We start from the raw sequence: 57,671 nt of genomic DNA on the forward strand, positions 1-57,671 counted from the left end.
GATGGCAATCATGGATTGGATGATGTGGTAGCCTGCGCCCAACGGGTCTTTGGTTGGGTCGAGCAGGGTGAGGACGCGGGTTTTCTGGTAGTCGTGCATGCCGTAGTTCCACAAGATCGGCAAAGCGGCCACAAAGGCAATAATGGCGGCAAAAATGGCCTTCCAAGGCAATCCGGCAAAGAAGATGACAAAAATGCCCGAAGCCATAATCAGCGCGGCTGTACCGAGGTCGGGCTGCTTCAAAATTAGGGCGACAGGAACAAGAATCAGCACGAGGGCGACAATATAATGTATCCATTTCAGACGGCCTTCATAGCGTTGGAAATACCACGCGACAGTCATGGGAATACCGATTTTCATGATTTCGGAAGGTTGGATACGGGTAAAGCCGAGACTCAGCCAACGGGTCGAGCCGTTGACGGTAACGCCGGCGACTTCGACGCCAATCAACAGTAATACGCCGACAATGTAAATAGGCAGGGCAACTTTGGCAGCCGTTTGCGGCTTGAATACGGCAATAATCCATAAAAGGGCAAAGCCCAAAACGGTATGGATGGTTTTGTTTTCCAATTGGCCGAACTCTTGCCCGTCTGCAGAATAGAGCAGGAACAGGCTCATGATGTAGATGGCGAGCATGGCAAAAAACAGCCAAGGGTCAATCGGGGCTGTAATGGTGGATTTGAAATTTTTCCACGCTGATGTGTTATTCATGATGAACCTCCGGCTGTGAGGCAGGGCTTGTCGGCGTCAGTCCGTAGGCAGATTGGAAAATGCTGGTAATAGGCTGATGTTTGTCCGTTGTTTCGGTTTTGGCCGAATCTGATTCAAGGCCATCTGAAAACTGTTGCGGCTTGACGTGAAGCATATAAAAATCAGTCATTTCACGGGCCAATGGCGCGGCATACGCACCCCAGCCGCCGTTTTCCAAAATAACGGCAATGGCGATTTCAGGTTTTTCCAATGGCGCAAACGAGATAAACCATGCGTGGTCGCGGTGTTGTTCGCGCAGGGCTGCGGCATTGTAGCGGCCGCCTTGTTTAATTTGTACGACTTGGGCCGTACCGGTTTTACCGCCCATCGTATAGGAGAGTCCGCCACCGATACGGTGCGCCGTACCACCCGGTTTCAATACTTTTTCCATTGCGCGTTTGACGTATTCGAAGTTGTCGGCTTTGAACGGAATTTGACGCTCAGGATTGGGGTTGATACGGGTAATTTTGCGCGCGCCGAAATCCAATATTTCTTTGACCAAATGCGGCTGATGGACAACACCGTTGTTGGCCAGAGATGCTGTCGCATGTGCCATTTGCAAAGGCGTGTAGGCATTGTAGCCTTGGCCGATACTGACGGAAACCATCTCGCCGGCGCGCCATTCTTTGGCAGTAGGGTCGGAAGATTTGGCAAAGCGTTTGGCTTTCCATTCGCGGCTGGGCAAAACGCCTGTGTATTCGCTGGGCAGGTCAATGCCGGTTTTCTGACCGAAACCGAATTGCGCCAGATACGGAGAGGCTTTATCGATACCCATTTCGTAACCCAAACGGTAGAAGAAGGTATCTGAGGATACTTGAATGGCTTTGCTCAAGTTGGCCGAGCCGTGACCGCTGCGGACGGAGTCGCGGAAGATATGGCGGCTGCCGGGTATGCTCCATGCGCCGGGAGCGGGGACGATGGTGTTTTGAGTGATTTTGCCGCTTTCCAACAAAGCCATGCCCATAAAGGGTTTGAATGTAGAACCCGGCGGATAAAGGCCTTGGGTAACGCGGTTGATCAAAGGCTTTTTCCAATCGTCATTCAGCATTTTCCAAGTGTCGCTGTCGATGCCATCAATAAAGAGGTTGGGATCGAAGGAAGGTTTGGAAACAAATGCCAAAACAGTACCGTCTTGCGGATTGATGGCCACCAATGCGCCACGGCGGTCGCCCAAGATGCGGTCGGCTTCCTGCTGCATGCGGATATCCATGCCTAGGCGCAAGGTTTGCCCCATTTTGGACGGGACATTTTTCAATATGCGGACGATATTGCCGTAAGCGTCTTTTTCGACTTCCTGATAGCCTGGGATGCCATGAAGCTGGTGTTCGTAATATTTTTCCAAGCCTGATTTGCCGATATGCGTACTGCCGCGATAGAGGGCAGTCAGGCCTTCTTCTTCCAGAATTTCTTTGTCTTTATCGCTAATACGGCCGATGTAGCCTAAGAAATGGGAGGTCAGCTTGCCGTAAGGATATTCGCGAAATGTGCGTGAATTGACCTCTACGCCTTTGAATTCGCGCAGATGCACGGACAAACGGGCTGCCTCTTCATCGGTCAGCCTGAGCTTGAGTGGGATATTTTCAAATTTTCGATAGCTTTCGCGGTATTTTTTGAAGCGTTTTAAATCTGTCGGCGTGATATCGACGTATTTTTTCAATGCTTCAATGACATCTTCCATCTTACCTTCGATGCGGCTGGGAATAACTTCGAGCGAAAAGACTGGATAGTTTTTGGCCAAAGGAACGCCGTTGATATCGACGATTTCGCCACGTACGGGCGGAGTTGGAATCAGGGTGATGCGGTTACTCGATGCCTGACCGGAAAACTCATTGTGTTGAGTTACTTGCAGGTAGAAGAACCGCGCCAGCAAAATGGAAAAGAAGATGACAATCAGGATAAAGGCAACGAGCAGGCGCAACAAAGCATCGGCTTGTGCTGCCTGAGCGGAAGGTTTTTTGGTATGTTGACCACCGGAAAGACGGTGTGGAAGAATCGGTTTCATCTTTTCAGTGCGCGCGGTAAATACGGGTCACGATCAGCATCAGCTGGCTGAGTATCGGCCAAAGCAGTGCGCCGACAAATGGGGCAACAAAGCCTTGCAAAGTGATGACCTGATGATTGAGGAACAGACGTGCAACAGTTAAAACGGCCTGATTGAGAAGCAGGGCAGCCAAGACAGCAGCCAATTGCATAATGTGGCCGTACAGCATGATTTGGCGGCGTCGGTTTAAGATGAAATAAGTCATCACAACGTAAGACAGGGCGTGTAATCCTAAAGTCGCGGCGGTTGCTGCATCGACAATCAGACCAATGGCAAAAGCCAGTCCCATGCCTGCACGTTGCGGCTGGTGCAATGTCCAATACAGCAACATCAGTGCCGTCATTTCAGGCAGCCAAAAGAATCCGTCAAAGGAAAATGGCATAAAGTCCAGTATCATCATCACAATGAGACTGGCCGCCATGATGTGCAGCGGTACTGCACGGTAAGAATCGTCAAAATCGTTCATGAAATCAGCGTGGGGAAGAAGGGCCGGAAGAAAGTACCAAGACAAAACGGCTGCTGCGTAAAGCGGCCAAAGGCGTCAGTTGCGTATCGTAATAAGGTGTTCCCGATGCGCGGACAACCTTGCTGACGGTTGCAACGGGAATCCCCGCCGGATAAGTACCGTCCAAACCGGAAGTCAGCAGAATATCGCCGGGTTTCAAGTCTGAGCCGGTTGGAAAATAGCGCAAATCCAAACCGTTGCCATTGCCGTATGCCAAATTGCGTTCACCGGTGCGGCTGACGGCTACGGGGACAATGCTTTGTCCGCTTGAGATCAGTTCAATTTCCGCGCTTTGTGTGTGAACTTGTGTCAACAGGCCAATCAAACCGCTTTGATCGATGACTGCATCGCCAACTTTCAAACCGTCTTGGCTGCCCTTGCCGATAATCAGTCTTTCGGAAAGCGGATCTTTGCCATTGGAAATGACTTCCGCACCGATAACGTTGTGAATGCCTTTTTGTTGCAAACCGTACAGTTTTTTCAATTCGCGCAATTCATCGGTATTGACTTTATCCCGCTGCAAATCGATTTTCAGACGGCCATTTTCTTCCAAAAGCCGGCGGTTCTGTTCCAAGAGCTCGGATTTGGACTGGGAGAGGTCGGCAAAATATTGATAAAGTTGAACAGGTTGATTGGCCAGCCATTGAACAGGATAGAGCATGGGCATTACTGCCGCACGTACAGGCTGCATCAATGAAAAGCGGTAATCAGCCACCATCAGTCCGGCAGCCAGAGCGATATAAACGACAAAACGAGGCAACAGCTTAGGGCCTTTTGCCTCGTCAAAGCGCAAAGAAGAGCGTTCCATAACCATCTACCTTATGGGTTTTCCGTAAACACGGTATCCCATTTGCCGATATAGTCCAAAGCCTTACCGGCACCATAGGCGACGCAGTTCAGAGGCTGGTCGGCAATACCGACGGGCAGGCCGGTTGCATCGGCCAAGACGGTATCGATACCGTGCAGAAGTGCGCCGCCGCCGGTCAGCATAATACCGCGGTCGGCAATGTCGCCGGCCAGTTCTGGCGGAGCCTGTTCTAAAGCCAGACGGACGGCACGGATGATTTGATTCACCGTTTCACTCAATGCTTCACGAATTTCATTTGAAGTAACCGCCAATGATTTAGGCGTACCTTCGGCCAGATCGCGGCCTTTAATGCGCATGGCTGTTTCGGTTTCAAAGCCCGAGGCAGAGCCGATTTGTTTCTTCAATTCTTCTGCCGTAGCTTCACCAATCAAGACACCGCGATGACGGCGCAGGTAATGGATGATACTTTTATCGAATTCATCGCCGGCTGCGCGGACGGAAGCAGAATAGGCCATGCCGCCCAGTGAAAGAATGCCGATTTCGGTCGTACCGCCGCCAATATCGACAATCATCGAACCTGCCGCATCTTCAATCGGCAAGCCCGCTCCCAAAGCGGCGGCCATCGGTTCTTCAATCAAATGCACGCTTGCCGCGCCGGCAGCAAACGCTGAATCCAAAATTGCTTTACGTTCCACTTGGGTAGAGCCACCCGGAACACAGATAACCACACGAGGCGGAACCAAAGACCGTCCTTCGGTGGCTTTTTTAATCAACATACCCAGCATACGCTCGGTAATCACAAAATCAGCAATCACGCCGTCCCTCATCGGGCGGACGATTTCAATATTGCGCGGCGCACGGCCCTGCATTTTTTTTGCTTCCGTGCCCACGGCCATAATTTTACTTTTATTGCCTGCGCCGGATTGAATCGCAACCATGGACGGCTCATCCAAAACAATCCCTTTGCCGCGTACAAAAATCAGCGTGTTGGCCGTGCCCAAGTCGATGGCAATATCATTGGAGAGGAAACGAGATAAAAGACGAAACATTAGGATTCCTGAAATTCCGGCCCAGCCCGGATGGTTTAGCGTTATTTAAAATAAGAAAAACAGGTACACGGTTTTAGACGGATAAATGCGACTTTAAAAGGCCGTCTGAATTAAAACACCATGCCAACCTGTTTAGTTTTCGGTTATAATTCTTCGCTTCATAGAAGACGAAATGCAATGATACCCCAAACCCAAGAGGCATTGCTATCAGACAAGGATTTTTTATGGCTTTAAGCTTAAATGATGTGGAAAAAATCGCAAAACTCTCGCGCCTCACTTTAACGGACGAAGAAAAAAACAAAACGCTTGCCGAGTTGAACGACATTTTCGCCATGGTTGAAAACATGCAAAGCGTCAATACCGACGGCATCGAACCCATGGCGCATCCGCACGAAGCCGCTTTACGCCTGCGCGAAGATAAAGTGACTGAAACCGATCACGCTGCCGAATATCAGGCTGTTGCCCCAGAAGTGCGCAACCGACTGTATATCGTTCCTCAAGTGATTGAAGAATAAGGTTTCAGACGGCCTTTGCTTATCGGCAAGCCCCTATTGCAAGGCCGTCTGAAAGGATATTCTGTTCAGACGGCCCGATTTATTGATTTAAACGGATGTTTTCAATATCTGTTTTGAAAGCAAAAACTGTTTTATAGAAAGTACGGCACAATGACCGCTTACACGCTCAAACAAGCCAGCAGCCTGCTGCAATCCAAACAAATTTCCGCAGTCGAATTGGCGACCGAATATTTGGCCGCTATTGCTGCGAAAAACCCTGCCATCAACGGCTACGTTACCATCGATCAAGATAAGACCCTTGCTGAAGCCAAGGCAGCCGATGCGCGTATCGCGGCCGGCAATGCAACGGCTTTGACCGGTGTGCCAGTTGCTTACAAAGATATTTTCTGCCAAACAGGTTGGCGCAGTGCATGCAGCTCCAAAATGTTGGATAACTTTGTGTCTCCTTATACTGCCACTGTGGTGCAAAACCTGTTGGATGCCGGCATGGTTACTCTTGGCCGTACCAATATGGACGAATTTGCCATGGGTTCGACCAATGAGACTTCATTCTACGGCGCAACCAAAAATCCATGGAATCTTGAACATGTTCCCGGCGGTTCGTCAGGCGGTTCAGCTGCCGTGATTGCAGCGCGTTTGGCGCCTGCTGCCTTGGGTTCGGATACCGGCGGTTCTATCCGTCAGCCTGCATCGCATTGCGGTATTACCGGCATCAAGCCGACTTACGGTACGGTTTCACGCTTCGGTATGGTTGCTTATGCTTCCAGCTTTGACCAAGCCGGTCCTATGGCACAAACGGCCGAAGACTGTGCGATTTTGTTGAACGCCATGGTCAGCTTTGACGAGCGAGATTCCACCAGCTTGGAGCGCGAAAAAGAAGACTACACCCGTGATTTGGATAAGCCGCTCAAAGGTTTGAAAATCGGTTTGCCTAAAGAATATTTCGGCGAAGGCGCAGATGCCGATGTTCAGACGGCCTTACAAAGCGTTATCGATTTGCTCAAAGCCCAAGGCGCAGAGACTGTTGAAGTTTCCCTGCCGCAAACATCATTGTCGATTCCTGCTTATTACGTTCTCGCCTCTGCGGAAGCAAGTACCAACTTGTCCCGTTTCGATGGCGTACGTTATGGCCACCGTGCAGCACAATTCGGCGATTTGGAAGAAATGTACAGCAATACTCGTGCCGAAGGTTTCGGTAGCGAGGTCAAACGCCGTATCATGATTGGTACTTATGTATTGAGTCATGGTTACTATGATGCTTATTATCTGAAAGCGCAAAAACTGCGTCGTCTGGTTGCCAATGATTTTCAGACGGCCTTTGGTCAATGTGATTTTATTCTTGCGCCGACTGCGCCGACTGCCGCGCCGAAACTCGGTAGCGACATCCACGACCCTGTCCAAATGTACTTGTCCGATATTTACACCATCGCCGTGAATCTTGCCGGTTTGCCTGCACTGACTCTGCCTGCCGGTTTCAGCGCAAACGGCCTGCCGATTGGTGTGCAATTTATCGGCAACTATTTCTCCGAAGCCAAAATTTTGGGTGCCGCACATCAGGTTCAACTGAACAGCGATTGGCACACTAAAGCGCCGGAATAATGTTTTTAGGGCCTTGATGATTCAAGGCCGTCTGAAAATAAACCATATAAAAGTGCCTGAATGTATTGAGGTGCTGCATATTGTAGATATTTAAAAATCATGACTGCCACCGACTTCATTCAAATCATTGGGACAGCCGCGTTTGCCATTTCTGGCTATTTGGTCGGCTACAACAAGCGGTTGGATGTGCTCGGTGTCGTCATTACTGCGTTACTGACGGCTGTCGGCGGCGGCATGATACGCGATGGCTTGGTTGGCCGGATTCCGCAAGTGTTTTTGCAAACCGATGCGCTGATTGTTGTGTTTGCCACGCTTGCCATCGCATGGTTAATAAGGGTGCAACGTTATCGCAGCACCTATTTGGCCGCTGCTTTTATTATTGCCGATGCCATCGGTTTGGCAGCGTTCAGCATTACCGGTGCACAAATCGGTATGGCCTTGCAGCTTAATCTGTTTGGCGTTATTTCTTTGGCTTTTGTGACTGCCGTTGGTGGCGGTATTGCGCGCGATATTTTGGTCAATGATGTGCCGATGATTTTGCGCACCGACCTTTACGGCAGCGTAGCCATTTTGATTGGCGGACTGATTTATCTGTTCGGGCATTTGGGCTGGATTAATATTTTTACGTTAAACCTGCTCTTTGCTGGTGGATTGTTATTTCGCCTGACTGCATACCGTTTCCATTGGCAGCTGCCCGGTTTCCAACGCCGCAGGAAATAAACTTATCTTACAGACGGCCTATTATGGATTTCTTATTCAGGCCGTCTGAAAAACGAATCACTCATTTAACCGATTAACTTTTTTTCGACAGAAAGACCCTTATGACTTGGGAAACCGTAATCGGACTGGAAATCCACGTCCAACTCAACACCCAATCCAAAATCTTCAGCGGCGCATCCACTGCATTCGGTGCCGAGCCTAATGCCCACGCCAGCGTGGTTGAGTGTGCGTTGCCGGGCGTATTGCCGGTAATGAACCGCGAAGTCGTCGAAAAAGCCATCAAACTCGGTTTGGCTTTGGATGCGAAAATCAATCAGAAAAACGTGTTCGACCGTAAAAACTATTTTTATCCTGATTTGCCAAAAGGCTATCAAATCAGCCAGTTGGATTTGCCGATTGTGGAACACGGCAAACTGGAGATCGTAGTGGGCGATGAGGTTAAAACCATCAATGTTACCCGTGCGCACATGGAAGAAGATGCGGGTAAATCCGTGCACGAGGGTTTGAACGGCGCCACCGGTATCGACTTGAACCGTGCCGGTACGCCTTTGTTGGAAGTTGTCTCCGAGCCTGAAATGCGTTCTGCAGCCGAAGCCGTGGCATACGCTAAAGCATTGCATGGTTTGGTAACGTGGCTGGATATTTGCGACGGTAATATGGCGGAAGGCTCGTTCCGCGTCGATGCCAACGTTTCTGTACGTCCAAAAGGTCAGGCTGAGTTTGGTACACGCCGTGAAATCAAAAACCTCAACTCTTTCCGCTTCTTGGAACAAGCCATCAATTATGAAGTGGAAGCGCAAATTGAAATCTTAGAAGACGGCGGTAAAGTACAGCAGGCAACCATGCTGTTTGACCCTGAAAAAGGCGAAACCCGTGTGATGCGTTTGAAAGAAGATGCGCACGATTACCGCTATTTCCCAGATCCGGATTTGCTGCCGGTCATTATTTCAGACGGCCAGTTGCAAAAAGCCAAAGAGCAAATGCCTGAATTGCCGCATGAAATGGCGGCGCGTTTTGTTGCCGATTACGGCGTGTCTGACTATGATGCGCGCCTGTTAACTGCGAGCCGTGCTCAAGCTGCCTATTTTGAAGAAGCAGCCAAGGCTTGCGGCCAAGGTAAATTAACGGCGAACTGGATGAACGGCGAGCTTGCCGCCACCTTGAACAAAGAAGGCTTGGAATTGGCTGAAAGCCCTATTACAGCTCCACGCCTTGCCGAGTTGGTTGCCAAAGTTGCGGACGGAACATTGAGCAGCAAACTGGCGAAAAAAGCTTTTGAAGCGATGTGGGCCGATCCTGAAGCAGGTATTGCCGAAATCATCGAAAAACATGGTTTGCAACAAATTACCGACACTGGCGCAATTGAAGCGATGGTGGACGAAGTGTTGGCAAACAATGCGAAAGCCATTGAGCAATTCCGTTCCGGCAATGAAAAAGCCCTGAATGCGATTGTCGGTCAAGTGATGAAAGCAAGTAAAGGCAAGGCCAATCCAGCTCAGGTTCAAGAGCTAATTAAAGCTAAATTAGCTTGATAGATAGGACAGGCCGTCTGAAAACAGGTTTTATTTTCAGACGGCCTTTGTTTTTGATAATAAATTTATTCTAAATACCATGACACATACCATTACTTTACCAGATCAAACTACATTTACGGCGAATGAGGACGAAACTGTTCTTGCTGCCGCAACCCGTCAGAATTTAAATTTGCCTCATTCTTGCAAAAGCGGTGCCTGCGGGCAGTGTAAGGCCGAGTTGATTAGTGGCGAATTTGAAATGGGCAAGCATATTGATAAAGCCATCAGTGAAGAAGAAAAAGCACAAGGCAAAGTGTTATTATGCTGTACCACTGCAAAGAGCAACCTCAAAATCAATGTGCCGGGTTTTAATCAAAATGCTTTGCCGGTACGCACATTACCGGCACGTATTGAAAACATTGAAATCAAACACGATGTTGCTTTGCTCAAACTGGCTTTGCCTAAAGCGCCGCCATTTGCATTTTATGCCGGGCAATATATTGATTTGCTGCTTCCCGGCAATATCAGCCGCAGCTATTCAATCGCCAATTCACCTGACCAGGAAGGTGTTTTGGAGCTGCATATCCGCAAACGTGAAAACGGCGTATGTTCGGAAATGATTTTTGGTGCCGAGCCTAAAATCAAAGAAAAAGGCATTGTCCGTGCTAAAGGTCCATTGGGTACGTTCACTTTGCAAAAGGATAGCGATAAACCGATTGTTTTGTTGGCAACGGGGACAGGCTATGCACCTATCCGCAGTATTTTGCTTGATTTGATTCATCAGAATAACGAGCGTCCAGTTCATTTCTACTGGGGAGCACGTCAGCAGGAGGATTTGTATGCACTGGAAGAAGCAGAAGTATTAATAGGTCGTCTGAAAAATGCGAAATTCTCTCCTGTTCTTTCTAAGCCTGATTCCGATTGGAAAGGGGGGAATGGATACGTGCAAAATGTTGCCGCACAAAATTATCCTGATTTGAGCCAATATGAAGTTTATGCTTGCGGGTCACCAGCCATGACGGAGAGTGCGCAAAGTTTGCTGACTCAAAAATGTGCTTTACCGGAAGATGCCTTCTTCTGTGATGCTTTTTCACCGGCATAGTGATGTTTATACAGGATTTATATGTTTGAATGCAGCTGTTAAGAGTAAAATTTGATGGCAATTTGTTTGAGAAAGAGTGTGTTTTTGCATACTCTTTTTTCTATGTGGTAGTTATTGCATAGATGTTTATGTCTTGAAGAGATGACTATTTTGTTATCAAAAATTGAATTTATTATTTATCATAAAGAAAAAGGCCGTCTGAATATTTCAGACGACCTTTGTTTTGAAGCAAGTATTAGCTACCAATCAGTTTCAAACGTTGACCAGGGGTCACCGTACGGGTATTGCGGTTCCAACGGCGGATCTCATTAACATCAACATTGAAACGGTTGGCAATGGTGTTCAAAGTATCACCTTTACGTACAGTGTAGGAAACGTTTTGAATCGGGTTGCTGCGGACTTTTGCCGGAGCAGCTGTAACACGGAGGATTTGGCCTTTTTTGATATTGTTACCTTTGATGTTGTTGGCAATAATCAAATCAGCTACGCTCAAGTTGTAACGTTTGGAGATATTAAACAACGTATCACCATCTTCCACACGGTGTGTGCCTGCTGCAAGTGCTGCAGTTTGTGTGTTTTGTTGGCCATTTACACGGGCAAGACGCGCATTGATGCGTTGTTGTTGTTTAGCGGTATTAGCTGCGATACGTGCGGCACGAGCACTTTCGGCAGTCACAACAGTTTGAACTTGTTTGGCTTCAGAAGTCGCTTCAGCAACAGTCGCTGCAGGTTCTTCTGCAGGTCGGCTTTGTACCAAGGCCATCAGGTCATCATGCTCTTCTTGAACCGGAGCAACAGCAACAGATTCAACTGCTGGAGTAGGGACTACATCGTTTGCGGCAACAGTCGGCGCGGTCAAGTCTGCAGGGATGGCTGATTTGGGCGCTTCTGTAACATTTTTAGCAATGGTCTCGGTAGTCGCATGGGGCATGGCTGCAACTGGAGCAGGCACTTCCGCATTTGCAACTTGAGGTTGGGCTTTGGTTTCTGTTACCACTACGGAAGTAACGTTTTCAGTTTTGCTGCGTGCAATAAAGTCAACCGGTTTGCTGGACTGTGGAACAACAGGAGCAACAATATTGGTCACAGTAGTTTGAGCAACTTTAACCGGTTCTGCTACGCTGGAAGCAATAATCGGAGACATAGCCGGCATATTGGATTGGTAAGTATCCGGCGTATTGTCTTTGTCGATGAAGTTAATGATGTCTTGATTTTGGCTTGCTGAATTTTTAGCCACCAAAATGCTGCGGCCTTCAGAAATGGCGCTACCGCTCAGGCCGTTGAGGCGTTTGAGTTCGGCTACGCTCATGCCGGTATCGTTGGCAATGGCGTTAAGCTTTTTGTTACCCAAAGAAGTATAAATATCCCAAGACATCAGGGTATCTGGATTGGCATTGCGGTAGTTCTTCTCAAATGCAGAAACCGCAGAAACCGGCAACAACAGACGACGATTGTTTTTAGGGATGAATACTGGAGCATTGAAACCTGGGTTGAGTGCCAACAGTTCGCTTTCGCTGATATTTGCAAAGCGAGCAATTGTGCTGTTATCGATAGGTTTGTCGATGCTGACAGATTTGAAATACGGCTGATTGCTGATTTCGCTGATATTCATACCGAAGGTTTGCGGATTGGCAACGATATTGCGTACTGCCAATAGTTTTGGAACGTAGTTGCGTGTTTCGTTCGGCATACGCAGGTTTTCGTATGTCGGCTCCAAACCTTGCGCACGGGCACGGTTTACGGCACGGCCGACGTTACCTTCGCCCCAGTTGTAAGCGGCAAGAGCCAAAGACCAGTCGCCGAACATACCGTGCAGGTATTGCAGGTAGTTCAATGCGGCATCGGTAGCGGCGTAAATATCGTGGCGGCCGTCATACAAAGGTGTTTTTTCCAAGCCGAAGTGGCGGCCGGTAGCTGGCATAAATTGCCACAGGCCGGATGCGCCGACGTGTGATTTGGCTTTGGTTACGAATGCGCTTTCAATGAAAGGCAACAAAGCAATTTCGGCGGGCATATTGCGTTTTTTAACTTCATTGGCAATATGGTACATATAAGGTTTGCTGCGGGAGATGGTGCGGTCGAAATATGCACTGTTTGCAGCAAATTTGTTTTCATGGCGGCGAACCAGTTCTGTGTTGACTTCGTTGATGCGGAAGTCTTTACGCAACGATGCCCATAAGCTACCGGAGCCGAAGGTTTGTGCTTTGGCTTGGTCGAGCAGGGCGGAGTTGAGGCGCATCATGGCCATGCCGACTTGGTTGGGCGTAGCGTTTTGCGCATAGGCTGTGGCGGAAACCGCCGACAGGCTTGAAACGGTCAGAGCGATGGTTTTTAGTTTTGCCATAGTAAATAAAGTTATCAAATATATAATAAAATTTCGTCTTTCTGATAGTATCGTTTCAGCATTTAAACGTCAAGTCGAGCAGGGAATTTGCTTGTGTGATGTGGTCGTGGTGTTAAAATTCTGTCACACAAGTCGGGATGCATAGGGGAGCCTTTAATGGAAGTTTTTTTTATGCAAACGCCAATGGGGCAATATCTTGCTCAAAAAGAGGCGGATTTTTTCAGACGGCATTTGCAGTATTTGAATAGGCAGGTGGCGGTTCAATTGGGCGGTGTATGGCAGAGGCCGTCTGAAAATATGATTGTAGTGCCTCGCGATGTGCGGATGGATGCTGAAATGTTGGCATTTGAAACGCATTCCGTGGATGTGTTATTGATGCCACATCTTTTGGAAGTTTCATCTGCAGATTTGGTGTTGCAAGAGGCGTTTAGGATATTAAAACCTGAAGGCAGGTTGATTTTGACGGGGTTCAACCCTAAATCTTTGTGGGGATTGAGCTCGTGGTTTGATGGTAAAAGACTGCCTATGAAATCTCAATGCTTGGCTCTGGCTGAGTTGAAACGAAAAACTGCCGCTATTGGTTTTGAAATGGAATATGGGCAGTTTATGGATTATCTGCCAGCGGTAAATTCGTCATCTGCTTTGAAGTTTTGGCAGTTTATGGAAAAGGTAGGGGATAGGTGGTGGCCGCAATGTGCAGCGGTTTATGGTGTGGTTTTAACGAAACATTTGATTGGTGTCCATCCTTTGCCTGAATTGGAAACTGCATTCGATGGCAATACGGTTGCTTTAAGTACGGCACGCTTGGCCGAATAGTTTTCAGACGGCCTATATATAATGATGAATTTGGAGAATAATGATGCCTGAATTACCTGAAGTGGAAACGACTTTACGTGGAATCACACCGCATATTGATGGCAAGAAGATAGAAAAAGTCATTATTCGCCAGTTTAAATTGAGATGGCCTATCCATCCAAACTTGGCGCAAATTTTGGCCGGGCGCAAAGTTTTGGCATGCAGTCGGCGTGCGAAGTATTTGATTATTACTTTTGAAACGGGTATTTTACTTATTCATTTGGGTATGTCCGGCAGTTTGCGGATTTTTACCGCTGATGATGAGCGTATCGCCACGCCGGATAAACACGATCATTTGGATTTTGTATTTGATGACGGTACCATATTGCGTTATCACGACCCGCGTAAATTTGGTGCGGTATTGTGGTATGAGGGTATTGCCGAACATCATCCACTGTTGGAAAAGTTGGGACCGGAGCCGCTCTCGGGCGATTTTGATGCAAATTACCTGTATCAGAAATTGAAAACCCAAAAGCGTGCAGTCAAATTAGCGCTGATGGATAATGCGGTGGTGGTTGGCGTTGGCAATATTTATGCGAATGAAAGCCTGTTTAAGGCGGGTATTTCGCCATTGCGTCCGGCGAATAAGCTGACCAAGAAAGAATGCGCATTATTGGTGGAAACCGTCAAAGCGGTTCTGCAAAGGGCGATTGAAACCGGCGGTAGTACGCTGCGGGACTTTGTCAATAGCGATGGCAAAAGCGGCTATTTCCAGCAGGAATATACGGTCTATGGCCGTCATAACGAGCCTTGCGTTCAGTGTGGCGGGTTGATTTTTAAAGAAACTTTGGGGCAGCGTGGAACATTTTATTGTCCAAATTGCCAGAAATAGTTTCAGACGGCCTTAAATGTCAAAGGCCGTCTGAAAATAATGAATACAATACAGAAGAAATTTTATGTCTAAACAAAAAGCTCCTTTTTTTAAACGACTGGGCAGACTTTGCCGTTTGGCAGCTTGGTTATTCAGAACCGGTCGGGATTTGCGTGCCATCGATGGCAACAATGCAGAGGAACGCAATCACGCTGTGGTTGTTTTGGGAAAAGGTGCGTTGGATGCTTTGGATATCGAATTGGAAATCGGCGTACCGCCTCAAGGAAATGTGAGCGGTATTTTGGTCGTGGCCAATCATGTATCTTGGTTGGATATTTTTGCCATGAGTGCTGTTTATCCGAGCAGTTTTATTGCGAAACAGGAAATCAGCGGTTGGCCGGTTTTGGGAAAAATGGGTAAAAATGCCGGCACGGTGTTTATCAACCGCAATTCCCGCCGAGATATCGAGCCGATTAACCAGGCGATTTGTGCGGCATTGAAAGCAGGGCAGAATGTAAGTTTTTTCCCTGAGGCGCGCACTTCTTCCGGCTTGGGTATTTTGCCGTTTAAAGCAGCCCTGTTTCAATCGGCTATTGATGCGAAAGCGCCGATTCAGGCGATAACCTTACGCTATTATGATGGCGAAGGAAAACGGACGGATTTGCCATCCTATGCGGAGGTAAACCTGTTTCAATCTTTATGGCGTATTGTTTCGATGAAGAAAATCCGTATCCGTTTGGATTTCTCGCCTCAATACAAACCGACAGATATGCCGGATAAAGACCGCTATGCTTTGAAGGATATTGCGGAAACAGCCATCGGCGAAATTGTGGCTTCGGATTCTCCCGTTCAGCCCTTACCTAAAAAATAATTTCAGTCAGGTACTTGTTTTATTTCAGATGGCCTTCATTTAGAAGAACAGCTGTTTTCGATTTAATTGAATTGATAGTTTGATGTAATTAATATTATTTGAACTATAAATTATACAAATCGATAGGCCTGCATTAAAATGCAAGCATTGATTCATTTCTCAAACCCGAATTTTTAAGGAGCTTAAAAATGGCTTTGCAAGATCGTACCGGTCAAAAAGTACCTTCCGTAGTATTCCGCACTCGCGTTGGCGACACTTGGAAAGATGTTTCTACTGATGATTTGTTCAAAGGCAAAAAAGTAGTCGTGTTCTCTCTGCCTGGCGCATTTACTCCAACTTGCTCTTCTTCTCACCTGCCACGCTACAACGAATTGTTTGGTGCGTTCAAAGAAAACGGTGTTGACGCAATCTACTGCGTATCTGTAAACGACACTTTCGTAATGAACGCTTGGGCTGCTGAAGAAGAAGCCGACAACATCTACATGATCCCTGATGGCAACGGTGAATTCACTGAAGGCATGGGCATGTTGGTTGACAAAGAAGACTTGGGCTTCGGTAAACGCTCTTGGCGTTACTCCATGCTGGTTAACGACGGCGTGGTTGAAAAAATGTTTATCGAACCTGAAGAACCAGGCGATCCTTTCAAAGTGTCTGACGCTGACACTATGTTGAAATACATTGCTCCTGACTGGAAAGCTCAAGAGTCTGTTGCCATCTTCACCAAACCTGGCTGCCAATTCTGTGCTAAAGCTAAAAAAGCGCTGCAAGACAAAGGCTTGTCTTACGAAGAAATCGTATTGGGTAAAGATGCAACTGTTACTTCCGTACGCGCTATTACCGGCAAGATGACTGCTCCTCAAGTATTCATCGGCGGCAAATACATCGGCGGCAGCGAAGACTTGGAAGCTTACTTGGCTAAAAACTAATTGCCTGTATGCTTGAGACGGCTTGAAAAAGCCGTCTGAAAGACCCAAATATAGAGTTATTCAGACGACGTTTGCAAATCGGCGTTCTGAATAACTCTATATTTGCAAGTAGAATTTGAGATTATTGTTTTAAATCGATATTTAGATATTTGCTATTAATTTTTAAATTTTGATAGTTTGTGAAGTTTAGGCCGTCTGAAAACGGATAACCTGATGGCAATATCGGTTTGGATATAGACAGTAAGGATAAAATATGAAAAAAATTCAAGCAGATGTGGTAGTACTGGGTGGCGGTACAGCCGGTATGGGCGCATTTCGCAATGCCCGGCTTCATACAGACAATGTTTACCTGATCGAAAACAATGTATTCGGAACAACTTGTGCGCGTGTCGGCTGCATGCCGTCCAAATTGCTGATTGCGGCTGCAGAAGCGCGCCATCATGCTCTGCATACCGATCCGTTTGGCGTGCATTTGGATAAAGACAGCATCGTCGTCAACGGCGAAGAAGTCATGCACCGCGTGAAGTCCGAACGCGACCGTTTTGTCGGTTTTGTGGTCAGCGATGTAGAAGAGTGGCCAGCCGACAAGCGTATTATGGGTACGGCAAAATTTGTTGACGAACACACCGTCCAAATTGATGATCACACTCAAATTACTGCAAAAAGTTTTGTGATTGCCACCGGTTCGCGCCCTGTGATTTTCCCTCAGTGGGAAGTTTTGGGCGATCGCTTGATTGTGAATGATGATGTTTTCTCTTGGGATACCCTGCCTAAGAGTGTGGCCGTATTCGGCCCTGGCGTAATCGGCTTAGAATTGGGTCAGGCCTTGCACCGTTTAGGCGTGAAAGTTGAAATTTTTGGCGTGGCCGGTGCGATTGGCGGTATTTCCGACCCTGTTGTCGCTGAAGAAGCCAAAACCGTTTTTGGCGAAGAATTGACTTTGCATTTGGATGCCAAAACCGAAGTTAAATTGGATGCAGAAGGCAATGTTGAAGTTCATTGGGAACAAGATGGCGAAAAAGGTGTATTCCATGCCGAATATGCTTTGGCTGCCGCCGGTCGCCGTCCGAACGTGGACAATATCGGTTTGGAAAACCTGAATATCGAAAAAGATGCACGTGGCGTGCCTGTTGCCGATCCGCTGACCATGCAAACCAGCATTCCGCACATCTTTATTGCAGGCGATGCGTCCAATCAATTGCCTCTGCTGCACGAAGCTTCCGACCAAGGCAAAATTGCCGGTCACAATGCCGCTATTTTTCCGAATATTGAGGGCGGTTTACGCCGTAGCGTAATCGGTGTGGTATTTACCAGTCCGCAAATTGCCACTATCGGTTTGAAATACGCGCAAGTTGCAGCGAAATATCAACCTGACGAGTTTGTCATCGGCGAAGTTTCCTTCCGAAACCAAGGCCGAAGCCGCGTTATGTTGGTAAACAAAGGCCATATGCGTTTGTATGCTGAGAAAGCAACCGGCCGTTTCATTGGTGCGGAAGTTGTCGGCCCTGCTGCCGAACATTTGGCACACTTGATGGCTTGGGCGCATCAAATGAAGATGACGATTCCGCAAATGCTGGATATGCCGTTCTACCATCCGGTTATCGAGGAAGGTCTGCGTACTGCATTGCGTGATGCCGATGCAAAATTGAAACAGGCTTGATTATTTGATGGAATAAAGGCCGTCTGAAACTCGTAGTGAGGTTTCAGACGGCCTTTTCTATGCTTCGAAGCTTTTACTTTTAAATCAATTCTAAATCCGGACCGGCATTTTGCGCACGACGGCTTCGTAATTGAATGTCTAAGCGCAAATCATGGGCGGAGTCGGCATTTTTAATGGCGTCTTGATAGCTGATATCGCCGTTTTCATACAAATCATACAAGGCTTGGTCAAAAGTGATCATGCCCATGCCGGTTGATTTTTTCATCATTTCTTTGATGTTGTGGACTTCGCCTTTTCGAATCAAGTCGGCAATAATGGGCGAATTGAGCAAAACCTCGACAGCCGCTACGCGTCCCCGTCCGCCTTCACGGGGAATCAGGCGTTGCGAAATAAAGGCTTGCAGGTTGAGCGATAAATCGGTTAGCAACTGGTTACGGCGCTCTTCGGGGAAGAAGTTGATGATGCGGTCCAGCGCTTGGTTGGTACTGTTGGCGTGCAGTGTCGCCATACACAAATGGCCGGTTTCCGCGAAGGAAATGGCGTAGTCCATGGTCTCGCGGTCGCGGATTTCACCAATCAAGATAACATCCGGTGCTTGGCGCAGGGTATTTTTCAATGCAATCGGCCAATTTTCTGTATCTACACCGATTTCACGTTGGGTGATGATGCAGTTTTTGTGTTGGTGGATAAACTCAATCGGGTCTTCGATGGTAATAATGTGGTCGAAGCTGTTTTCGTTTCGATAGTCGATAAGGGAGGCGAGGGAAGTGGACTTGCCCGAACCTGTACCGCCGACAAAAATAATCAGGCCGCGTTTTCTGAGGGCAATGTCTTTCAGAATCGGTGGCAGATTGAGCGTTTCAAATTTAGGGATATTGCTGGTAATGGAGCGGAATACCAAAGCAGTTGCACCGCGTTGAACCATTGCATTGACACGGAAGCGGCTGGTATCGGGCAGGCTGATGGCGAAGTTGCATTCGTTGGTGGAAGAAAATTCTTCGATCTGTTTGGAAGACATAATCGAAAAAGCGATTTCCATACATTTTTCAGCGCTTAACGGCTCATCGGTCAGCCGTATGATTTTGCCGTCCACTTTCATGGCCGGCGGGAAGTTGGTGGTAATGAAAAGGTCGGAGCCTTTGTATTTGCTCATATGGCGTAGCCAAGCGAACAATTCTTCTTTTGCGCCCGGAGTATTTTCGTCAAACATAAGAATTCAGATAGTTAATATTAAGTTATTTTATTGAAAATAATTATAACAGAAGCAATCATTATTTGCTGTTTTGCCCACTAGAGTGGCTATCTGTTTTAAATTGAGTGTCGTGCTGGGAATATAGCAGATTTTTCAGTATCCCTGTGATTTTAAATTCTGCTGTTATAATGTTGCCCGATTAGTGAATGGAAAGGTGGTAACGAGATGTCAGTACAAACAATTGCCGTGGTCGGCGCAATGGAGCAGGAAATTGAGCTTTTGCGTGAAAGCATGGCCAATGTCAAGCATGTGTCCTTCGGTAAATTCTCGGCATATGAAGGCGAATTGGCCGGAAAACGCATGGTATTGGTTTTGAGTGGTATCGGTAAGGTTAATGCAGCGGTTTCGACTTCTTGGGTCATTCATCAGTTTGCACCGGATTGTGTCATCAATACCGGCAGTGCAGGCGGTTTGGGCAAAGGGCTGAAGGTTGGCGATGTGGTCATCGGCGAAACTATGGCGCATCATGATGTTGATGTAACGGCTTTTGGTTATGTTTGGGGACAAGTACCGCAACTTCCTGCGGTGTTTGCATCGGATGAAAACTTGATTCGCCAAGCAGAAAAGGCAGCTCAAGTGTTTGAAGGTGCAGCCGTAACGCAAGGTCTGATTGTCAGTGGCGACCGTTTTGTACACAGCAGCGAAGGTGTCACAGAAATTCGCAGTCATTTCCCAGAAGTCAAAGCAGTAGAAATGGAAGCTGCGGCGATTGCGCAGACCTGTCACCAGTTGGAAGTGCCGTTTGTGATTATTCGTGCCGTATCCGATTCGGCAGATGAGAAAGCGGACATCAGCTTTGAAGAGTTTTTGAAAACGGCGGCCGTCAGCTCGGCGAAGATGGTGACCGAGATTGTCAAATCGCTATAAAATCATGCAAAAGCGTTGAATTTCCGTTAGAATACGGAACGATTCAACCTTATTCTAAGGCCGTCTGAAAACCGAATCCCTGTTTTTTCAGACGGCCTTTCAGCCTTTAATTGCATTTATCTTAATAACAATATGAAAAACATACGGAATTTCTCCATTATTGCCCACATCGACCACGGTAAATCGACGCTTGCCGACCGTTTTATCCAATACTGCGGCGGTTTGGATTTGCGCGAAATGAGCACGCAGGTGCTCGATTCCATGGACATCGAAAAAGAGCGCGGCATTACTATTAAAGCGCAAACCGCCGCACTCAACTATAAAGCACGTGACGGGCAGGTGTATCAGCTCAATCTAATTGATACTCCAGGACACGTCGACTTCTCTTACGAAGTATCACGTTCGCTGTCGGCTTGTGAAGGCGCGCTTTTGGTGGTTGACGCGTCTCAAGGTGTAGAAGCGCAAACCGTGGCGAACTGCTATACCGCGATTGATTTGGGCGTGGAGGTTGTGCCTGTTTTGAATAAAATCGACTTGCCTGCCGCAGAACCCGAGCGCGTGGAGCAGGAAATCGAAGACATTATCGGTATTGATGCCATTGGTGCAGTGCAATGTTCTGCAAAAAGCGGCATTGGTGTGGAAGATGTTTTGGAAGAAATCGTTGCCAAAATCCCTGCGCCGACCGGCGATGAAAATGCGCCGTTGCAAGCGGTTATTGTCGATTCGTGGTTTGACAACTACGTCGGCGTGGTCATGTTGATTCGTGTGAAAAACGGCACCATCAAGCTGAAAGACAAAGTACGCTTTATGAGCACCAAGGCGGAAACGCAGGTTGAGCAGCTGGGCGTATTTACACCAAAATCAGTTCAAAAACAAGGACTCAAAGCCGGAGAAGTAGGCTTTTTGATTACCGGCGTGAAAGAATTGGGACAGGCGAAAGTTGGCGATACGGTTACTTTGGTTGCCAACCCTGCTTCTGAGCCGCTGTCCGGCTTCCAAGAAGTACAAAGCCAAGTATTTGCAGGACTTTATCCCGTAGAAAGCCACGACTACGAAGCCTTGCGCGATGCTTTGGAAAAATTGCAGCTTAACGATGCTTCGTTGAAATTTGAGCCTGAGGTTTCCCAAGCATTGGGCTTCGGCTTCCGTTGCGGCTTCTTGGGCCTGTTGCACTTGGAAATCGTTCAGGAACGTTTGGAGCGCGAGTTCGACATGGACTTGATTACCACTGCGCCAACAGTGGTTTATGAAGTCGTGTTGAAAAACGGCGAGAAAATCGAAGTTGAAAACCCGTCCAAACTGCCTGAAATTAGCACTATCGAAACCATTCTTGAGCCGATTATCACTGCGACCATTCTTGTGCCGCAGGAATATGTCGGCAACGTCATGACTTTGTGTAACCAAAAGCGCGGCGTTCAGGTCAATATGCAATACATGGGCCGCCAAGTCATGCTGACTTATGATTTGCCGATGAACGAAGTCGTAATGGATTTCTTCGACAAGCTCAAATCGACTTCGCGCGGCTATGCTTCGTTGGACTACCATTTCAAAGAGTTCCAACCGTCTGATTTGATTAAGCTCGACATTATGGTCAACGGCGAAAAAGTCGATGCATTGAGCCTGATTGTGCACCGTCAAAGCGCCGTTCACCGCGGTCGAGAGCTGGCATCAAAAATGCGCGAACTGATTCCGCGCCAAATGTTCGACATCGCCGTCCAAGCCGCCATCGGCAGCCAGATTATCGCCCGCGAAAACGTCAAAGCCCTGCGTAAAAACGTTTTGGCGAAATGTTACGGCGGCGATATTACGCGTAAGAAAAAACTTCTTGAAAAACAAAAAGCAGGTAAGCGCCGCATGAAACAAGTGGGCAATGTGGAAATCCCGCAAAGCGCATTCTTGGCGATTCTGCAAGTGAGTGATAAATAATGAGTATAAATCTGACTTTAGGCGCAATCGTTGTACTGCTGGCCGGCTTGGTTCTCAACTTCAAAAGCAGCAAAGAGCGTCAGGAAAACGGCGAATGGAGCTCCGGCCTGCAATGGAGTTATCTCTTGTGCATGGTCGGCGTATTCGGCATTTTGTCCGAATTTATGAGCTTTACCGCCGTATTGCTGGTGTTTGTCGTGTTCACCGGTATTGTTTGGGCAATCCATAAAGGCCGTCTGAAAAAAAGTGAAACCGGCGAAGACAATGCACATTTTACCGACTACATGGGCGGCTTTTTTCCCATCATCTTGGTTATCTTTGTATTGCGCAGCTTTATTGCTGAACCGTTCCAAATTCCGTCCAGCTCCATGCGTCCGGGCTTGGTCAAAGGCGATTTTATCTTGGTGAACAAATTCTCTTACGGTATCCGCCTGCCGATTTTGAATAAGGTCATTATCCCTGTTGGCAATATTGCACGAGGCGATGTCGTGGTGTTCAATTACCCACTTCAGCCTGAGATGAATTACATCAAACGTATCGTCGGTATTCCGGGCGACGTTGTGGAATATCGTGATAAGGTTTTGACTGTTAACGGTGAAATTATTCCCGAAAAACCAAACGGCAATTATCAATACGCAGATGATACCGATCCATCTATGATTCATACGCTTGAGCGTTTTCAGACGGCCTTGAACGGCAAAAACTTTGACGTGGTCAAGGAGGCCGGTCAGCCTTCCGTATCTATTGCCGTATTGAACAAATATACCTCCGAAGTAATGCCTGAAAGCAATTACTCGCTTGAAACAAGCGGTTTGGAAAATTGCGAATACGCAGAAGACGGCAATGGCTTTATCTGTAAAGTTCCCGAAGGCCGTTATTTCGCGATGGGCGACAACCGCGACAACAGTGCCGACTCCCGTTATTGGGGATTTGTCGATGATAAACTGATTGTCGGGAAGGCCTTCTTCGTTTGGATGAACTTTGGCGAACTCAGCCGTATCGGTACCAGCATCCAATAAGCAATAAACAGATTAAAAGGCCGTCTGAAATTTTTCAGACGGCCTTTTTTGTATCTATTTTTTGTCTTTTAACGAACCTAAATAAATCGCCAATAAAGTCAAAGTGGCACCGATCCATTGGACGGTGTTAATCGGTTTATCCAGCCAGAAATAATCGATCAACATGGCAGCAACTGGTTCGGAGAGCAGTAGTAGGCCGGTCAGCGATAGGGATAAAAGCGGGATGGCGTAAGCAATCAATGCCCAAGCGAAGCATTGCATGACGATGCCGTAGATTGAGACTAGAATCGCATCGTTTAAAGTTTTAGGGTAAAGATTGGCGGTATCGAATAGTAGAGATGGGATGATCAGCGCCATTGCGCCGCCGAAGCTTAAAATCATCATGAGCGGAAACAAACCGACTTTTTCCTGCTCATGAGTTTTGCGTACGAAAACCATAGACAGGGCCAGCATGCCACCGGACACTACGCCGCTGACAAATCCCCATGCAGCATTGTCGTTATGACCGAATTCTGGGCTGCCGATTAAGGCTACGCCTATGGTGGCCAATATCAAACTTAAAATTTGCAGGGCGCTTAGACGTTCCGAATAAAAGAAGAAGCCGATGGCGGCTAAAAAGAAAATCTGCAGGCTGTTGAGCAAGGTGGAAATGCCGGGGCCTACGGCGTGAATGCTTTCATGCCACAGAGCGAGGTCGAATGCGAGGAAAACGCCGGATAAGATTGCGTAGCCGACCGTTTTTCTTTTCGTGGGCATTTTTTGTCTGAAAAAACGCCCGAGCAGGAAGAATATAGGGGCGGCAATCAGCAAGCGCCAGAATGCGATGGCGTAAGAGCCGACATCGACAAATTTGACGATCAAGCTGCCCAAGCCGAAGACGACGCAGCCGACGACCAATAGGGGCGCTGCATAATTTCCCGAACGTGTGTCCATCGGCTTCTCCATCAATCAAATGAAGACGATTATTCCATAAAAGGTAGATGGAGCGCTAATGATAAAGAGCCGTAAGCCAAGATAAAGGGTTTATGATGAAAGGCCGTCTGAAAACTGTTTCAGACGGCCTTTTGATGATTTTCTGGCTTGATTTCGTATTGTTGTAGTATAAAATCGTTTTACGCCGTGTTTTCAGACGGTCTGATCAGTTTTGGTTTTGAGAAAAGGATATTGGAAATGGCAAACCCTATTCGTGCGTTTTTGGATTATGTGCCGTCGGTTGATGAGTCTTGTTTTGTAGATGAGACTTCGGTAGTGATTGGCGAAGTGTCGCTGGCGGAAGATGTATCGATTTGGCCTTATGCTGTATTGCGCGGCGATGTGAACAGTATTTCTATCGGCAAGCGCAGCAATGTGCAGGACGGCAGCGTTTTGCATGTGTCGCATAAGAATGCGGCGAAGCCTGACGGTTCGCCTTTGATTATCGGCGATGATGTGACGATTGGACATAAGGTTATGCTGCATGGCTGCCGAATTGGGAATCGTGTGTTGGTGGGCATGGGCTCGATTATTTTGGATGATACGGTTGTCGAAGATGATGTGATGATAGGCGCGGGCAGTTTGGTGCCTCCGCGCAAGCGTTTGGAAAGCGGTTTTTTATACGTTGGCTCGCCTGTGAAACAAGTGCGTCCGCTGACTGATGAGGAAAAGGAATTTTTGACGTATTCCTCTGCGCATTATGTCCGCCTGTCCGGTCAGCATAAAAATTCAAAATAAGGACAACCAATACAATGAACGCAATTTATCTGGCTTCGGGCAGTCCGCGCCGTCGTGAGATTTTGGAGAATTTGGGTTTCACGGTACACCGCCTTCCTGCGGATATTGATGAAACCCCTAAAGAAGGCGAAGCCGCAGTAGAGTATGTGCGCCGTATGGCCTGCGAGAAAAATCAGGCGGCGGTGGCGCAATGGTTTGCAGCTCATGATCAAGAGCCTGAATTTGCTGTATTGACGGCGGATACGACGGTGGCGGATGGTGCGGCTATTTTGGGTAAACCGGAGTCCGAGGTGGATGCGGTCGATATGCTGGAACGCTTGTCGGGACGGACGCATCAAGTGCTGACGGCTGTATGCGTTTATTGGCAAGGTGTGCGCCATGATGTGGTGCAGACGAGCGAAGTGCGCTTTAAAACGTTGACGGCTGAGGAGATTGCAGCCTATGTTGCCAGCGGCGAACCGATGGACAAAGCCGGTGCGTATGGGATTCAGGGCTTGGGCGGCGTATTTGTCGAGCATTTACAGGGTAGTTTTACGGGCGTGATGGGTTTGCCGGTTTATGAGACCGCGCAACTACTGAAATCTTTGGGTTTGGAAGCGCCGCCGTTTGCTTAAAATTAGGCAAATGCCAACTGAAAGCGTGCCGACAAAAACGCTTGTTTCAGTTACAATACTGCCTTAAACAGCTTGCTTGAAGAAAGATATGAAAGAACATAAGGCCCGGAAACGCTTCGGGCAGAATTTTTTGCAGGATACGCGGATTATTAGCGATATTGTCAACGCGGTCAGACCGCAGCCCGATGATATCGTGATTGAAATCGGCCCGGGCTTGGCAGCCATTACCGAGCCTTTGGCGAAAAAACTCAACTGCCTGCATGTCTGCGAAATCGACCGTGACATCGTACGCCGTCTGAAAACCTTGCCGTTTGCAGACAAATTGGTGATACACGAAGGCGATGTATTGCAGTTTGATTTTAACAGCATTGAAGGCAAGAAAAAAATTGTCGGCAACCTGCCGTACAATATTTCCACACCGCTTTTGTTCCGATTGAGCGAAGTGGCAGACGATGTGATCGATATGCACTTTATGCTGCAAAAAGAAGTGGTCGAACGCATGGTGGCGCAGCCGAAAACCAACGACTATGGCCGTCTGGGCGTAATGCTGCAATATTTCTTCGATATGGAAATGTTGATTGAAGTACCGCCTGAGTCCTTTGATCCTGCGCCGAAGGTGGATTCGGCCGTCGTGCGCATGATTCCGGTGAAACACCGTATCGGTAAAGCCGAAGATTTTGAACATTTTGCCAAACTGGTGAAACTGGCCTTCCATCAACGCCGCAAAACCATACGCAATAATTTGAAGGAACTTGCCGGCGATGATGATTTACAGGCAGTCGGCATCAGCCCGCAAGACCGCGCCGAACATATCGCGCCGGAGAAATATGTGGAGCTGAGCAATTATCTGGTTCAAAAGGCCGTCTGAAACAGTGATGGCAATTTTTAAGCAACCTCCTATTCAATGGGGGTTTCTGGGTGATTCATATTTGTGGCGCGAGTTGGCGCAGTATTTTTCCGGTAAGGATATGCCGCCTGAGCGGCACCGTTTTGAAGCAGCAATTATCGGCGCAGTTTGGGTATTGACCGGGCATCGTCTCGATAGGGAAGAGCAATTTAAAGTCAATCGGTACAATAAAGGCGGAATCTCCGGTGGCATAGTCAGTTGCCGCTTTTGGATTGAAACGGCCATTCCTTTGCTTTGGCAGCGGCAAGCGCAACTCAATCCCCGAAAATTTTGGCAGTTTGGAAAGAAATAATGATTAAATTCAAAAATGTACACAAACATTTTAAAGATTTGCACGTTATCAACGGCGTGAATCTGGAAGTCAAGCAAGGCGAGGTGGTCGTTGTATGCGGTCCTTCAGGCAGTGGCAAATCTACGCTGATTCGTACGGTAAACCAACTCGAGCGCATTGAAAGCGGCGAGATCTGGGTGGACGGCATCAATGTTGCCGATCCGAAAACCGATTTGAACAAAGTGCGTGAAGAAGTGGGCTTTGTGTTCCAAGGGTTCAATCTGTATCCGCATTTGACTGTCTTGGAAAATATTATTCTTTCTCCGATGAAAGTGAAAAACCAAAGCCGTGAAGAGGCGGAAAAGAAAGCGATGGAGCTTTTGGAACGTGTCGGCTTGGCGCATAAAAAAGACGCGCTGCCCGGTCAGCTTTCCGGCGGTCAACAGCAGCGTGTCGCGATTGCACGCGGTTTAGCGATGGAGCCGCGTGTGATGTTGTTTGACGAGCCGACTTCTGCGCTTGACCCTGAAATGGTCGGCGAAGTATTGAAAGTGATGAAAGACTTGGCGGAAAGCGGCATGACCATGATGTGTGTGACCCATGAAATGGGTTTTGCGCGCGAAGTCGCCGACCGTGTGATTTTTGTCGATAAAGGCCAGATTCTGGAAGATGAAACGCCGGAAGAATTTTTTACCAATCCGAAACACGAGCGTGCCAAACAATTCCTGCAACAGGTGATGACACATTAAACTCGGGCCGTCTGAAATTTCAGACGGCATGATCGGTTTGAATGATTTTGAAAGTTGAAAATAATGTATTTTGTTGACCGTACTGCTGTTGTGCTAAAGCCGACCGCCCGTTTTTTGGAATGGCTGAAATCCGCCGATGAAAATATGCCCGACCTGACCGTCGAGCAACTGCGCACCAACTGCTCCGTATTCCTCGTGCCGCAATTTGACGAACCCGAATCCGTCATTTCTTATTTTGACGAACGCTACCAGCAGATTTTTGAAGCCGAATTGGCAGGCTGGGACATTGATAAAAGCAAATGGCCGCAAGACATGAGCTTGAAGGCTTTTTGGGAATTTTTCGATACCGAAATCCACGATATGGTTTTGGATATGGAAGAGGCGGAATTGAACATTACGCCTGTTTTCGACAATATGATGTAAAGCCGTGCGAAGTTTTCAGACGGCCTTAAAGCCCTCGCGTTCTTTGAAAATTCTGATTGTCTTCTTACACCTTTCGGCGTTGTCCTTATGCCTTGCCGAGTTTTACGGCTGGATGATGTGGCTGGGTTTGGCGGCGTTGGCCGGCAGTTTTGCCTATGCTTGGCGCAGCGTTAATTTTAACGCTAAAAATGCGGTCAGAAAAATTATCATCGACCGCCAATACCGTGCGACGGTTTACTTGAATAGCGAGGAAGAGGGAAGAAGCGCGGTTTTGCAAGACAGCAGTATGTTGACGGTTTATGCTTTGTTTTTACAATGGAATGTTGACGGAAAAATAGTCAAACACTGCATCTTGCCCGATATGGCCGACCGTGATGCATACCGCCGTCTGAAAGTATGGGCGCGCTGGTGTCGTGAAAAAGAAGACAAAGCAGAACTTGCGGCAGATATGGATTAAACGGCTGTTTCAGACGGCCTTTTGAAGCGATAAATACAATGAAAACATTACAAGACTGGCTTTCTCATTTGGAGACTGCCCATAGTTCCGGCCTTATCGATATGGGCTTGGAACGCGTGGGAGAAGTGAAAAAACGCATGAATTTGGTGCCGCAATGTCCTGTCGTCGTGGTGGCGGGTACAAATGGCAAGGGTTCCGTATGCGCCTATTTGTCGCATATTTATAAAGAAGCCGGTTTTAAAGTCGGTACGCTGACCAGTCCACACCTTCTGCGTTACAACGAACGAATCGCCATCAACACTCAGCCGGTTTCAGATGAATTGATTGTTTCCTCATTTGAGCGTATCGAAGCGGCGCGCGGCGAAATTTCGCTGACGTATTTTGAGTTTAATGCTTTGGCGTCCGTCGATATTTTCATGCGTGAAAATGTGGACGTAATGATTTTGGAAGTTGGTTTGGGCGGACGATTGGATGCTGTGAACGTATTCGATGGCGACTGCTCGGTTGTTACCAGCGTGGATTTGGACCATCAGGCATTTTTGGGTGATACTGTCGAGCAGGTCGGTTTTGAAAAAGCCGGAGTGTTCCGTAGCGGCAAACCTGCCGTATGCGGTCAGAATCCTGCGCCTGAATCATTGGTCAAACACGCAGAAGAAATTGGCGCAAAACTGTTGATGGTTCAGCGAGATTTTGATTTTGCGTCAATGGAAAGCGTACAGTGGAACTACCGCTTCCATCCGCAATCTTCAGACGGCCAAAGCCGTAACCGCAATTCCTTGCCGTTTCCTGCTTTGCGCGGTGCCTATCAGTTGTCTAATGCCGCATGTGCATTGACCGTGTTGGAATGTTTGAACGAACAATTGCCGGTTGATATCGGCGCGATTAAACGCGGTTTGCTGTTGGTTGAGAATCCTGGACGTTTCCAAGTTTTGCCCGGCCGTCCGCTGGTGGTTTTGGATGTCGGCCACAATCCGCACGCAGCCCGTGCTTTGCGCCGCAGTCTGATTAACCTTGCCTTTGCCCAAAAACGTACTGCTGTATTCAGTATGTTGTCCGACAAAGATATTGATGGCGTGCTGGAAATCGTTAAAGACCAGTTTGACGAGTGGAATATCGCGCCTTTAGATGTACCGCGCGGCATGACGATAGAGGCTTTGCAGGCCAAACTGGCTGAACACGGCATCGACAATGTAAATGTTTTTGAAACTGTCGCTGCTGCCTACCGCGCTGCTTTGGCTAAAGCAACCGAAAATGATAGAATCGTTGTTTTCGGCTCATTCCATACTGTTGCCGATGTAATGGCTGTTTTGAAAGAACACTAACGAGGAAATTATCATGTCCGACAATAAACAAAAAGAAACTCCAAACGGATACGATTTAGACGGTTACGAACAACTCAAACGTCGCAACCGCCGTCGCTTGGTCTTAGCCTCCGGCTTGGTGGTGGCATCGGGTATGCTGTTCGGTCTGGCACTGACTTCCGGCGACGATAAAAATTCACCGTTTAAAGAAGCGCCAGTCGGTCAGAGCCAAGTCAAAACGGCTGACGAGCCGAGCAAGGCTGTTGTTTTAGAGCCGAATAAAGAGGATGTTGCTGCTGCTGAAGAGGCTGCCCGCCATGCGGATGCAGAAGCACCAAATAAACCGCAAAATGCAGGCGACGAAGAAGACAATGTACCGGTTGAAGTATTGAAGCCAAACCGTGAATCTGCTCCCGAAGATGTCGGCGAGCCGTTGGTTTTGATCAACGATACTTTGGATGACGGTAATATTAAAGGCTTGGAAGAGTCCGAACGTATTCAACGCGCCGAGGCTGCCAAACGCGAAGCTGCCGAACGCCGAGCCGAAGAACGCCGAGCAGAAGAACGCCGAGCAGAAGAACGCCGCCAACGTCAGGCTGAACAACGTGCTGCTGCCCGTAAAACACAAGTCCAACAGGAAACTGCCGAGAAAGAAAACGCATTGGCAGCTAAAAAACGCGTACTTCAAGCGCGTGCTGAAAAAGCAGAGCGTGAAGCCGCTGCCGAACGCAATAAATTGGCACAATTGGAAAAAGCAGAGAAAGCCATTGCCGAGCGTAAATCTGCCAAAAACAGCAAAGACAGCGTAAAAGACAAGGCCGAACCTGCCAAGAAAGCAGAAGCTAAAGTTGAAAAACCAAAAAATGAAAAAGCTAAACCAGAAACGGCCAAAACAGAAAAAGCCGATAAGGTAAAAACTGCCGAGAAGCCGTCTGAAAAAGCCAAACCTAAAGCTGAAAAAGAAAAAGCAGAAGCCAAACCTGCGAAAAAAGCTGCCATTCAGGCTGGTTATGCTGAAAAAGAACGTGCGCAAAGCCTGCAACGTAAAATGAAAGCCGCAGGTATCGACTCGACCATTACTGAAGTGATGACTGATAAAGGTAAGGTGTATCGCGTGAAATCAGCCAGTTATAAAAATGCACGCGATGCAGAGCGCGATTTGAACAAATTGCGTGTACATGGCATTGCCGGTCAGGTGACCAGTGAGTAATTTGCCTGTTGCCGATTTGTTGGCTGCCGCCGTTATCGTCATCTGCATCATTATCTCGTTGACACGGGGTATTATTGCCGAAGCAGGAGCGATGGTGGCCTGGGTGGTATCGTTTATTGCAGCCAGAACGCTCGCCGTGCCGTTTGCCGATGTGGTCTTTAAATCGGTTGAGCCGCATTCTTTGGCGGTTGCCATGGGTTTTGCCGCTGTGTTTTTTCTGGCATGGCTGTTGCAGAAACTGGCACGATCGCTGTTAAGCAGTTTGATGTCTGCCGTTGGTTTGGGAAGCATCAACCGTTTGCTTGGAGGCGTATTTGGTGCAGTGAAAGGTGTGATTTTGGTGACACTGGCAGTGATGATTTTTTCACACACTGATTTGCCGAAAACGGAAGAGTGGCAAAGTTCGCACACAATTCCGTATTTTGAATCACTTGCAGATGCTGCAATGCCTTATCTGCCTGGAAAAGATACCGCAATGCCGCATCTTTCGGGTAAAGCAGCTGAAGTTGAAGAATTGGATGATTGAGTTTGACGGATTCAGACGGCCTATGGGTCGTCTGAATCCGTTTTTATTTGCGTAAATTTGACATCATATTGTCAACAATTCGAGCAAACTCATCTAAATTATTTTATAATGACAGCTTACCCATTTAATCTTCAAACTCGGAGAAGCACGATATGTGTGGTGTATTAGGTTTGGTTAGTCATGAGCCGGTCAATCAGATGTTGTATGATGGTTTGCAGATGTTGCAACACCGTGGTCAGGACGCAGCAGGTATTGTTACTGCCGAAGGCAATATATTTCATATGCACAAGGGCAAAGGCATGGTGCGCGAAGTGTTCCGTACCCGTAATATGCGCGACTTGGTCGGTAATGCAGGCATTGCACATGTCCGCTATCCGACTGCAGGCAATGCGGGCAGCAGCGCAGAAGCCCAGCCGTTTTATGTCAGCTCTCCATTCGGCATTGTTTTAGCACACAATGGTAATCTGACCAATACCGAAGAGCTCTATGAAAACGTATGCAACAAACACCTGCGCCACGTTAATACCAGCTCCGATTCTGAAGTCCTACTCAATGTATTCGCGCACGAATTACGCCGCGAAGTTTCTAAAAATACAGCCCCTTATCAACTTACCATCGACAATATTTTCAACGCCGTTTCCGAAGTACACCGCTTAGTGCGCGGCGCGTATGGCGTAGTGGCCATGATTGCCGGATATGGTATGCTGGCTTTCCGGGATCCTTTCGGTATCCGTCCATTGGTTTTGGGTTCGCAAATTGACGAATCCGGTAAAAAATCGTATGCCGTTGCCTCTGAATCAGTTGCTTTCAACGCGCTTGCCTATGATTTGGAACGCGATATCCAGCCGGGCGAAGCCGTATTTATTGGTTTTGACGGCACGATTATTTCCCGTCAATGCAGCGATAAAGCCAAATTAAGCCCTTGTCTTTTTGAATATGTTTATTTTGCCCGCCCAGACTCCGTCATCGATGGCGTTTCCGTTTATCAGTCCCGTATGGATATGGGCGTATCTTTGGCAGAAAAAATCAAACACGAGCTGCCTGTCGATGATATCGATGTCGTGATGCCGATTCCCGATACCAGCCGACCCAGCGCGATGGAGCTTGCCGTCCATCTCGAAAAACCTTACCGCGAAGGTCTGATTAAAAACCGCTACATCGGCCGCACCTTTATTATGCCCGGCCAAGCAACACGCAAAAAATCAGTACGCCAAAAACTCAGCCCGATGGAAACCGAGTTTAACGGCAAAAGCGTTTTGTTGGTGGATGACTCCATCGTGCGCGGTACGACCAGCCGTGAAATCGTTGAAATGGTACGCGCGGCAGGTGCACGCAAAGTCTACATTGCTTCTGCAGCTCCCGAAGTGCGCTATCCAAATGTGTACGGTATCGATATGCCGACCCGTGAAGAACTGATTGCAAACGGCCGCAGCGCAGCAGAAATCGCAACCGAGATTGGCGCAGACGGCATCGTCTTCCAAAACTTAGAAGACTTGGAAGCAGTAGTTAAAGCACTCAATCCAAAAATTGAATCCTTTGATTCCTCATGCTTTAACGGTGTTTATCAAACCGGCGATATCGACGAAGCATACCTAAACCGCCTCTCCGCCGAAAAATCAGGTTGCGGCGGCTTGAAAGTACATCCAAGCAAAATGGAACACAGCATTAGTATCAGCGATAGCGATGATGAAGAATAAAGTAAATTGACTTACAATAAAGGCCGTCTGAAAATCAACGTTCAGACGGCCTTTAATTATGTTTTAGACACATCATGAGTACCGAAACCAAAAATTACATCACGCCTACCGGTTGGCAGGCATTGAAAGACGAACTTTATCATCTGGTCAACAAAGAACGCCCGGAAATCGTCCAAATCGTTAACTGGGCGGCAAGCAATGGCGACCGCAGCGAAAATGGCGACTATCTTTACGGTAAACGCCGTATGCGCGAAATCGACCGCCGTATCCGCTTCCTAACCAAACGCTTGGAAGCCGCTGTCGTCGTCGATCCAGAAGCGCGTGAAGCCACGGACCAGATTTTTTTCAGCGCCACCGTTGGCTTACTGCGCGGAGACGGTCGTGAACAAACCGTCAAAATCGTCGGCGTAGATGAAATCGATACCGCTAAAAACAAAATCTCATGGATTTCCCCTTTGGCGCGCAGCCTGATAAAAGCACGTGAAGGGGATGAAGTTGTCTTGGATACACCGGAAGGACGTGAGGTTATAGAGATTCTGTCGGTGGAATATATTAAGATTGACTGATTATGAGTGAGTAAAAACTATTAAGGCCGTCTGAAAAATATACTTTCAGACGGCCTTTTATTTGAATATATCTACGCTTTTAAGATTTTCCGGCTTTATCTCCGATTTTGCTTTCTTTTCCTTGAATCAGATTTTGAATATTGCTTTTATGGCGGTATAACACCAATGCGGCAATGAATACAGTTGCCCATGCCCAAGAGGCGTGTGGCATCATGAAGAAGGCGAAGATGGGTGAGCAGACGGTGGCGACCAGTGCGGCGAGGGAGGAGACTTTGAAACCGAATGCCATGACCAGCCAAATCAAGGCGCAAAGCAAGGCGGTTGCGGGGGAGAGGGCGAGCAAGACGCCTAATGCGGTGGCTACGCCTTTGCCGCCTTTAAAATTGAAAAATATTGGCCACATATGGCCGACCAATGCGGCGATGGCAACCAGTGCTATCGTTGCATCAGACAAATTTAAAGCATCTTGCAGACAGCGTGCTAAGATGACGGCAACCAAGCCTTTTACTGCATCGCCGAGCAGGGTCAGTGCGGCCGCTTTTTTCTTACCGCTGCGCAAGACGTTGGTGGCACCGGGGTTGCCGGAGCCGTAAGTGCGCGGATCGTCCATGCCGTAATATTTTGATACGATGACGGCAAAAGACAGGGAGCCGATAAGATAGGCGGCAATAATGGCGAGTACATTGAACATTTTGGGTGCTTTACTTAAAATGGGAACGGTTATTCTATCAAAAAAACGGACAGGCAAATGGATAAAATCTTTTTGTACGGCATGAAGGCCGATACTTTAATCGGCGTATATGATTGGGAACGCGAGCGTAAACAGACTTTGATTTTGGATTTGGAAATCAGTGTTCCCGAGCGTACCGGCACGAGCGACGATATCGGCGACACCATCCATTATGGCGAAGTATGCGAAGTCGTACGCCTCAGCCTTGCCGAACAGGATTTTTTACTGCTGGAAACTTTGGCGGAACATATCGCCCAATTGATTTTAAATGATTTTGGTGCGGCCAAAGTGCGCGTCCGTATTGTGAAACCCGGTATCTTGCCTGATGTGGCGCAGGTTGGTATTGAAATTGAACGCACTCGGGAATAGGGCTTATCTATGCCGTCTGAAAAAGGATTTCAGACGGCCTTTAATATTTAATAATTTGGAAATGAGGTAAAAAATGGATTTGAAAGAAACTAAATTAAGCAGTGAGCCAATCTACGAAGGTTCTTTTGTTACCATCAGCCGCGATCGGGTTCGCCTGCCCAACGGCAACGAAAGCCAACGGGTTGTGATCCGTCATCCGGGGGCTGCGTGTGTATTGGCTGAAACGGAAGATGGTAAAGTTGTTTTGGTGCGCCAATGGCGTTATGCCGCCGATCAGGCGACGTTGGAATTGCCGGCGGGTAAATTGGATGTAGCGGACGAAGATCCTGCCGAATGCGCTTTGCGTGAGTTGGCGGAAGAAACGCCATATGTCGCTGATAGCGTCAAACTGTTGTACTCCTTTTATACCGCAGTCGGTTTTTGCGATGAAAAAATGTATCTCTACCAAGCGCAAGGCGTGCGTTTGGGCAGCGAGTTGAGCAATGATGAGGATGAAATTACTGAAACCGTCTTGATGAGCAAGGAAGAAGTACGCGCTGCATTGGCAAACGATGGAATCAAAGATGGTAAGACTTTGATTGGTTTGCAGTATTGGTTGACTCAGAATTGATATGTTAAGCAGAAAATCCTTGATGGACTTCTGAATACTTGAGCCTGATAGTTAGATAATAAGGTTTCATACAAACAAGGCCGTCTGAAAAAGCTTTCAGACGGCCTTGTTTTATTTTGTAGCCGGATTTTAACCTAATAAAGCCGGTGCAAACCGTGTGATCGTATCGCGCAAAACGATGAGTTTGCCGTGGAAGAAGTGGGACGAACCGGCAATGGTGACAACTGGCAGGCCTTGGGGTTCTGCCCATGTCAGGGCTTTGTTGATTTCGACGACTTCGTCTTCCGCGCCATGAATCATCAATGTTTTGGCGACATCAGGAACGTTGGATGGTTCCGGGCGGTCGGTGTAGTGATGGACGGCGGCACCCATCAGCAACAGTAAATCAGGCGTGCGCGCTTGTGCGGCAAAGGTGGAAACGTAGCCGCCGAATGAGAAACCGGCCAGGACGAATTGCGGCGCGTCAGGATGTTGCGCGCGGGCGTAGTCGATAACGGCAATACAGTCTTGCGTTTCGCCGCGGCCGTAGTCGTGTACGCCTTCGCTATTGCCTACGCCGCGCAAATTGGGCAGGTAGCAATGGAAACCGAGCTGGCTGAGGGCTTTGGCGGCGGTTTGGATGACTTTGTTGGTGTTGGTGCCGCCTTGCAGGGGATTTGGGTGGTTGATGACGGCAACGCCGCGGGCGGATTCTTGTGTGCTTGGCAGGTAGATGGTTTCCAGCAAACCGGCCGGGCCGGGGATTTGAATGATATCGGGTTTGAGCATGAGTGTGTCCTTGTTTGTTTTTTCAGACGGCCTGAAGCGGTTTACAGATAAAAATTCTTGCCGTTGTTTTGGTTGTTGGCTTTCAAATCAGCAAGCATCCGTTTGAAGTCCAAGCCGTATTTTTCGCTTAATTTTTCGGCGCGTTTTTTCAGGTTGTCGAGATTTTGTTCTTTAGGGCTACTTTGGAATGCCATGACCGCTACGTTGCCGTGGCTCTCAGCAGGCAGCTCGAGCACGCGGCCGTCAAAGACGTTGAGCAGGCGTTCGACAAAGCGTTGATAACGCTGGTCGCCACTCCACCAGTTGGTGACAAATACGCCGTCGGGGGAGAGGGCATTGCGGCAGTCTTGGAAGAATGGTTCTTCTACCAAATCATCGATAATCTGTTCGCCGTCAAAACCATCTACCAAAATCACATCGGTATTGTGGCGGAACACTTTAATATATTCCGCGCCATCTGCCTCGATAATTTCAAAATTTTCGCCTTCGTGCGGCAATTCAAACAGGCTGCGCGCTACGGCGATGACTTGCGGATTGATGTCCACGGCGGTTTGCTTGGTGTGGGGCAGATAGCTGTCTATCCAACGGGCAAACGAGCCTCCGCCCAAGCCGATTTGGGTGATGTGTTTGGGCGGGGTTTCTGCAAACAGCAGCCAACCTATCATGGCGCGGCTGTACGACAACACCAGCTCGGACGGATGATCGACATTCATGGAGCTTTGAATGGTGTCGCTGCCCAAGTGCAGGGAACGGATATTGCCTTCTTCGGAAATGCCGACTTCGGGCAGGTGGGATTTGGCTGGGCGCAGGCGGCGGTAAGGATGGCGGGGTGGCATGGGGGCAGACGAAAGATGTAAAAGGCGTTATTTTAACAGAAACAATGATATTTTGCGCTGGGGCGGTTTTCAGACGGCCTTTGCGTGTGTTGGATTGGAAGATAAGGCAGGTATTTAATTTTCTTTAAAATCATTGGTTTTTATAATTTTGTGAGTAACTTTGTTTGAAAATGCTTGCCAAGATGGGAACTTATCGGCATAATGCCGACTTCCTTGCCGGTATAGCTCAGTTGGTAGAGCACCTGACTTGTAATCAGGGGGTCCCGAGTTCGACTCTTGGTGCCGGCACCAGTTAAAGACTGATGGTGTTGCAAGGCATTTCAGTAAGCCGGTATAGCTCAGTTGGTAGAGCACCTGACTTGTAATCAGGGGGTCCCGAGTTCGACTCTTGGTGCCGGCACCAATTAAAAGCCCGATTGTGAAAGCAGTCGGGCTTTTTGCTTATGCTTTGATATTTTAAAAGCAGACCTTATAATACCGCGTTTCCATTACAACAAAGGGCTGCCCGTCGGGCGGAACACACAGAACACCATGATTACCGTAAACACTTTGCAAAAAATGAAAGCAGAGGGCGAAAAAATCGCCATGCTGACCGCTTATGAATCCAGCTTTGCCGCGCTGATGGACAATGCCGGCGTAGATGTGCTGCTGGTAGGCGATTCTTTGGGCATGGCGGTGCAAGGTCGTCAGTCCACGTTGCCGGTGAGCTTGCAGGATATGTGCTACCACACTGAATGCGTGGCTCGCGGTACTAAAAATGCCATGATTGTCAGCGACTTGCCGTTTGGCGCGTATCAGCAGAGCAAAGAGCAGGCATTTGCAGCGGCGGCTGAGTTGATGGCGGCCGGCGCGCATATGGTCAAGCTCGAAGGCGGTGTCTGGATGGCGGAGACCACTGAATTTCTGCAAATGCGCGGTATCCCTGTTTGCGCCCACATCGGCCTGACTCCGCAATCCGTGTTTGCATTCGGCGGCTATAAAGTTCAAGGCCGCGGCGACAAGGCGGAAGCGTTGCTCAACGACGCCAAAGCACATGATGCGGCAGGTGCAGCAATCGTATTGATGGAATGCGTTCCTGCAGAATTGGCGAAAAAAGTGACCGAGACCGTTTCTTGCCCGACCATCGGTATTGGCGCAGGCGTGGATTGCGACGGTCAGGTTTTGGTGATGCACGATATGCTCGGCATCTTCCCCGGTAAAACCGCCAAATTCGTGAAGAACTTTATGCAGGGCAAAGACAGCGTTCAAGCTGCGGTCAAAGCCTATGTGGACGAAGTCAAAGCAAAAACGTTCCCATCTGTCGAACATACGTTTGCCGGATAAAATAAAAACCAGGCCGTCTGAAACTTATTTCAGACGGCCTTTTTGATGAATAAAAGCGTATAATCGGCGCGTGATTTCCGTTGATGAAACGGCGGAAAAGATAAAGGATTTTTCAAACCATGCAAATTATTCATACGATTAAAGAATTGCGCGAGTGGCGCAAAACTGCCGGAAAAGTGGCATTTGTGCCGACCATGGGCAATCTGCACGAAGGCCATCTTGCGCTGGTGCGCGAAGCGAAAAAACGTGCCGATAACGTTGTGGTCAGCATTTTTGTCAACCGCCTGCAATTCGGACAAGGCGAAGATTTCGACAAATATCCGCGCACTTTGCAACAAGATGCCGACAAATTGGCAGGCGAGGGCGTTGCCGTCGTGTTCGCACCTGATGAAAAAGAGCTGTATCCGAATGTGGAACAGCGTTTTAATGTCGAGCCTCCGCACCTGCAAAACGAATTGTGCGGTAAATTCCGCCCGGGCCATTTCCGCGGCGTTGCGACCGTTGTGACCAAGTTGTTCAACATCGTTCAACCCGATACCGCCTGTTTCGGCAAAAAAGACTATCAGCAGCTGGCGATTATCAAAGGCTTTGTCGAAGACTTGAATTTCAATATCGAAATCGTCCCGGTCGACACCGGCCGCGCTTCAGACGGCCTGGCACTTTCCAGCCGCAACCAATATTTGAGCGAAGCAGAGCGTGCAGAAGCGCCCCGCCTCTATCAAGAGTTGCAAAACATTGCCGCCGCCCTGAAAAACGGCAATCGGGATTACGCCCAGCTTGAGGCCGAATGTATCCGCCGTTTGACTGATGCTGGCTGGGTGGTTGATTACGTTGAAATCCGCCATGCACACAGCTTGGCAGTGGCTCATGTTGGCGATAAAGAATTGGTGGTGCTTGCCGCCGCCCGTTTGGGTACCACGCGCCTGATTGATAATTTGGAAGTGGCTTTGGCTTAAAACCAAGCTGCTGTTAAAGGCCGTCTGAAACCTGTTTTTCAGACGGCCTTTTGTTACAATAACGCTTTTGCGTTTCTAAGGCTTTTCCATGTCCAAACCCACCGTTTCCCCGATGATGCAGCAGTATCTCGCCATCAAATCGCAACACGCTGACAAGCTGGTGTTTTACCGCATGGGCGATTTTTATGAGCTATTTTTGGATGACGCGGTGGAAGCGGCGAAGCTATTGGATATCACCCTGACCACGCGCGGGCAGATGGACGGCGTGCCGATTAAGATGGCGGGCGTGCCGTTCCACGCGGCGGAGCAGTATCTGGCGCGGCTGGTGAAGATGGGCAAAAGCGTGGCAGTGTGCGAGCAGGTGGGCGAAGTCGGCGCGGGCAAAGGGCCGGTGGAGCGCAAAGTCGTGCGCATCGTTACGCCCGGCACGCTGACCGACGCGGCGTTTTTGGAAGACAAGGAAACCAACCGCATCGCGGCGGTGAACGCGGATAAAAAACACATCGCCATCGCGTGGGCATCTTTGCAAAGCGGCGAATTTAAAACCAAGCTGACGACGGTGGACAAACTTGCCGATGAGCTGGCGCGTTTGCAGGCGGCGGAAATCCTGTTGCCCGAAGGCAAAAGTCTGCCTAATGGTTTTCAGGCAACCTCTGCCAACATCACGCGCCTAAACTCATGGCAGTTTGCCGCCGATGCGGGCGCGAAATTGTTGACCGAATACTTCGGCTGCCAAGATCTGCACGGCTTCGGTTTGGACGGCAAGGAACACGAAGCCGCCGTTGGCGCGGCGGGCGCGCTGTTGAACTACATCCGCCTGACGCAAAACCTGATGCCGCAACACTTAGACGGCATTTCGCTCGAAACCGACAGCCAATATATCGGTATGGACGCCGCCACGCGCCGCAATCTCGAAATCACGCAAACCCTCTCCGGCAAAAAATCGCCGACCCTGTTTTCCATACTCGACGGCTGCGCCACCCACATGGGCAGCCGCCTCTTGGCACTCTGGCTGCACCACCCCTTACGCAGCCGCGCCCACATCCGCGCCCGCCAAGAAGCCGTTGCCGCGCTGGGTTCGCAATACGAAACCCTGCAAGGCCGTCTGAAAAACATCGCGGACATCGAACGCATCGCCGCCCGCATCGCCGTCGGCAACGCCCGCCCGCGCGACCTCGCCGCTCTGCGCGACAGCCTGTTTGCCCTGTCCGAAATCGAATTGTCCGCCGAGGGAAGCAGCCTGTTGGAAACCCTCAAAGCCGTTTTCCCCGAAACCCTGCACGTTGCCGAAACCCTTAAAGCCGCCGTGATGCCCGAGCCTGCCGTCTGGCTCAAAGACGGCGGTGTCATCAACCAAGGTTATTGCGCAGAACTTGACGAGTTGCGCCACATCCAAAACCACGGCGACGAATTCCTGCTTGAGCTTGAAGCGCGCGAACGTGAACGCACCGGCCTCTCCACCCTCAAAGTCGAGTTCAACCGCGTCCACGGCTTCTACATCGAGCTATCCAAAATTCAAGCCGAACAAGCGCCTGCCGACTACCAACGCCGCCAGACCCTGAAAAACGCCGAACGCTTCATCACCCCAGAACTCAAAACCTTTGAAGACAAAGTCCTGACCGCGCAAGAGCAGGCATTGGCACTGGAAAAACGCCTGTTTGAAGCCCTGCTGAAAGAAGTTCAGACGGCCTTGCCGCAGCTTCAAAAAGCAGCCAAAGCTGCCGCCGCGCTGGACGTACTCTCTACCTTCGCCGCCACCGCCGCCGAACGCGGCTTCGTCTGTCCCGAGTTCGCTGACTATCCGGTCATCCATATCGAAAACGGCCGCCATCCCGTCGTCGAGCAGCAAGTGCGCCACTTCACCGCCAACCACACCCGCCTCGACCACAAACACCGCCTTATGCTTTTAACCGGTCCCAACATGGGCGGCAAATCCACCTACATGCGCCAAGTCGCCCATATTGTCCTCATGGCGCACACCGGCAGCTTCGTGCCTGCCGATTCAGCCCAAATCGGCCCCGTCGACCAAATCTTTACCCGTATCGGCGCATCGGACGATTTAGCTTCCAATCGTTCGACCTTCATGGTCGAAATGAGCGAAACCGCCTACATCCTCCACCACGCCACCGAGCAATCCCTCGTCCTCATGGACGAAGTCGGTCGCGGCACTTCGACTTTTGACGGCCTCGCCCTTGCCCAAGCCATTGCCGAACATTTGCTGCAAAAAAACAAATCCTTCAGCCTCTTCGCCACCCACTATTTCGAGTTGACCAAACTGCCCGAAGCCCACGCAACAGCAGTCAACATGCACCTCTCCGCGCTTGAGCAAGGACAAGACATCGTCTTCCTCCACCACATCGAACCCGGCCCCGCCAGCAAAAGCTACGGCATCGCCGTCGCCAAACTCGCCGGCCTGCCCAACCGCGCTTTGAAAGCAGCTCAAAAGCACTTAAACGATTTGGAAAACCAAGCCGCCGCCAACCGTCCGCAGTTGGATATTTTCAGCGCCATGCCGTCTGAAAATGGGGCAGATGAGGAAGGGAAAACACAAGAAATTGAACCTGTTGATAATTTGCAGACCAATGAATTGGCTGAAGCTTTGGCGCAAATTCAGCCCGACAACCTCACGCCGCGCGAAGCCTTGGATGCCTTGTATCGCTTGAAAGAAATTTGCAATAAGGCGTCGTAAATAACTCAAAGGCCGTCTGAAACAGGAGAAACATATAATGAGTTTTGCTGACATTACCGTGGTTGGTATTACCGGTGCAGATTCTTATACCGAGGGCACGATGTATGCCATTATCCGCAGCTGTGCCGAATTGCCCGGCAGCCGTGGATTGCTGATCAGCCCGAGCTGTCCGCAAGGTTTGCCGGAAAATATCCTGCATCAGCCTTGCCGGAAATTCGGTTATCTGGAATACAATCTGTTTATTTTGTACCAACTGATGTATTACATCGAAACCGATTATTGTTTGATTGTTCAAAATGACGGCTGGGTGTTAAACGGTCAAAACTGGCAGGATGCCTATCGGGAATATGACTATATCGGCGCACCTTTGCCGATTTTGTTGGAAACCGAAGCCGACGGGCAGTTTTTCCTGAAGGGAACCGACCAATATTTGGCCAAACAACATCTGATTCAGACTTCTCCGAATTTGGACGAGCCGCAGAACGGCGGTTTCAGCCTGCGCAGCAGGCGGCTTTTAACCATGCCGCGACAGCTGGGCTTAAATGTAGAAATCCGGCCGCCTTTGCCGCCGGAAGACGGAAAAATTGCCGGTATGGAATGGCTGGTGCGTCTGCACCACGAGGATATGTTTTTGACGGCGCAACACCGTTATAGATTGCAGGACTTGGGTTTGAAATTCGCGCCTCCGAATATTGCGACGCAATTTTCTTCAGAAGTACCGTTTATCAATCAAATGAGGAATGTCCCTTTAGAGCGCGTCTTTGGGGCGCATTGGATGGGCAATGTGGTCTTGACCGGCTGCAACCGTGTCCGGTTTGCCCAATTGAATGAGGATAAATTGGAAACATACTCCCGTTTTTTTAGAAATTTGGGTTATGAATGGGAATAAATTAAGGCCGTCTGAAAGTTCAGACGGCCTTTTTTAATGGCTGTTAATGTTGATGGTGGTGGGCATGGCGTGCAGCCGCGCGTTTGGTACCGACAGGCACGACCAGCGTTGCGTAAGTATTGTCTTTCTGACATACGCTTTTATCGCCGTAATCGGTCTCGTTCACCACTTTGATTTTCCACAAGCCGTCAATCAGCGTAATCACATTGACCACGCCGTTTTTATCGGTTTTGCCGGAGAAGCCCTGAGGCTCGCGGTGGTCATGGGTTGATTCCAAGTCCATTTCGGCCAAAGTGTCCGAGCTGGCGGTAACGGTGGCTTTAACCAAAGGCTCTCCTTTGTACAGGACTTTGACCGGCAAAATACCGCCGGCTTTGACTGCGTTCGGATTTTTCAGCGGAACCAGTTCCAGCTCTTGGCCGATAGGGCGGGTCAATACCGCTTCATCGACTGCGCCGTTGCCCACGTGGACGAAACTCTTGCCGAACATTTGCGATTGTTCGCAATAGGTGGCACCGGCCAGCTGTTTCAAGGTTTGCTGTTTCCAGCCGTCTTGGTTTTTCGACCAGAAAGTCGGTTGGTAGGTCGCGCTGACCCAGTAGGAGCCTGCGGGCAGGGCGGCTTTGGAAACGTATTGATAGTTTTCGCCCTTATTTACCAAATCAACGGTTTTCTTTGAGCTGTCGGTCAATTGCAGCGGTTTGAAAATATGCACGCGGTCATCGGCGATTTTTTCGACATTGGGGAAGTCGTGGCTGTAACCCAAATCCGCATGCAGGATTTTGCCGGCAGGCTGATGTGTCGGTGCGGCCACCCAAACATCGTGTGCCTGTGCCACTGCGCCCAATCCCAGCAATCCTAAAAGCATCCATTGTTTCATAGTTTCTACACTCCATTTTGTTGTTGAATGAAAGGCCTTGTATTTTGGCGAGTAGAAACATTACTCTTATTTGCATTTTTTGTAAATAATAAGAACTATATTTTTTAATTATAAATAATTATTTATATTGAATTTTCAGACGGCCTGAAGTATTAGGTAATGCTGTTTGCAACGTATGTTTATCCTGTGTAAATAGTTGCTTTAATCTTTATCTAATTAATTTATATACAATTTATTGTGATGTTTATCTGAGTGGGCATTTTTTCCCATCTTCAGCCCGGATTGTATATAACCAAAACTGATAAACGCGAAAGCAAACATTATTTCCAGTTTGCATCCAATCCCGATAAAGTGCTCCCATATTTTCAACAGGAGCCGACCATGAATATCCGTACGCTTTCTTTTGCCGCATTAACCGCCGCGCTGGCTTTGAGCGCGTGCTCGCCAAAAGCCGAACAATCCGCCGACAATGCTTCTCAAGCTGCCGGAGGTAAGGGGAGCGAAGTCAAATTGCTGAATGTCTCCTACGATGTCGCCCGTGATTTTTATAAAGAATACAATCCTTTATTTGTCAAAGAATTTGCCGAAAAAAACGGCGGGCAGTCGGTTGAAGTCCAACAATCGCACGGCGGCTCCAGCAAGCAGGCTTTGGCTGTCGCCAACGGTTTGGCTGCCGATGTGGTGACCATGAACCAGACTTCCGATATCGAGCTTTTGGTGAAAAAAGGTTTGGTCAAAGCCGATTGGAACACGCGCCTGCCGGACAATGCCGTGCCTTATACCAGCAATGTCGTTTTCTTGGTGCGCAAAGGCAATCCAAAACACATCCAAGACTGGGGCGATTTGGCCAAAGACGGCGTGCAAATCGTTTTGGCGAACCCGAAAACCACCGGTAACGGCCGCTACGCCTTTTTGGGTGCGTACGGTTATGGTTTGAAAGTCAATAACGGCGATGAAGGCAAAACCAAAGATTTTGTGGCCGCATTGCTGAAAAACACGCCGGTATTTGAAAACGGCGGCCGCGCAGCAACGACGACTTTCAGCCAACGCCATATCGGCGATGTTTTGGTTACCTTTGAAAATGAGGCCAACTACGTCAGCAAAAAGCTGACCCAAGACCAGTTTGAAATCGTCTATCCGAGCTACACCATTCTTTCCGAAGCGCCGGTTGCCGTCGTGGACAGCGTGGTCGATAAAAAAGGCACACGCGCCGCTGCCGAAGCCTATCTGCAAAACCTCTGGAGCGAACCGGCCCAAGAGTTGGCCGCCAATCTTTACCTGCGTCCGCGCAATGCCGAAGTGTTGGCCAAACACAAAGCCGACTTCCCCGATATTGAAACTTTCAATCCGAATGAGAAATTTGGTCCGTGGGAAGAAATCATGAAAAAATTCTTTGCCGATGGCGGATTGTTTGACCAGCTTTCCAGTAAAAAATAAGGCTTAAACATAGAGGCCGTCTGAAACTTCAGACGGCCTTTTGTTACAATAAGCCTTTTTCTTATCCATCTTTTCCCATGTCCCAACGCAAAATCATCCATATCGATATGGACGCATTCTATGCTTCGGTAGAACTGCGCGAGCAGCCGCAATTGAAAGGACTGCCCGTCGTTGTGGCGTGGGACGGTACGCGGTCGGTCATTTGTGCCGCGTCTTATGAAGCGCGCAAATTCGGTTTGCACTCGGCCATGTCGGTGGCGACGGCGAAAAGGCTGTGTCCGCAGGCGGTGTTTGTGCCGCCGCATTTCGATTGGTACCGCCAAGTGTCGGCGCAGATTCATGCCGTGTTTCGGCGTTATACTGATTTGATCGAGCCTTTGTCTTTGGATGAAGCCTATTTGGATGTTACCCGAAATTTTGAAAATATCCCGTACGCTAGCGAGGTGGCCAAACGTATTCGTGCTGAAATTTTTGAAGAAACCGGTTTGACAGCCTCCGCGGGCATCGCGCCCAATAAGTTTTTGGCCAAAATCGCTTCCGACTGGCGCAAGCCAAACGGGCAGTTTGTGCTGCCGCCGCAAAAAATCATGGCGTTTTTGGAGAGCCTGCCGTTGGGTAAGATTCCCGGTGTCGGCAAAGTCACGCTGAAAAAGATGAATGCCCTCGGTATGCAGACCGCCGGCGATTTGCGCCGTTTTGAGCGCGGCGAACTTTTAAACCATTTCGGTCGCTACGGCTACCGCCTTTACGATTTGGCACGCGGTATCGACGAGCGGCCGGTCAAAGCCGAACGCGAACGCCTGCAAATCTCAACCGAAATTACTTTGCCCGAAGATTTGTCTTTGGCGCAGGCTTCAAGCCATTTGCCGCACCTTGCCGAAGACCTCTGGCGGCAGGTTGAACGCAAAAACGTCGAAGCCAAAGGCGTTACCCTCAAACTCAAAACCCACGATTTCCGCATTATCACGCGTTCGCTGACGTATTCTTCCGTCCTTCCCGACAGCGCCTCGCTGCTTCAGGCGGCGCATACTTTGCTGCAACGCATACCGCCGCAACGCGAAGACGCCTTCCGCCTGATCGGTATCGGCGTGAGTCATTTGCTGCCGAAAAACCAGCAGCAGACGCTTTGGTTATAAAGAAATAGAAAAGCATTCTTTCCGTTTGAAGATAGGGCGCAGGACAATATCGTTCCATAACCATATCGGCAGCCGTTTAAACAGGCCGTCTGAAAATTATTAGGAACAACCAGCCATGTCTTTATTCCGCCCACAATTCTGGAAAATCCCCGAAATCAGCGATGACGAACGCCGCCGCCTGCCTGAGTTGGCAGCTGCTTTGGAGCACCGTTTGCAAGACATTGCCGCTCGCTATCCGCAAGCCGTGTTCGCATCCAGCCTTGCGGTTGAAGATATGGTCATTACCGATGCCGTGTGCCGTCTGAAACTGCCCATACGCATCATCACGCTCAATACGGGCAAACTCAATCCCGAAACCGCCGCGCTAATTGCCGAAACCAATGCGCGTTATCAAACCGAATTGGAAGTGTTTTATCCCAACCAGCAAACCGCCGATGAATTTGAAGCGGAATTCGGCACGACCGCGATGTACGACAGCATCGAGTTGCGTCGCCGTTGCTGCCATATCCGTAAAATCGAACCGCTCAACCGCGCTTTGCACAACGCGCCTGCATGGCTGACCGGACAACGCCGCAGCCAGTCGGAAACGCGCAGCGAATTGAATTTTGAAGAGCTGGATACGGGCCGCAACATCGCCAAATTCAATCCTATTTTCGATTGGGAAGAGCAGGATGTTTGGGCATATGCGCACGAGCACCAAGTTCCGCTTAATGCGCTTTATCATCAAGGCTATCCCAGCATTGGGTGCGAACCCTGCACGCGTCCGGTCAAGCTGGGCGAAAATATCCGTGCCGGGCGATGGTGGTGGGAAAGCAAAGACAATAAGGAATGCGGTTTGCACAAATAATCAAAGGCCGTCTGAAAACGTTTCAGACGGCCTTTTTGACGATTTAACAAAATGATTTATCAGGAATTTGTTTTCCGCTCAACGAAAGTAGAGAGCAAGGCGGTATCGATGTCCCATTTCCAAATGCCTTGTTCCGAGCCGTCCATGCCGCGCAGGAAGAGGTAGCGGATGGCGATTTTAGGCAACGGCTTGCCGCGCAGGGCATAGTAGCGCGCGATGGCAACGGCGTAGATCAGGGCTTGCAGGTAGTAGTGATGATGTGCCACAGCTTCGTTCATCGCCTGTTGCGTGTACGCGCTTGCATCGTTGCCCAAATGGTTGGATTTGTAGTCGATTAAAACGACATTGCCGTCTGAATCTTGGCAAACCATATCGATAAAGCCGTTTAAATAGCCTTGCAAATCATGGAAATCAAGCAGTTGCGCGGCTTGGACGCATTCGGGCGGCAGGTTTGCTTCGCTTGAGGCAAACCAACGGCGCAAGTCGTCCAGTTTGAAATCATCCATATACAGGGTAAACCCCATTTCGGGTAGGCGTCGGGTTGGCGGAATCTGCGACAGGCTCTCGCCGATTAAAGGCGTTAGGCGGCAGGTATTGAGCATGGCGCTTACCATCGGCAGCCATTTGTCTTCAAAGCTATGGCGTTGCAAGACTTCTGCAATCATTTCGGATTGGCTCTCGGCAGAGGCGGAGAAGTCGAGTTTTTCCAACATTTCATGCAAACATACGCCGGCATTTGTGCCGCGTGGGAAATGATGGATATCGAGGCCGTCTGAAAGCGGGGACAGCAGGTTTTCAGACGGCATGGCACGGTCTGCGCTTTCTGCCGGATCGATGGCAGGTTGCAAAGGCTCGTGTTGTTCGTCGGTTGACTTGGTGTGCCGGCTCAAACCGGTAAAGCTGGTGTGGCGGATAAAGTCAAAATTGCGACGTTTGATGCTATGTGCGCTCAAGGCTTGGTCTTGCTGGCGGCTGTATTGGTAGATGGTTTCCGGCGGGACTTCTTCCGTGAAGGCAAACTCCGTATTTTCAGGCGTGTTTGTGATAAAGCGTTGCCAGTTGGTTTTGAGCATTTCCACAACGTCTGTCGCGCTTTTATAGCTTTGGCTGACGCTTTCGCGGCCGGCATCCGGTAAACCTTCGAGCAGATAGGCAAAAGGATTGTTTGGCGTACAGTTTTTGTTGGCGGCGGCGTAGATGTTGAGCTGTTCTTCGGCGCGGGTAAGGGCAACATAGAGCAGACGCAAATCTTCTGCCGTCTTTTCGTCGGCAAGATGGCTTAGTTCTGCTTCCGAGGTTTGAGATTTGGCCAGCAGCTCGGTTTCGTGGTTTTCAGTATGCAGGATTTTCCAGTTTTCTTTGGAATTGTCTTTGGTATCCCACGCGAAGGGGCAGTAAACCAAAGGATATTGCAAACCTTTCGACGCGTGCATGGTAACGATTTTGACCAGTTTTTCGTCGCTTTCAAGACGGATGGTTTGCGCGTCTGATGGGAAATGGCCGCTGCGTGCACGGCTGATTTGTTCGTTTAACCATTTATGCAGGGCGGCAGGGTTGCGGCTTTGGCTATCTTCTTCGGCCAAAAGCTCCAGAATTTGGTAGTAGTTGGTCAGGCTGCGTTCGTTGCCGCCTTTGAGCAGGCGTGTTTCGATATCATGTAGGGCGGCAAACTGCTGCACGGCGGCAAAAATGCCGCCTTTCCGCCATTTTTCCATGGCCTCGGCAGATGACTCCAGCCATTTCAGCAGCTGGTGTTCGTTGTGGTTGAGTTCGTAAATCTCTTTGGCGGTATAGCCGAACAAAACGCCGGTCAAGACAAAGCGCAGCCAGTCGGTCTGCCTTGGGTTGAGCCAAAAGCCGATCAGCGCGGACAGCGAGTCTGCCTCGGCAGAATCGAAAACGGACTGGCGCGACAGCAACACGCTTTGGATACGGCGCTGTTTCAGTTTACCGGCAATCATCGCCGCTTCGTTATTGGTACGGACCAAAACGGCAATATCTCCGGATTCCAATGCGCGACCTTTGAAATTCAGACGGCCTTCGGCCGCTTCATTGAGCGCAAAGGCAATTTCATCGGCGCAATATTCGGCGGCACGGCCGCGCAAAATCTCTTTGCCGGTTTGATCGTCCGTATTGAGCCAGCGCACTTGGATGGCGGGGCGGTGTGGCGACAGCCGGCTTTCGGCGCGGCTGGCGGAGACCTCGCTGTAATCGATGTTTTCCAACACGAATGGGTGTTTTTTTTGTTTGAACAAGGCGCTGATGCCGTTGATCAGCTTGGCATGGCTGCGGTAGTTGACGGCAAGGGTGTAATGCCTGTCCGCATCTTGCGCGGCTTGCAGATAGGCGTAAATGTCCGCACCGCGAAAGCTGTAAATTGCCTGTTTGGGGTCGCCAACAAGAAACAGCGGGCAGCCTTGTTCGATAAAAATTTGGCGGAAAATTTCGTATTGCAGCGGGTCGGTATCTTGGAATTCGTCAATCAGCGCGATTTCCCAGTTTGCCGCTGCCGCTTTTGCCAATGCGTTGCCGTGTTCATGGGTGGTCAATGCCTGATGGACATCCAGCAGCAAATCGTCAAACACGCGCTCGCGGCGTGATTTTTTTTGTTCGGCAATGGATTGGTTGATGTAGGAAAGGAGGTCTAGTTGCAGGCAGATGAAGACTGCTTCTTCCGCGCTTTTCATTGCCTGCAAATCACGACCGAGATTGGCCAAGGCTTGCAGCTGAATAATTTCCGGCGCATCGGCATCGGCTTTATATTCTTTTTTCAGTTTGCTGTTGAGCGTGTCGATACTGAAGAGGCTTAATTTTTCCAGCGTTTGTTTGCTCAGGCGGGGCAGACGGTTGGATTCGGCGTTTGTTTTTAAATCGGTAAAAACATTTTCAAAGGTATTTCTTCTGTAGGTCTGGCCGTTAAGTTTGGGAAAGATTGCCCAAAACGCTTTTTCCAAGTCTTCCAATTGGCCGCAAACTTTTTGCCATGTTTCTTGAAGGTTGGCTTGGGCTTCTTGCAAATTGCCTTCAGGCCGTCTGAATTTCAGATAGGGGCGGCCGGTATAGCTTTTGATTTCGGCAAGCATTTCTTCGGGCGTGCATTTCCGGTCAAAAACCAATTGTGCCAATGTGGCATCGGTTGCCACTCTCTGCCGCCAAAAGTCTTGCGCAGGAATCAGCAGCCTCTCGCGCGAGTCGTCCGACAGCTCGACATCCAAAGGTGCACCGCATAAAAATGCGTAATCGCGCAAGACGCGCTGACAGAAGCCGTGGATGGTGTAAATCGATGCGTTGTCAAACTGGCTCAGCGCGGCTTTGAGGCGGAGAATCAAGCGATGGCAGCTTTCCTGTCCGTCTTGCTCGCCTAAGGCCAAAGGAATCAAGCGATTGAGAAAGTCATCGGGGGATTTTTTCTCTTTTTCGTAATATTTGTTCAGGCCGTCTGAAATATGTTCCGGCTTGCCGCCCAAGGTTTGGATTTCGTTTAAAACCTGCAACACTTCGTCCAAACGCGCACGCAAACGGGTTTTCAGTTCTGCTGTCGCCGCTTTGGTAAAGGTAACGACCAGAATTTTCTCGATGTCTTTTTTTTCTAAAACAATCAGTCGGGTAAAGAGCGCGGCAATGCCGTAGGTTTTACCCGTACCGGCAGAAGCTTCGATGAGGTTGGTGCCGTCGATGGAAAGTGTGAGCGCGTCAAAAGGAAGGGCGGAAGACATGGTTGGAACGGAATAATATTAGCGAGGCATTATCATAACAGAGATAGTGTGTGGTTTTGCATTGATGATAAAAATGCCGTCTGAAAACTTCCTGTTTTCAGACGGCATGTCTTAATGGCTATTCAAATGACTTCAATAGCGCATCTTAGTAACGCAAACGGCGTTTAGCGTAGCTTGGTTGGCGAGGACGATAGGTATAACGGTTCGCCGCAGAAGCTTTAGTGTTGTCATAGTAGTGCACAACATTATTACCGTTGATGGCCGTATTGTTGACGCTCAAACCGGTTGGAGAGCCGGTAGTAATAACGACATTGTCGCTTTGGATGACGTTTGCCGTATTGGTTACGTTGGCGTCATTTTTACCTTTGGCGTTGATGCCGCCGTTTGGTTTGCCTGAAGCGTAGCTGCCGTTGACATTGACGGTCAGATTTTTTTCGTTAACGCTGCTGATCGCGCCGGAAGTATTGACTTTGTTGCCTTCTACTTCAACGGAGTTGTTGGATACCAGGTTGGTACCGTGCAGGTTGACGTCGCCGTTGTTGGCATTGATTTTAATGTCATTGCCGGCCGCTACATTCGCGCCTGCGGCGGTAGAAGAAGCGTTATCGGTTTTGTTGACGCCGACAGAGCCGTTGACGTGAGGAACGGCAACACCGGTTTCAACATTGATTGTCGCACCAGCGCCGATACCGACATTAACGGCTGTACCTTGGTTGGAGGCAGTATTGGCTGATTCGGTGAAGGTTACGCCGTTGCCTGCGGTAATGTTGACGTTGTTGTTGGCAGTAATGTTGGATGCGATTTCAGCAGAGTCTTTGGCGTTGATGACAACATTGGTCGCATTCATATCGCCTTTGACGGCGGTAGATTCTTTTTTGTTTTCATCAGCGTAGTTGACGTTCAGGTTGGCATTCACATCTACGTTTGAACCGTCTTTGGTGTACGCGCCGACAGTCAAAGAAGCGCCGCCTTGTTTGCTGCTGCTGTTGCTGGTGTTGTGGGCGGCAGTGTTGTGGTATGAACCTGCATCAATGTTGATCGCACCGGTAACATCATATTTTGTACCTTCATCAGACACTTTGTCATTTGCCAAAACGATGGCATTGCCTGCGTTGATGGTGGTTACGGTTGCAGTGGATTCATTGTGGGTCGAAGAGTTGCCTTGACCTTGTGCAGTGATTTCACCGCCGATGCCTTTGTTGGTGCTGATGCCGGCAGAAACGACCAAACCGCCGCCGTTTTGTTTCACATCGGATTTCGCACCGCTGTGTGCCGCTGCATGGGTAACGTTTTTGGCAGATTCAACCACATTGCCGGTCGCATTAATCACTGTACCTTCTTGATTAATATTGCCGTTTGCAGTGATGGTGGTGTTGCCGCCGGTGTTGATGTTGGATATATGGGATGTATTCGTTACGGTAGTTGCATCTGTTTTGGTGCTGGTAATGCCGACAGATACGCCGACGCCTGCAACGTTATTTTTTTCGTATGCAGTAGCAGATACGCCCAAATCGGTTACGCGGCCGGATTCGGTTACAGTGTTGCTGCCTTTGGATGCAACAATATTGACGTCATTGGCTGCAGAAATGTTGACGGATTCTTCGCCGTTGACTTGGCTGCCGCTGACGGTAATGTTTGAGTTGGAAGACAACTGGGTGTTTTTACCGGTCAAAATGCTGCCGTTCAGGTCGACAGAATGGGTGTCGGTGTGGGTATCGGTGAATTTGATACCGGCTTTGGCAGTCACGCTGCCGTTTTCTTTATTGGTTTCGGTGCCAGAGTAGCCTTTGATGGAATACTCGTTGACCTGTTTGTTTTCTACCGCTTTGGCAGCATCAATGGTCAAATCGCCTGCGGAAGACAGTTGCAGTTTTTGTGCCGCAAACAATGCAGAGCCGATCACATTGATGTCTTTGTTGGAAACAACGGTCAGGTCGGCATTGGAAACCAGGGTAGAACCGGTTACTTTTTCAATGCTGCTATTGCTGCTGGTTTTAGAGGTCGTGATATTGAAAATCGTACCTTTACGCGCGCTTTGTGCGGAAGTATCGGTGCTGGTGGCGTTTTTAATATCAACATTGCCTGCTTTGGAGCTGACGAATGTACCGGCTTGGCCTTCAACGGTACTGCCGTAAACGTTGACGCCGTTTTTTGCACCCAAAACTACGTTTGAGTTGGCAGTAATGCTGCTGCCGTGCAGGTTTTCGGTACGGTTGTTTTGAACTTGGCTTTCACCGCCGAACAGACCGCCCCAGTATTTTTTCTGGTCGTTGAGGCTGTTGGTGTTGATGGTGGTTTGAGTACCCAAGTTGATGTTGTTGACATCGGTAACGACATTACCGTTTGCCGCAATGCTTGCGCCGTAAGTGCTCAAATCGCCTTCGGAAATCAAACCGATATCACCAGCTGCGGAGATTTTGGTTTGATGGGCGGTAGAGTTTTGGGAAGATTTTGTTGCGATACCGGTTTTCAGCGCGGCAGTTTCATTTTTGAAGCTGACATAAGTCGAGCTGCTGTCGGTTTCGCTGTTGCTGCTCAATACGATGCCTTGTTGGGCGGCAATGCGAGCATCAGCAGCCGAGTTCAGTTCGGTCGCGTCCAATTGGACTTTGCCTGTGGTGGCAATATTGACAGAACCGGCATTGATTTTGGTTTGATGCAGGCTTTCGTCAACAGAAGAGCTCAGGTTGTTGTTGTACCAAAGGCCTTTGCTTTGAGTGTGGTCGGATTCTGTACGGTTGGTTGTTTTTACCGCGTTAGAATTGATGTTGCCTGTGGCAGAAGCAGTCAGCGCGCCGGCATTGATGTTGGCTGCGCTCAGGTTGAGGCTGCCGCTATTGTTCAAAGTCAATGACTCGGATGCATTGATATTGCTGGCGGTAAAGTTTTCAGTTTTGTTGCGGTCAGAGCGGAAGTGCTGAACATTTTGCGCTTCTTTGCCACTGGAAGATTTATTGGCGGAATGGCTGGTAACCGTGCCTTTGATGTCGGTATCATGGGCAAACAGTTCCATTTGTGCGCCGGTCAGATTGGCGGACTGGATGCTCAGGTTGCCTTTGCTGTCGATATTCAGGTAGCGGGTACCGGTAATGGCGGCATTTTGAATGTTTTGTTTGGCGCGTTTATCGGTCGCGTGGATGCGGATGGTACCGGCGCGCATACTGCCGAAGATATGGCCGTCAAGCACCGGCGCATTTGAGGCAGCGTCCAATGCTTCGATTTGTGCAGTTTTGTAGTCGAAGTTGCTTTTGCCTGAAGAAACGTTGATGGCATCGGCGGCATTAACGTTGGCTGATTTGCCGACTACAACTTGCGGCGCGAGCAGGTCAACTACGCGGTTGCCGCTCAAATTGCCGTTTACTTGCAGTTGTTTGCCATTGTCGCTGATATTGAAAGATTTCAACGCGCCGTCTGAAACGGTTGGCGTACCGACAACCAAGGATGCGCGGTTGGCATTTAGAATGCTGCCGCCGTTGTGGGTAATGCCGTTAGGGTTTGCCAAAACATAGTCTGCGGCAATACCGAAGATCTCTTGCTGACCTAAGATCAGAGAAGGGTTTTTGCTGACCACTTCGTTCAAGATCACAGATGCGGCCTGACCTTGGAAGTTTTTGTTGGCAGACAGGTTTCCGGCCAGTTGGGATTTACCGGCAGACAGGGCGTTATTCAAAACGGCGCCGTGTTGGGAAACGTTGTACTTGTTATATTGGTTGTGAGAAAGACCTTGGGCCGTCGGTGCGGCAATATTGACGATGTCAACATTGTGCTGCTGCTGTACCGAAGTTTGGCCGATGGCTTCGATATTGGCCGCTACCGCTGCATTTCCCAGGAATGCAAAGCACACGGCGACAGTTACTTTGCCAGAAGCTGAGAGCTTAGGCTGATATAAAGTGTCGATTTTCATGGATTTTAATCCTTATTTATCGTGATGGAGATTGAATCAGAAATCCCATATCGAGTATTGGATTTCTATTGAGGAAATTTTTGAATGTATTAACATTGTTATGAAATTTTTTACAATCATACCACCAGTATGGCCTTGTGTGCACTATTTCAAATGCAAATAAAAACCGCTCATCTTATTGATATTAATAGAAAATTAATAACGTTAAGATGGGCGGTTTATATATTGGATAAAAGGATATATATTTACATAACTTTAAAATGGAATGCGTAAAGAAACGGTCACATGATCCTGTATTTCGCTGTTTGATTGGTTGGGCATGCGTGCAAAACCTTTGCCATAGTCGGCAGAAAGTTGCCATTTGTCCGCTTTGCCCAAATTCAAACCTGCAACTACGCTCATGGCGCGTTGCGAACCTTCGTTATTGTTTTTGGCAACGCCGATGTCTGCGCCCAGATAAGGCTCGATATAGATGCCGTGGGGCGTATTGCGGCGGAAATAAACGGTATTGCTCAACAGGACTGCGCTGTTTGCGCTCAAAGAAGTCGAACGGAAACCACGTACATTTTGATAGCCGACGATGTCCATTTCTTTTGCGGCAAACAAATCATGCGGGCTATATTGGGCATCGATTTGGTGATGGTTGCGCACGATCCATTTACCCAATGGACGGTTTTGAATCAAATTGCTTTGCAAGGATACAGAGGTATAGCGCTTGTCGAACGGCGTATGTTCGGTATTTTTTGCAAACCCTTGTTCCACGCCGATATTGTTGAGCCAAATACCGTTTGGCAGGATGGCTGTATGCGACAGGCCGACTTGTGCCGAATAGATTTCCGGACTTTGCAATTCCAGTTTGCTGTCGGCAAATTTTGCAGTCTGTTTCACATAATCGATACCGGCATAGGCGGAGGTAATGTGTTTTTGACTGCGTGAAAATACGCGGTCTGCTTTGATTCCTGCCGCTTTGGATTTGGAGCGGTAGGCATAGCGGGTCACGCTGGGCGTTAAGATGCTTTGCGATTGCGACGCGGCGGCGTAAGTGCTGAATGTCCATGCGCCATAAGGAACTTGGTAGAACAGGCTGCCGCCGCGACTGTAATGGCTGTCGTGGTTGTTTAGATTGGTATAGCCGTTTAGATAAAGGGAGTCGCTCAATCCCAACGGGCTGCCAATATTCAGGCTACCGCGCAGTGTCGTGGTATTGGGTTTACTGCCTTTATTGTCGATGGTAATGCTGCCGCCCCAATGTTTTTCGGCATCGTTGTTGAGTTGGATGGAGGCGGTGCCGTCATCATGCGGATAAACATCGATGCTGACGTTGTTGCCGACAACATGGTTTGCCTGTTCGATACCTTGGTCGAGGTATTGGATGTTCAGCGGTTTGCCTTGATGATTGGGGAAGAGGGTGTCGACGTTAACTGTACGGGAGCCGCCGGTAATCTCACGGATTTTGCCTTCGATGACGGCCAATTTCAAAACACGCTCGGGCGTGGTTTCAAATTTGATTTGCGTATGCGGATAGCCTTGAGCGATATACTCGGCAACGATGTCCCGGTTCAGTTGGTTGATGCTGTTTTGATTGACACATTTGGGGAGCTTGGCTTCAATCTTTTTGGAATCGATGAGTGTAATGCCGGAAAGCTCAATACCCGTGTAATCCAAGCATTCGGTATTGTTTTCAGACGGCCTCTCTTGTTTAACCGCGTCGTTATCTTGTTTTTTCTGTAAATCCCATGCCGACTGCTCGCGTGTTTGGATTTCGACGGAATGAATTTGATCGAGGTTGTCGCGGAAGTCTTTGTCGAATTGGTTGGGTACGTTTTTATCGATTTGATCGAGGGGATTCGGCGTATTGGCCGCATAGGCGTTTAGCGCGGAAAGAATCAATACGGGCAGGGGAAGAAGGCGGGATTTATACATGGTGTCGTAATTTTATAGAGATAATAATTGGGTTTATTTTATCGAAAATAGCTGCTTGGGGCGTATCAGTTTTTATCCTTGTCTGCAATCAGGGTTTATGAAGCAATAATGGGATAAATTTCTATGATAATACCATAAAAATATTAATGGGATTTGAATAACAAAAACCTGCCTTTGAAAAGGCAGGTTTTTCAGACGGCCTGTGAGCCATTAAAGATTTTGCAAACGTTCGACAGAAGGCGCGTAGTAGTAAGCGCCTGATACGGCTTTAGACAAATATTTCAGCAGTAAGTCGGTTTTACCGTCTGCATCGCCGAACATATTGAGCAGTTGAACTTCAATATTGTGCAGCGTGTTGCAATAGGATGTGAACATCAAACCATGTTCGCCACTGAGTTTGCCAAAGGGTAGGCTGCGGCGGACAATTTTTAGGTCAACGCCGTTTTCTTTGACATTGACGCGGCCGAGATGGGAGTCGGGCAGGCGTACATCTTCGCTGAATTCATCATTGGTTTCTTTGCTGCGGCCCACGCTGGCTTCTTGTTCGGCAGTAGGAACGGCATCCCATTTTTTCAAATCGTGCAGGTATTTTTGCAGCAAAACATAGCTGCCGCCGGCATCGGGCTTGCCTTCGGGAATAATGGCGACATTGCGCACATTGTCATCGCCCTGCGGATTTTCCGTACCATCGACAAAACCGTCCAAGCCGCGGTCTTCATACAGGCGCAGGCCGTGTTCTTCAGTGGATACGCGGATGCTGTCGCCGAATGCGCCTAAAACAGATTGAGCTAAGGCATAGGCGGCTTTTTGCTCGGTGGCTTGAATGTGGATATAGAGATCGTGTTGGGTGGAGGGGGCGAGGCCGTTGCCCAATTCAGGGAAAGGTTTGATTTCACTGCCTTCGTCAGTATGGCCGAACGATTGCCATGCGCGGCTGCCGAAGGCAATGGTCAAACCCAAAATATCATTTGGAAAACGGGTTTTCAGTTTGGCCAAGGATTCCAAAGAAAGGCGGCAGGCAGATTTGATGTCTTCGTTGCGGCCGTCCGAAATGTCTGCTTCGATAAAAATACCGGCTTGTGCGTGATCAGGA

50 protein-coding genes and 2 tRNA genes (2 of these 52 cut by a window edge) are annotated in these 57,671 nt (G+C 49.0%); 36 read left to right on the top strand and 16 right to left on the bottom strand.

The features are described from left to right. The 5 genes in view from rodA to ACTHTK_RS08590 are tightly spaced (at most 11 nt apart) and all read right to left on the bottom strand, a layout consistent with a single transcriptional unit that may run on beyond the window. Window positions 1-711: the 5' portion of a rod shape-determining protein RodA gene (gene rodA / locus ACTHTK_RS08570; protein ID WP_107723045.1), read on the bottom strand. The gene continues 441 nt to the left of window position 1, outside the view; 711 of the gene's 1,152 nt are visible here — the first part of the coding sequence; it begins with the start codon at window positions 709-711; its stop codon lies off the left edge, out of view. Beyond that, window positions 704-2,752, bottom strand: coding sequence for a penicillin-binding protein 2 (mrdA, locus tag ACTHTK_RS08575; RefSeq protein WP_440378164.1), 2,049 nt, complete (start codon window positions 2,750-2,752; stop codon window positions 704-706). The genes rodA and mrdA overlap by 8 nt, the downstream gene beginning before the upstream one ends. 4 nt (window positions 2,753-2,756) lie before the next feature. Then, window positions 2,757-3,257: a rod shape-determining protein MreD gene (mreD, locus tag ACTHTK_RS08580; RefSeq protein WP_070850664.1), complete on the bottom strand. Its 501-nt coding sequence runs from the start codon at window positions 3,255-3,257 to the stop codon at window positions 2,757-2,759. Window positions 3,258-3,261: 4 nt separating this feature from the next. Further along, a complete protein-coding gene (mreC, locus tag ACTHTK_RS08585; protein ID WP_440378165.1) occupies window positions 3,262-4,104 on the bottom strand; it encodes a rod shape-determining protein MreC in 843 nt (280 codons plus the stop codon). Between the two features lie 11 nt (window positions 4,105-4,115). Then, window positions 4,116-5,153, bottom strand: a complete 1,038-nt coding sequence (locus ACTHTK_RS08590; RefSeq protein ID WP_039862245.1) for a rod shape-determining protein — start codon at window positions 5,151-5,153, stop codon at window positions 4,116-4,118. A gap of 224 nt (window positions 5,154-5,377) precedes the next feature. Here ACTHTK_RS08590 and gatC point away from each other — a divergent pair, with 224 nt between their 5' ends. The 5 genes from gatC to ACTHTK_RS08615 all read left to right on the top strand — a co-directional run bounded on the left by gatC (window position 5,378) and on the right by ACTHTK_RS08615 (window position 10,603). Then, on the top strand, window positions 5,378-5,668 hold the full coding sequence (gatC, locus tag ACTHTK_RS08595; RefSeq protein WP_003685110.1) for an Asp-tRNA(Asn)/Glu-tRNA(Gln) amidotransferase subunit GatC: 291 nt from the start codon (window positions 5,378-5,380) through the stop codon (window positions 5,666-5,668). 150 nt (window positions 5,669-5,818) lie between these two features. Beyond that, complete coding sequence (gene gatA, locus ACTHTK_RS08600; RefSeq protein WP_440378166.1) at window positions 5,819-7,267, top strand: Asp-tRNA(Asn)/Glu-tRNA(Gln) amidotransferase subunit GatA; 1,449 nt, start codon at window positions 5,819-5,821, stop codon at window positions 7,265-7,267. A 99-nt stretch (window positions 7,268-7,366) separates the two neighbouring features. Then, window positions 7,367-7,987: a trimeric intracellular cation channel family protein gene (locus tag ACTHTK_RS08605; protein WP_049331484.1), complete on the top strand. Its 621-nt coding sequence runs from the start codon at window positions 7,367-7,369 to the stop codon at window positions 7,985-7,987. 101 nt (window positions 7,988-8,088) lie between these two features. Beyond that, entirely contained in the window at window positions 8,089-9,519 is a 1,431-nt protein-coding gene (gene gatB, locus ACTHTK_RS08610) for an Asp-tRNA(Asn)/Glu-tRNA(Gln) amidotransferase subunit GatB (protein ID WP_440378167.1), read from the top strand. Between the two features lie 79 nt (window positions 9,520-9,598). Next, a complete protein-coding gene (locus tag ACTHTK_RS08615; protein ID WP_440378168.1) occupies window positions 9,599-10,603 on the top strand; it encodes a 2Fe-2S iron-sulfur cluster-binding protein in 1,005 nt (334 codons plus the stop codon). A 235-nt stretch (window positions 10,604-10,838) separates the two neighbouring features. On the opposite strand, the gene ACTHTK_RS08620 is transcribed toward ACTHTK_RS08615, so the two are convergent. Continuing rightward, window positions 10,839-12,947: a LysM peptidoglycan-binding domain-containing protein gene (locus ACTHTK_RS08620; RefSeq protein ID WP_440378169.1), complete on the bottom strand. Its 2,109-nt coding sequence runs from the start codon at window positions 12,945-12,947 to the stop codon at window positions 10,839-10,841. Between the two features lie 156 nt (window positions 12,948-13,103). Here ACTHTK_RS08620 and ACTHTK_RS08625 point away from each other — a divergent pair, with 156 nt between their 5' ends. From ACTHTK_RS08625 to ACTHTK_RS08645, 5 genes are all read left to right on the top strand, one after another. Further along, entirely contained in the window at window positions 13,104-13,763 is a 660-nt protein-coding gene (locus ACTHTK_RS08625) for a class I SAM-dependent methyltransferase (RefSeq protein WP_300483199.1), read from the top strand. Between the two features lie 43 nt (window positions 13,764-13,806). Beyond that, window positions 13,807-14,634 (top strand): bifunctional DNA-formamidopyrimidine glycosylase/DNA-(apurinic or apyrimidinic site) lyase, encoded by an 828-nt coding sequence (gene mutM, locus ACTHTK_RS08630; RefSeq protein WP_300483203.1) that lies wholly within the window; start codon window positions 13,807-13,809, stop codon window positions 14,632-14,634. Between the two features lie 64 nt (window positions 14,635-14,698). Continuing rightward, a complete protein-coding gene (locus ACTHTK_RS08635) occupies window positions 14,699-15,484 on the top strand; it encodes a 1-acylglycerol-3-phosphate O-acyltransferase (protein WP_293192683.1) in 786 nt (261 codons plus the stop codon). Between the two features lie 188 nt (window positions 15,485-15,672). Beyond that, complete coding sequence (locus ACTHTK_RS08640; protein WP_101755088.1) at window positions 15,673-16,410, top strand: redoxin family protein; 738 nt, start codon at window positions 15,673-15,675, stop codon at window positions 16,408-16,410. Window positions 16,411-16,663: 253 nt separating this feature from the next. Further along, the gene (locus ACTHTK_RS08645) at window positions 16,664-18,070 is read left to right on the top strand and encodes a dihydrolipoyl dehydrogenase (protein ID WP_440378170.1); all 1,407 of its coding nucleotides are present in this window, start codon (window positions 16,664-16,666) and stop codon (window positions 18,068-18,070) included. Window positions 18,071-18,149: 79 nt separating this feature from the next. Here ACTHTK_RS08645 and ACTHTK_RS08650 read toward each other — a convergent pair whose 3' ends face one another. After that, window positions 18,150-19,280: a PilT/PilU family type 4a pilus ATPase gene (locus ACTHTK_RS08650; protein WP_107723057.1), complete on the bottom strand. Its 1,131-nt coding sequence runs from the start codon at window positions 19,278-19,280 to the stop codon at window positions 18,150-18,152. A gap of 207 nt (window positions 19,281-19,487) precedes the next feature. On the opposite strand from ACTHTK_RS08650, the gene ACTHTK_RS08655 reads away from it, so the two are divergent. The 3 genes from ACTHTK_RS08655 to lepB all read left to right on the top strand — a co-directional run bounded on the left by ACTHTK_RS08655 (window position 19,488) and on the right by lepB (window position 23,134). Continuing rightward, window positions 19,488-20,189, top strand: coding sequence for a 5'-methylthioadenosine/adenosylhomocysteine nucleosidase (locus tag ACTHTK_RS08655; protein ID WP_107723058.1), 702 nt, complete (start codon window positions 19,488-19,490; stop codon window positions 20,187-20,189). 132 nt (window positions 20,190-20,321) lie between these two features. Next, window positions 20,322-22,115: a translation elongation factor 4 gene (lepA, locus tag ACTHTK_RS08660; protein WP_107723059.1), complete on the top strand. Its 1,794-nt coding sequence runs from the start codon at window positions 20,322-20,324 to the stop codon at window positions 22,113-22,115. Next, window positions 22,115-23,134 carry a signal peptidase I gene (gene lepB / locus ACTHTK_RS08665; protein WP_049322907.1) on the top strand — a complete coding sequence of 340 codons (1,020 nt, stop codon included), beginning with the start codon at window positions 22,115-22,117 and terminating at the stop codon, window positions 23,132-23,134. Before lepA ends, lepB begins: the two co-directional genes overlap by 1 nt. Before the next feature lie 54 nt (window positions 23,135-23,188). On the opposite strand, the gene ACTHTK_RS08670 is transcribed toward lepB, so the two are convergent. Further along, window positions 23,189-24,067, bottom strand: a complete 879-nt coding sequence (locus ACTHTK_RS08670) for a DMT family transporter (RefSeq protein ID WP_371459061.1) — start codon at window positions 24,065-24,067, stop codon at window positions 23,189-23,191. A gap of 237 nt (window positions 24,068-24,304) precedes the next feature. Here ACTHTK_RS08670 and ACTHTK_RS08675 point away from each other — a divergent pair, with 237 nt between their 5' ends. From ACTHTK_RS08675 to greB, 12 genes are all read left to right on the top strand, one after another. Next, window positions 24,305-24,844 (top strand): gamma carbonic anhydrase family protein, encoded by a 540-nt coding sequence (locus tag ACTHTK_RS08675; protein WP_107723061.1) that lies wholly within the window; start codon window positions 24,305-24,307, stop codon window positions 24,842-24,844. A gap of 14 nt (window positions 24,845-24,858) precedes the next feature. Beyond that, entirely contained in the window at window positions 24,859-25,458 is a 600-nt protein-coding gene (locus ACTHTK_RS08680; RefSeq protein WP_107723062.1) for a Maf family protein, read from the top strand. An 88-nt stretch (window positions 25,459-25,546) separates the two neighbouring features. After that, a complete protein-coding gene (gene rsmA, locus ACTHTK_RS08685; RefSeq protein ID WP_107723063.1) occupies window positions 25,547-26,326 on the top strand; it encodes a 16S rRNA (adenine(1518)-N(6)/adenine(1519)-N(6))-dimethyltransferase RsmA in 780 nt (259 codons plus the stop codon). Between the two features lie 7 nt (window positions 26,327-26,333). Further along, a complete protein-coding gene (locus tag ACTHTK_RS08690) occupies window positions 26,334-26,657 on the top strand; it encodes a hypothetical protein (protein WP_107723064.1) in 324 nt (107 codons plus the stop codon). Further along, a complete protein-coding gene (locus tag ACTHTK_RS08695) occupies window positions 26,657-27,385 on the top strand; it encodes an amino acid ABC transporter ATP-binding protein (RefSeq protein ID WP_003747231.1) in 729 nt (242 codons plus the stop codon). Before ACTHTK_RS08690 ends, ACTHTK_RS08695 begins: the two co-directional genes overlap by 1 nt. 63 nt (window positions 27,386-27,448) lie before the next feature. Next, on the top strand, window positions 27,449-27,808 hold the full coding sequence (locus ACTHTK_RS08700) for a hypothetical protein (protein WP_003747228.1): 360 nt from the start codon (window positions 27,449-27,451) through the stop codon (window positions 27,806-27,808). Between the two features lie 4 nt (window positions 27,809-27,812). Continuing rightward, on the top strand, window positions 27,813-28,265 hold the full coding sequence (locus tag ACTHTK_RS08705) for a protein YgfX (protein WP_107723065.1): 453 nt from the start codon (window positions 27,813-27,815) through the stop codon (window positions 28,263-28,265). A 38-nt stretch (window positions 28,266-28,303) separates the two neighbouring features. Continuing rightward, window positions 28,304-29,587 carry a bifunctional tetrahydrofolate synthase/dihydrofolate synthase gene (gene folC, locus ACTHTK_RS08710; RefSeq protein WP_107723066.1) on the top strand — a complete coding sequence of 428 codons (1,284 nt, stop codon included), beginning with the start codon at window positions 28,304-28,306 and terminating at the stop codon, window positions 29,585-29,587. A gap of 13 nt (window positions 29,588-29,600) precedes the next feature. After that, window positions 29,601-30,776, top strand: coding sequence for an SPOR domain-containing protein (locus ACTHTK_RS08715; RefSeq protein ID WP_440378171.1), 1,176 nt, complete (start codon window positions 29,601-29,603; stop codon window positions 30,774-30,776). After that, complete coding sequence (locus ACTHTK_RS08720; protein ID WP_107723068.1) at window positions 30,769-31,302, top strand: CvpA family protein; 534 nt, start codon at window positions 30,769-30,771, stop codon at window positions 31,300-31,302. The genes ACTHTK_RS08715 and ACTHTK_RS08720 overlap by 8 nt, the downstream gene beginning before the upstream one ends. Window positions 31,303-31,454: 152 nt before the next feature. Continuing rightward, complete coding sequence (gene purF / locus ACTHTK_RS08725; protein ID WP_107723069.1) at window positions 31,455-32,999, top strand: amidophosphoribosyltransferase; 1,545 nt, start codon at window positions 31,455-31,457, stop codon at window positions 32,997-32,999. Window positions 33,000-33,073: 74 nt separating this feature from the next. After that, complete coding sequence (gene greB / locus ACTHTK_RS08730; RefSeq protein WP_003685038.1) at window positions 33,074-33,565, top strand: transcription elongation factor GreB; 492 nt, start codon at window positions 33,074-33,076, stop codon at window positions 33,563-33,565. 79 nt (window positions 33,566-33,644) lie between these two features. Here the strand turns inward: greB and plsY are convergent, their stop codons facing one another. After that, window positions 33,645-34,256, bottom strand: coding sequence for a glycerol-3-phosphate 1-O-acyltransferase PlsY (gene plsY, locus ACTHTK_RS08735; RefSeq protein ID WP_371459066.1), 612 nt, complete (start codon window positions 34,254-34,256; stop codon window positions 33,645-33,647). A gap of 57 nt (window positions 34,257-34,313) precedes the next feature. Here plsY and folB point away from each other — a divergent pair, with 57 nt between their 5' ends. Together folB and ACTHTK_RS08745 are read left to right on the top strand one after the other, a co-directional pair. After that, window positions 34,314-34,664 carry a dihydroneopterin aldolase gene (folB, locus tag ACTHTK_RS08740; RefSeq protein ID WP_070646806.1) on the top strand — a complete coding sequence of 117 codons (351 nt, stop codon included), beginning with the start codon at window positions 34,314-34,316 and terminating at the stop codon, window positions 34,662-34,664. Between the two features lie 73 nt (window positions 34,665-34,737). Continuing rightward, window positions 34,738-35,274, top strand: coding sequence for an NUDIX hydrolase (locus ACTHTK_RS08745; RefSeq protein ID WP_440378172.1), 537 nt, complete (start codon window positions 34,738-34,740; stop codon window positions 35,272-35,274). Between the two features lie 129 nt (window positions 35,275-35,403). Here the strand turns inward: ACTHTK_RS08745 and ACTHTK_RS08750 are convergent, their stop codons facing one another. Both ACTHTK_RS08750 and ACTHTK_RS08755 read right to left on the bottom strand, forming a co-directional pair. Continuing rightward, on the bottom strand, window positions 35,404-36,042 hold the full coding sequence (locus ACTHTK_RS08750; RefSeq protein ID WP_440378173.1) for an alpha/beta hydrolase: 639 nt from the start codon (window positions 36,040-36,042) through the stop codon (window positions 35,404-35,406). 41 nt (window positions 36,043-36,083) lie between these two features. Further along, the gene (locus ACTHTK_RS08755; RefSeq protein ID WP_440378174.1) at window positions 36,084-36,878 is read right to left on the bottom strand and encodes a polyamine aminopropyltransferase; all 795 of its coding nucleotides are present in this window, start codon (window positions 36,876-36,878) and stop codon (window positions 36,084-36,086) included. A gap of 215 nt (window positions 36,879-37,093) precedes the next feature. Here ACTHTK_RS08755 and ACTHTK_RS08760 point away from each other — a divergent pair. The 6 genes from ACTHTK_RS08760 (at window position 37,094) to ACTHTK_RS08785 (ending at window position 42,735) form a co-directional block, all read left to right on the top strand. Continuing rightward, a tRNA-Thr gene (locus ACTHTK_RS08760) sits at window positions 37,094-37,169 on the top strand. A 36-nt stretch (window positions 37,170-37,205) separates the two neighbouring features. Further along, window positions 37,206-37,281 (top strand) — tRNA-Thr (locus tag ACTHTK_RS08765). Window positions 37,282-37,409: 128 nt separating this feature from the next. Continuing rightward, window positions 37,410-38,201, top strand: a complete 792-nt coding sequence (gene panB, locus ACTHTK_RS08770; protein WP_049333454.1) for a 3-methyl-2-oxobutanoate hydroxymethyltransferase — start codon at window positions 37,410-37,412, stop codon at window positions 38,199-38,201. Between the two features lie 119 nt (window positions 38,202-38,320). Then, window positions 38,321-39,157 carry a pantoate--beta-alanine ligase gene (gene panC / locus ACTHTK_RS08775; RefSeq protein ID WP_285069873.1) on the top strand — a complete coding sequence of 279 codons (837 nt, stop codon included), beginning with the start codon at window positions 38,321-38,323 and terminating at the stop codon, window positions 39,155-39,157. A gap of 88 nt (window positions 39,158-39,245) precedes the next feature. Next, the gene (gene mutS, locus ACTHTK_RS08780) at window positions 39,246-41,846 is read left to right on the top strand and encodes a DNA mismatch repair protein MutS (protein WP_440378175.1); all 2,601 of its coding nucleotides are present in this window, start codon (window positions 39,246-39,248) and stop codon (window positions 41,844-41,846) included. Between the two features lie 37 nt (window positions 41,847-41,883). Further along, complete coding sequence (locus ACTHTK_RS08785; RefSeq protein WP_440378176.1) at window positions 41,884-42,735, top strand: DUF5672 family protein; 852 nt, start codon at window positions 41,884-41,886, stop codon at window positions 42,733-42,735. 43 nt (window positions 42,736-42,778) lie between these two features. Here ACTHTK_RS08785 and ACTHTK_RS08790 read toward each other — a convergent pair whose 3' ends face one another. Then, window positions 42,779-43,615, bottom strand: coding sequence for a DUF4198 domain-containing protein (locus tag ACTHTK_RS08790; RefSeq protein ID WP_440378177.1), 837 nt, complete (start codon window positions 43,613-43,615; stop codon window positions 42,779-42,781). A gap of 387 nt (window positions 43,616-44,002) precedes the next feature. On the opposite strand from ACTHTK_RS08790, the gene ACTHTK_RS08795 reads away from it, so the two are divergent. From ACTHTK_RS08795 to ACTHTK_RS08805, 3 genes are all read left to right on the top strand, one after another. Further along, window positions 44,003-45,052, top strand: coding sequence for a sulfate ABC transporter substrate-binding protein (locus tag ACTHTK_RS08795; RefSeq protein ID WP_199903855.1), 1,050 nt, complete (start codon window positions 44,003-44,005; stop codon window positions 45,050-45,052). Between the two features lie 77 nt (window positions 45,053-45,129). Next, window positions 45,130-46,188 (top strand): DNA polymerase IV, encoded by a 1,059-nt coding sequence (gene dinB / locus ACTHTK_RS08800; RefSeq protein WP_107723079.1) that lies wholly within the window; start codon window positions 45,130-45,132, stop codon window positions 46,186-46,188. Window positions 46,189-46,303: 115 nt separating this feature from the next. Next, on the top strand, window positions 46,304-47,035 hold the full coding sequence (locus ACTHTK_RS08805; protein ID WP_107723080.1) for a phosphoadenylyl-sulfate reductase: 732 nt from the start codon (window positions 46,304-46,306) through the stop codon (window positions 47,033-47,035). A 59-nt stretch (window positions 47,036-47,094) separates the two neighbouring features. On the opposite strand, the gene recB is transcribed toward ACTHTK_RS08805, so the two are convergent. The 4 genes from recB to ACTHTK_RS08825 form a co-directional block, all read right to left on the bottom strand. Then, window positions 47,095-50,751, bottom strand: coding sequence for an exodeoxyribonuclease V subunit beta (gene recB / locus ACTHTK_RS08810; RefSeq protein WP_440378178.1), 3,657 nt, complete (start codon window positions 50,749-50,751; stop codon window positions 47,095-47,097). 145 nt (window positions 50,752-50,896) lie between these two features. Next, a complete protein-coding gene (locus ACTHTK_RS08815) occupies window positions 50,897-54,655 on the bottom strand; it encodes a hemagglutinin repeat-containing protein (RefSeq protein WP_107723082.1) in 3,759 nt (1,252 codons plus the stop codon). A gap of 255 nt (window positions 54,656-54,910) precedes the next feature. Further along, complete coding sequence (locus tag ACTHTK_RS08820) at window positions 54,911-56,578, bottom strand: ShlB/FhaC/HecB family hemolysin secretion/activation protein (RefSeq protein ID WP_107723083.1); 1,668 nt, start codon at window positions 56,576-56,578, stop codon at window positions 54,911-54,913. A 210-nt stretch (window positions 56,579-56,788) separates the two neighbouring features. After that, window positions 56,789-57,671: the 3' portion of a Dyp-type peroxidase gene (locus ACTHTK_RS08825; protein WP_308881039.1), read on the bottom strand. 26 nt of this gene lie beyond the right edge of the window; 883 of the gene's 909 nt are visible here — the last part of the coding sequence; its start codon lies beyond the right edge, outside the window; it ends in the stop codon at window positions 56,789-56,791.

The sequence above is a fragment of the Neisseria sp. P0006.S009 genome, from assembly GCF_051962915.1.
Lineage (GTDB): Bacteria > Pseudomonadota > Gammaproteobacteria > Burkholderiales > Neisseriaceae > Neisseria > Neisseria subflava_E.

What these genes read in the sequence shown, in the direction of transcription:
- ACTHTK_RS08745 (WP_440378172.1), top strand. Translation starts at nt 34,738, where the DNA reads ATGGATTTGAAAGAAACTAAATTAAGCAGTGAGCCAATCTACGAAGGT.
- lepA (WP_107723059.1), top strand. Translation starts at nt 20,322, where the DNA reads ATGAAAAACATACGGAATTTCTCCATTATTGCCCACATCGACCACGGT.
- recB (WP_440378178.1), bottom strand. Translation starts at nt 50,751, where the DNA reads ATGTCTTCCGCCCTTCCTTTTGACGCGCTCACACTTTCCATCGACGGC.
- mreC (WP_440378165.1), bottom strand. Translation starts at nt 4,104, where the DNA reads ATGGAACGCTCTTCTTTGCGCTTTGACGAGGCAAAAGGCCCTAAGCTG.
- mutM (WP_300483203.1), top strand. Translation starts at nt 13,807, where the DNA reads ATGCCTGAATTACCTGAAGTGGAAACGACTTTACGTGGAATCACACCG.
- gatB (WP_440378167.1), top strand. Translation starts at nt 8,089, where the DNA reads ATGACTTGGGAAACCGTAATCGGACTGGAAATCCACGTCCAACTCAAC.
- rsmA (WP_107723063.1), top strand. Translation starts at nt 25,547, where the DNA reads ATGAAAGAACATAAGGCCCGGAAACGCTTCGGGCAGAATTTTTTGCAG.
- ACTHTK_RS08590 (WP_039862245.1), bottom strand. Translation starts at nt 5,153, where the DNA reads ATGTTTCGTCTTTTATCTCGTTTCCTCTCCAATGATATTGCCATCGAC.
- ACTHTK_RS08635 (WP_293192683.1), top strand. Translation starts at nt 14,699, where the DNA reads ATGTCTAAACAAAAAGCTCCTTTTTTTAAACGACTGGGCAGACTTTGC.
- ACTHTK_RS08650 (WP_107723057.1), bottom strand. Translation starts at nt 19,280, where the DNA reads ATGTTTGACGAAAATACTCCGGGCGCAAAAGAAGAATTGTTCGCTTGG.
- ACTHTK_RS08715 (WP_440378171.1), top strand. Translation starts at nt 29,601, where the DNA reads ATGTCCGACAATAAACAAAAAGAAACTCCAAACGGATACGATTTAGAC.
- ACTHTK_RS08690 (WP_107723064.1), top strand. Translation starts at nt 26,334, where the DNA reads ATGGCAATTTTTAAGCAACCTCCTATTCAATGGGGGTTTCTGGGTGAT.
- ACTHTK_RS08805 (WP_107723080.1), top strand. Translation starts at nt 46,304, where the DNA reads ATGTCTTTATTCCGCCCACAATTCTGGAAAATCCCCGAAATCAGCGAT.
- ACTHTK_RS08605 (WP_049331484.1), top strand. Translation starts at nt 7,367, where the DNA reads ATGACTGCCACCGACTTCATTCAAATCATTGGGACAGCCGCGTTTGCC.
- ACTHTK_RS08790 (WP_440378177.1), bottom strand. Translation starts at nt 43,615, where the DNA reads ATGAAACAATGGATGCTTTTAGGATTGCTGGGATTGGGCGCAGTGGCA.
- ACTHTK_RS08670 (WP_371459061.1), bottom strand. Translation starts at nt 24,067, where the DNA reads ATGGACACACGTTCGGGAAATTATGCAGCGCCCCTATTGGTCGTCGGC.
- ACTHTK_RS08695 (WP_003747231.1), top strand. Translation starts at nt 26,657, where the DNA reads ATGATTAAATTCAAAAATGTACACAAACATTTTAAAGATTTGCACGTT.
- panB (WP_049333454.1), top strand. Translation starts at nt 37,410, where the DNA reads ATGATTACCGTAAACACTTTGCAAAAAATGAAAGCAGAGGGCGAAAAA.
- folB (WP_070646806.1), top strand. Translation starts at nt 34,314, where the DNA reads ATGGATAAAATCTTTTTGTACGGCATGAAGGCCGATACTTTAATCGGC.
- mreD (WP_070850664.1), bottom strand. Translation starts at nt 3,257, where the DNA reads ATGAACGATTTTGACGATTCTTACCGTGCAGTACCGCTGCACATCATG.
- ACTHTK_RS08820 (WP_107723083.1), bottom strand. Translation starts at nt 56,578, where the DNA reads ATGTATAAATCCCGCCTTCTTCCCCTGCCCGTATTGATTCTTTCCGCG.
- dinB (WP_107723079.1), top strand. Translation starts at nt 45,130, where the DNA reads ATGTCCCAACGCAAAATCATCCATATCGATATGGACGCATTCTATGCT.
- ACTHTK_RS08680 (WP_107723062.1), top strand. Translation starts at nt 24,859, where the DNA reads ATGAACGCAATTTATCTGGCTTCGGGCAGTCCGCGCCGTCGTGAGATT.
- greB (WP_003685038.1), top strand. Translation starts at nt 33,074, where the DNA reads ATGAGTACCGAAACCAAAAATTACATCACGCCTACCGGTTGGCAGGCA.
- gatA (WP_440378166.1), top strand. Translation starts at nt 5,819, where the DNA reads ATGACCGCTTACACGCTCAAACAAGCCAGCAGCCTGCTGCAATCCAAA.
- folC (WP_107723066.1), top strand. Translation starts at nt 28,304, where the DNA reads ATGAAAACATTACAAGACTGGCTTTCTCATTTGGAGACTGCCCATAGT.
- ACTHTK_RS08815 (WP_107723082.1), bottom strand. Translation starts at nt 54,655, where the DNA reads ATGAAAATCGACACTTTATATCAGCCTAAGCTCTCAGCTTCTGGCAAA.
- ACTHTK_RS08700 (WP_003747228.1), top strand. Translation starts at nt 27,449, where the DNA reads ATGTATTTTGTTGACCGTACTGCTGTTGTGCTAAAGCCGACCGCCCGT.
- ACTHTK_RS08750 (WP_440378173.1), bottom strand. Translation starts at nt 36,042, where the DNA reads ATGCTCAAACCCGATATCATTCAAATCCCCGGCCCGGCCGGTTTGCTG.
- ACTHTK_RS08625 (WP_300483199.1), top strand. Translation starts at nt 13,104, where the DNA reads ATGGAAGTTTTTTTTATGCAAACGCCAATGGGGCAATATCTTGCTCAA.
- ACTHTK_RS08755 (WP_440378174.1), bottom strand. Translation starts at nt 36,878, where the DNA reads ATGCCACCCCGCCATCCTTACCGCCGCCTGCGCCCAGCCAAATCCCAC.
- ACTHTK_RS08655 (WP_107723058.1), top strand. Translation starts at nt 19,488, where the DNA reads ATGTCAGTACAAACAATTGCCGTGGTCGGCGCAATGGAGCAGGAAATT.
- plsY (WP_371459066.1), bottom strand. Translation starts at nt 34,256, where the DNA reads ATGTTCAATGTACTCGCCATTATTGCCGCCTATCTTATCGGCTCCCTG.
- ACTHTK_RS08645 (WP_440378170.1), top strand. Translation starts at nt 16,664, where the DNA reads ATGAAAAAAATTCAAGCAGATGTGGTAGTACTGGGTGGCGGTACAGCC.
- panC (WP_285069873.1), top strand. Translation starts at nt 38,321, where the DNA reads ATGCAAATTATTCATACGATTAAAGAATTGCGCGAGTGGCGCAAAACT.
- ACTHTK_RS08620 (WP_440378169.1), bottom strand. Translation starts at nt 12,947, where the DNA reads ATGGCAAAACTAAAAACCATCGCTCTGACCGTTTCAAGCCTGTCGGCG.
- ACTHTK_RS08785 (WP_440378176.1), top strand. Translation starts at nt 41,884, where the DNA reads ATGAGTTTTGCTGACATTACCGTGGTTGGTATTACCGGTGCAGATTCT.
- mrdA (WP_440378164.1), bottom strand. Translation starts at nt 2,752, where the DNA reads ATGAAACCGATTCTTCCACACCGTCTTTCCGGTGGTCAACATACCAAA.
- ACTHTK_RS08615 (WP_440378168.1), top strand. Translation starts at nt 9,599, where the DNA reads ATGACACATACCATTACTTTACCAGATCAAACTACATTTACGGCGAAT.
- gatC (WP_003685110.1), top strand. Translation starts at nt 5,378, where the DNA reads ATGGCTTTAAGCTTAAATGATGTGGAAAAAATCGCAAAACTCTCGCGC.
- ACTHTK_RS08640 (WP_101755088.1), top strand. Translation starts at nt 15,673, where the DNA reads ATGGCTTTGCAAGATCGTACCGGTCAAAAAGTACCTTCCGTAGTATTC.
- ACTHTK_RS08675 (WP_107723061.1), top strand. Translation starts at nt 24,305, where the DNA reads ATGGCAAACCCTATTCGTGCGTTTTTGGATTATGTGCCGTCGGTTGAT.
- purF (WP_107723069.1), top strand. Translation starts at nt 31,455, where the DNA reads ATGTGTGGTGTATTAGGTTTGGTTAGTCATGAGCCGGTCAATCAGATG.
- mutS (WP_440378175.1), top strand. Translation starts at nt 39,246, where the DNA reads ATGTCCAAACCCACCGTTTCCCCGATGATGCAGCAGTATCTCGCCATC.
- lepB (WP_049322907.1), top strand. Translation starts at nt 22,115, where the DNA reads ATGAGTATAAATCTGACTTTAGGCGCAATCGTTGTACTGCTGGCCGGC.